This is a genomic window from Treponema sp. UBA3813, from assembly GCA_002368605.1.
Classification (GTDB): Bacteria; Spirochaetota; Spirochaetia; order Treponematales; family Treponemataceae; genus Treponema_D.
In genome coordinates this window covers 1-50,907 of record DFEB01000029.1, presented here as the reverse complement: position 1 = coordinate 50,907, position 50,907 = coordinate 1, and the positions used below count along the sequence as shown (strand labels likewise).

The following is a 50,907-nucleotide window of genomic DNA, read 5'->3' as shown; positions in this document are numbered from 1 at the left end:
CAGTGCGGGCGTCCACATAACAATTTTTCTCCGTATCCATTTAATTCCACCCGCACTGCAAAATCGCCGTTTAATGTGCGAAGTGGAATCATCGGTATTTCTTCATAATATCACAAAATTCCTCAATTTTCAAAGAATTTAAACGGAAACCATTTAATGCCCCTTTCACCTCAAGCCCCCTTCCCCTTTCCCTACATTTTTTCCTATTCTGCGCCTCATTTTCAGTCTCCCATAATCCCATCCAAAGGGCTTATCACTTCCCTGGCGCCTTTGCTCAACACATGTGTGTAAATCATCGTTGTCCTTACATCACTGTGGCCTAAAAGCTCCTGGACTGTGCGTATGTCGTAGCCGTTTTCCAAAAGGTGGGTCGCAAATGAATGGCGGAAGGTGTGGCAGCTGGCATTTTTTGTGATTCCTGCATCCTGAACTGCTTTTTTTACGGCTTTCTGCAGAATGCTTTCATCGATATGATGGCGGCCTTCTTCTCCGGTCTTTTCGTTTTTCCAGCGGTTCTTTTGGGGAAAGAGCCACTGCCAGCGGAATTCTTTTGCTGACTCAGGTGAGCGTTTTGAAATGCTTGGCGGAAGGAGCACTTTTCCCCAGCCTTCGGCAAGGTCTTTTTCGTGGAGAAGTTTTACATCGACGATGTGCTCTTTTATTTTTTGGATTAGGCTTTTTGGAAGCATAACTCGTCTGTCTTTTCCGCCTTTCCCGCATCGGATGATAATTTCGTTTCTGTCAAAATCAATGTCGAGAATTCGAAGTCCAAGGAGTTCATTAAGTCTCATTCCTGTTCCGTATAAAATTTCGGCGGCGAGGCGTTTACTTCCTTCAAGGCGGGAAATCACTGCGCGGACTTCTTCTTTGCTCAGGACGCAGGGAATGTGTCGTTTGTTTTTTGCGTGAATTATATTTTTGAAATTTTCCGGGTCCTGGTTCCGCACAAAACGGAAGAAAAAGAGCAGGGCGGCCAGTGCCTGATTTTGTGTCGGGGCGCTTAAATTTTGTTTTACTGCAAGACCTGTCAGAAAACTGTTTATTTGTTCTTCTTCATTTAAGGATTGGTTTTTCTGGCTTCGTAAAAAATTTTTTGCCCAGTAAAGATAGTTTTCAATTGTCCGCTGGCTGTAATGTTTTGTGACCAGGATTTCCTTGAGTTTTTGAAGTTCCTGTGAATCAGACTCCCGATTTGAAAGTCTGAGCTCATTTTTTCTTTCGGGAGCTTTTTTTTCAAGAGGATTTTTTTGAGGAAAAACCTGTTCTTTTGCTATTGTTCCTTCTATATTAAAGTCACCAGTTCGATAAATGTTTTCAAGAAAAGTATCAAGTGACTTCTGATTATTTGGAATCAACCAGATTTTACACAGAGGATTATATGCCCTGTCTGGAACAGAGCGAACTGCATTGAGCATATCCTGGGTAAAACCGCCGTCAAATCGAATGCTGATTGTGTTTGCTTCGCGAGAGCATATATTAATTGTCATATCTAAAATATAACGATTTTCTATGGAAAGCGGCAATTTTTCGAACCGAAAATCATTCCGTGGATTTTCGGTTCGTTGCTTTTATGCAACTTCCTCTTGCGCATTCAGTTGCTCGCTCACAGTTTGTATCTCCTTGAGCTTTGCCAGTGTCTTTCCTGAATCGATTGCCTCAAGAGCCATGTTGTAGCCGTCTTTTAAGGTTCGAGTCTTTCCGCAAAGATAAAGCACTGCCCCGGCGTTCAGACCCACGGCATAGCGGATTGTCTTACGGCCAGCTCCGTTCAGGACTTCCATGGCCAGCTTGGCGTTATCGCTTCCGTTTCCGCCGTAAAGTTCGTTTTCGTCAGCGTCGGTGATTCCGAAGTTTTTCGGGTCAATCACATACTGATTTTCATTTCCCTTTTCGTCAATCTGATAGACATTCGTGAGGGCACATGGGGAAATCTCATCGTAGCCGTCCTCAGAATTGACCACCATGACCCTCTTCGCTCCCAGAGATTTTGCGGCATGGGCGTAATCTTTGAGAAGTTCCTTTGAATAAACTCCCAGAACTTCGTACTCAGCGTTGGCAGGATTCAAAAGGGGACCGAGCACGTTGAAAATCGTCTTGATTCCAAGGGCCTTTCGGATGGGAGCCGCAAAACGCATTGCCGAGTGATAGACCGGAGCCATTAAAAAACCGAAACCTGTTTTTTTGATAAGCTCGGCCGTCTTTTCAGGCTTTGCCATGATGTTGATTCCCAGAGCCTCGAAGAAATCCGCGGCTCCAGATTTTGAGGAGACAGCCCTGTTTCCGTGCTTTGCCATTACCTGACCGCAGCTTGAAGCCACGAGAGCCGACATCGAAGAAATATTGAAGCTGCCCTTTCCGTCGCCGCCAGTTCCCACGATTTCGGCCAGTCCGTGGTTTTCCAGCGGGAATTTTGTCTTCTTTTTGAGCATGACCTCAGCCGCCCCTCCCATTTCTTCTGCGGTGGGAAGTCCCCGGCTTGCCATAGCCGTGAGCACAGACGAGGCGATTTTTTCGTCCATTGTGCCGTCAGTCAGTTCTCCGATGAAACTTGCCGTCTGCTCCCTGGAAAGAGGCTCTTTTTTGTCAATGAGCTGATTCAAAATCAAAACATGGGAAATGTTCTCGCGGCTGTAGTTGAGGAAGGCCTTGAAAAGAGCGTCACCTTTTTCTGAGGCGATTGATTCTGGATGAAACTGAACGCCCTCAATCACAAGCTTTTTGTGGCGGATTCCCATGACATCTCCGTCTTTTGCCCTGGCAGAGACTTCAAATTCTTCAGGCAAAGAGCTTTCGTCAACCACGAGGGAATGATAGCGGGTGAAAGAGCCTTTAAGTCCGATTGTGCGGAAAATTCCCCGGCCGTCAGTCTTGATTTCCTCGACGATTCCGTGGCGGATGTATTTTGCACCCACGATTTTTGCCCCGAAAGCAGCCCCTATCGCCTGGTGGCCCAAACAGATACCAAGAATGGGTACTTTTCCGGCAAAATGGCGGATTGCTTCTATAGAAATGCCTGCTTCGGCTGGAGTTCCTGGCCCCGGCCCCACCACGATGTGACTGGGCTTTGCCGCCTCAATGTCAGCTATGCTGGCTTCCTCCGAGCGGAAAACGCAAACCTTGCTGCCAGAAACCCGCTCCAAACTCTGAACGATATTGAATGTAAAACTGTCTTTGTTATCGATAAATGCAATCATTTCTTTCCTCCTTCAAATACGCTTCTCAAGGCGCCAAGCTTCTCATTTGTCTCTTCCCACTCGCGGTCGGCGTTACTGTCGTAGACGATTCCGCCGCCAGCCTGAAGGCTCCAGACTTTTCCCTGCTTTAAGGCACAGCGGATTGCGATACAGAAATCCAAATCGCCGTTTGACTGAATGTAGCCCACGGCACCCGCGTAGAAACGGCGCTTTACTTTTTCGATTCGGCTTAAAATCTGAATTGCGCTGATTTTTGGTGCCCCGGAGACCGTTCCGGCCGGAAAGGCAGCCCGTAAAACCTGAATCGCCTTGTAAGCAGGATTTACCTTTCCCTGAACATCAGAGACGATGTGCATTACATGGCTGAAAAGTTCCACATCCATAAATCGGGCAACTTCCACGCTTCCGTTTGTGCAGACCCGCCCTAAATCGTTCCGTGCCAGATCCACCAGCATAAGGTGCTCTGCCCTCTCCTTGCCGTCATTCAAAAGCTCGGTTTTCAAAGCCTCGTCCTCGGCGGAATTTTTTCCGCGGCGGCGGGTTCCTGCAATCGGCCTGATTGAAGCCACACCATCGCGCACTCGCACCAGACTTTCAGGGCTTGAGCCAATCAGCTGTCTCTCGCCAAAATCTATGTAAAAAAGATAAGGGCTGGGGTTCACGGCGCGCAGCCTTCGGTAAATCTCCAAAGCAGAATTGTCGCACTCAAGCTGCAACCTTCGGCTTGGAACTGCCTGCAAAAGATTTCCCGCGATGATTTCCTTTTTAATTGCCTCGACTTTTTCCTTATATTCCCGCTCGCTCTGCTCAAGATTCGTAATCGTGCGTACAGGGCAAGGCTCTTCAGGAGCCGAAAGATAAGAGAAATCCATATCGCCCAGGCGTTTTTTTAAGTCAGAGACAGCCTTATCCAAATCAATCTGATGTTCGTTATAATTCAGGGCAAAAACATGGAGCTTTTCGGTAAAGTGATCAAAAACCACATAGATGTGACCGGCCACAAATTCACTTTCAGGGATATGAAGCTCGTCAGTCTGGGGGGCAAGCATGATTGTGTCACAGCGGGCAGAAAATTCGTAGCTTAAATAGCCCAGGCCGCTGGTCGGAACAGGAATTGCATTCGGGCTTTCAGAGCCGTCCTCGTTATGAACGACGCTCATATCATTCTGTCGGGCAACATACAAAAGGGCGTCAAGGATATCAGGCTCATGCAAGACCCGGCTTCCCGGAGCAATGGTCTCACCCGTGGTATTTTTTTCCTTGTAAGGCAGGCGGCGGCCGTCAATCAGGAATGCGACCCCCTCTTCGTCCTGCACGATGTGAAATGCCGGTTCCAGCAAAAGAATTGAATAGCGTTCCTTTCCCCTGGCAAAGCTGGCGCTCTCCAAAATTGCCGTAGCCCCGATTTTCCGCGCCAAAGAAAGCGGCGTGTAGCGGTCGCAGGGCAGTGAAAAATAAAGTGAATCTGTTCTGCTCATAAAATCCTCCAAAGGGGGAAGTCTCCCCCTCGCTCCAAAGCGTTGCTTTTACGCTACCCCCTCTGCGGGAGTCCCCGCAACGCCCCTGTGTTACTATCTAAAGAAACAGTAACATGAAGTTGTGTTACTGTCAATAGAAACAAAACAAAAAAATCATAGATTTTTCTGAGGCTAGCTTGCAGTTGATTGCGCCCTGAAAATTCCGCTATAATTTAGCCATGTCAAAACCTTTGATTTGTTTGTGCCTTACCGCGCCTACGGTGGCAGAAGACCTTGCCCTTATCGAAAAATACCGTCATTACATTGATTTAGTTGAATTGCGAGTTGATTTGCTTGCCGACGATGAGCGACTCGCTATCCGTGACTTTCCTTCTAAGGCTGGCTTGCCCTGTATCCTTACGATTCGACGAACTGTTGACGGCGGGCAATTTTCTGAGGGAGAGGCGGCTCGATCCATGCTTTTTGCCCGCGCCCTTGCCTTTGCCAGCGAGGATTCCAGCAAGAATTTCGCTTATGTCGATTTTGAGGAAGACTTTCACATTTCTTCTCTGCAGGACGCAGCTTTGGCTTACGGAACCAAAATCATTCGTTCCTTCCATGACATGAAAAATCCTCTTCCCAGCGTGGCAGAAAAGCTCCGCCAGATGCGAGTTTCCCGCTACGAGATTCCAAAAATCGCTTTCATGCCACATTCTCTTTCTGATGTCACAAAACTCTACACCGAAATGCAGCAGTTTAAAAACTCTGACCAGATTGTCTGCGCAATGGGAACTCTTGGATTACCCACAAGAATCCTCGCGGGAAAATTCCAGTCATATTTGAGTTACACTTCCCCGGAAGATTTGGAACTTGCTCTTTCTGACATAGGTCACACTGACCCGAAAACTCTTGAAGAAATCTATCACTTCCACGAACTTGACGAAAAAACAATGGTTTTCGGAATCACGGGCTATCCTCTCAAATACACTTCAAGTCCTGCCCTTCACAACACGAATTTCAAAAAAGAAAAAATGAACGCCGTTTACATCCCCTTCAAGGCCGAAAAAGCCAGCGAAGCCTTTGAATTTGCAAGCACTCTCGACATCAAGGGATTTTCGGTCACGATTCCCCACAAAGAAGATATAATCAAGCACTTGCAGAAAACCGACAAAAAAGTCGCTGAAATCGGAGCCTGCAACACGGTCATAAGCGAAGACGGAATCTGGGCCGGTTACAACACGGATTGCACTGGATTTTCAAAAGCCCTCTGCGAATTTACCGGCCTCAAAAATCTCAAAAAGAAAAAGGTCGCCATTATCGGTGCGGGCGGTGCAGCAAAAGCAATCGCCTACGCCATTAAGGAATTGGGCGGTAAAGCCTGCGTCTTCAACAGAACGCTCACAAAAGCGAAGATGCTGGCGGAACGATTTGGCTTCAAATACGCCTCATTGGGAATGGAGTCAATCGAAATCCTGCGGGAATATTCAGAAATCATCGTCCAGACCACTTCAAAAGGCATGGGCATGACCGGCGAATCAAACGAAGAGACCGACCCGCTTTGGTTCTATGACTTTTCGGGTGAAGAACTTCTCTACGACATAATTTACAAGCCCGAAATCACGCCAATCATGGCCAGAGCCGCAAAATCCGGCTGCAAAACCCAGAACGGCTTCACCATGCTTGAATATCAGGGCGAAGAACAATTCAGATTATTCAAAACAGCAAAATAAGAGGAAAATATGGCAATCACAAAAGACGAACAGAAAGTTCTGGCGGCAAAAACCGCAATCGACACGCTCATTGAGCAGAAAAAAATCTTCTCTTGTATGAAAATCGGCCTGGGAACCGGCAGCACGGCTCTTCCTGCCGTAAAAAGACTTTCAGAACGAATCGAAGACGGAACTTTGAAGGACATAAAGGCTGTCGTTACCAGCTTTCAGACAGAAAATTACTGCAAGGATTTAGGCATACCTGTTTACACACTCAACGACCGGGCAATTGACGGCGAACTTGACCTTGCCATTGACGGTGCTGACGAAATCGACCCGGAAAACAATTTGATTAAAGGCGGCGGAGCGGCTCTTTTGCTGGAAAAAATCGTCGCTTACAATTCAAAATCTTACGCAATCGTGGCTGACGAATCAAAATCAGTCGCAAACATGGGAACAAAATTTCCTCTTCCTGTTGAAATCATCGGTGGTGCCCGCCGTTCAGTGGAAAAAGAACTGAACAAAATGGGGGCAAAATGCGTCCTCCGTGAAGGCGTGCGAAAATGCGGGCCTGTCATCACTGACAACGGAAATCAGATTCTTGACTGCACATGGGAAAGTCCTGTAAATCCCGCCGAAATGGAAGAAAAAATCGCAAAAATCGTGGGCGTGGTTGAAGTGGGATTTTTTACAAAACTCCGTCCAACGGCATTCATCGCACACTCAGACGGAAGCGTGGAAATCAGGAATTAGGAATCAGAAATTCCCTGATTCTTGGCAACTTTTCCTGAGCCGCAAGGCGGCCTAAGTCATAGACCCGCTGGAGTTCGTCGGGATTATTCTCTGTCCGGCTGATCCCCAAAGATTCCGACGGGCAGATAACCATGGCTTTTCCCGCCGCTTCCTGAGCGAAGACATATTCTTTCTGGCTGTTATACATTTCGTGGCGGTGGAGCATGGCATCAAAAAGCCTTGGGTATTTTCGGAGAGAGAATTTCATAAATTTAAGGGCAGAAGAAGGCTCTTTTACAAAACACTTAGGCTGGGTGAGAATCACAAGGTTCTTTTCGTAGCCCATTTCCTCAAAAGCCTTTAGGGGAATTGAATCGGTCATGCCGCCGTCCAAAAGCTCGTAGCCGTCAATTTTTACCACGCGGGAAACGAGCGGCATACTGGCACTTGCCCGCATCCAGGTCAAATCAGATTCGTCACAAGTTTTAAGCTCTTTGTAAATCGGTTTTCCAGTCTTGCAATCGGAAACCACCGCGTAAAAGGCAAGGGGATTTGAGCGGTAAGTTTCATAATCAAACAAATCAAGTTTATTGGGAAGGACATTGTAGCAAAAATCCGCGCCGTAAAGATTGCCCGTCAAAAGAAGGGAGCGGAAAGAGCAATATCGCCAGTCGTGAGAAAAGCGCTTGTTGTAGCGGATAGCCCGCCCAATCTGCTTCGACTTAAAATTACAGCCAAAAGTCGCCCCCGCAGAAACGCCAATCGCTCCGTCAAAAGAAATTCCGTTTTCAAGAAGAACATCGCAGACACCAGCGGTAAACATTCCCCGCATGGCTCCGCCTTCCATTACAAGTCCTTTTTTCATTCCAATACTATTCCTATTTTAAGAGTTTATTCAGCGTCGCATCCCTCTGCCGCCAGTTCTTATCGACTTTAACCTGCAAGTCCAAATCAATTTTGTAGTCAAAAATCTTTCGAAGAGCTTTTATGCTTTCCACGCGTATTGTCTTAATCATCTGGGCACCTTTTCCGATGACGATTCCTTTCTGACTCTCCTTTTCGACGCAAAGGAAGGCGCGGCACCACATTTTTGTAGGAGAACGCATCTCCAAATCGGCAATCTGCACGTAAACCGCATGGGGAACTTCCTGGTCAAGACGGTTGATTGCCTGCTCGCGGATTACCTCTGCAATGCGGAAATCCACTTCCTGATCTGTGTACGCGTCGTCTGTGTACAAGTGGGGAGCCACCTTCGCCATATCGTAGAGAGCTTTCAGGACTTCATTGATTCCAACATCATTTTTTGCCGACATTTCAAGAATGCGGTTTTCTGGAACCAGGGGCAAATGAGCCTTTATGAATTTTCGTGCATGAACTAGTAAGGGATTTTTTTCATCCACTTTGTTCAGTGCGATTACAAGCTTATCCTGATGAGATTCCAGAATTTCTGCAATCATCCGCTCTTCTTCGGCGCAATTTCTTGTTGAATCGATTATGTAAAGCACGAGGTCGCTGGAATCAATCTGGTCTGCGACGATATTCCTCATGCGAAGGTTCATTTTCTTTTCTGAATCGTGATAGCCAGGAGTATCAACAAAAACGAGCTGACCGAGAGACGTATTTACGATGCCACGGATTGCATTCCGCGTGGTCTGAGGCATTGCGCTTACTATTGAGACAGGCTCTCCCGCCGCCGTATTCAAAAAAGTGGATTTTCCGGCTGAAGGACGACCAATAATCGTGACAAGGGCAGTTTTTTCGCCTACAGGCGGCTGCTGGGGGGCATTTCCGCCCGCTTCGTCATTCAATTTAGGTTCCTTCTTTTCTTCAATATTCTGATTCATATATTCAGTCTAATGGAAATCTGTTCTTTTTTAAAGGGTTGCATTCTTACTTACTGACAAAGGAAAAATCTGGTATTATAAAAATTTATCAATTTTGGCTATTCTCATATATTCAATAAAATTCTATACTCGCAACATCAAAAAAATCAGAGGTGCGTATGAAAAAAAACATTACCATCGTGTCGGTGGCTCTTGCCATCATTTCGTTTTCATTTTTTGGCTGCCAGAAAAAACAGGTTCAGAATTTGAAAGTTTATTCCATCATCCATGACGAAGAAACAGAGGCGCTCACTAAGCTTTTCACCGAAAAAACTGGAATTCCAGTAGATTACCTTCGAGCAACAACAGGCGAACTGGTAAATCGCGTCATTGCAGAAAAAGAAAACCCCTTGTCAGATATTCTTCTGGGAGGGGCTTCAAGCTATCACATTCAGGCGGCAAAAGAAGGGGCTCTTGAAAGCTATATCTCGCCGCTGGCAAAAAATCTTCCGGCTTATGCTGTCTCTTCTGACAACACCTGGACAGGATTCTGCGTCCTTACCCTGGGAATCGGCGTAAACGAAAAACGCTTTGCCGAAAAATTCCCCGGCACGCCTCTTCCTGCAACATGGGAAGATTTGCTCAACCCTGCTTTCAAAGGCGAAATCGTCATGACAAATCCGGCGGCCTCAAGCACAGGTTATCTTTTCGTCCAGAATCAGCTGCAGCGTCTGGGCGATGAAAAAGGCTGGGAATATCTTCTTTCCCTCACGAAAAATGTCGGCCAATTCCCTGATTCAGGCAGTGCTCCTGCAAAACTTTTGGGAAGCGGCGAATATGCAATAGGTGTCTCATATCTTCACGCCCTCTCAAAATACAACGCCCAGGGCTTCAATGTCCGCCCTATTGCTCCTCCCCAGTCCGTGGGTGACATAGACTGCGTTTCAATCATGAAAAACGCAAAAAATCTTCCTGCGGCAAAAAAATTCGTGGATTTCATTCTTTCGCCAGAGGCACAGAGTCTCATGAGTTCAATCACTTACACAACTCCTGTAAATCCAGAGGCAAAAGGCCCTGACGGCGGAATCGCGATTTCTGAAATCGATTTAATCGACTACGATGTGCAGAAAGCATCCGCTCAAAAATCGGAAGTTCTGGACAAATGGGTAAAATCAGTAAAATAAAAATCCTCTATTTCGCCGTGATCTTTATGGTCACGGCCTGCGTGGTCTTTCCTCTTCTCTCAGTCTTGCTCACTCCAAAGCTCAGGGATTTTTTCTCGGTGCTTTCTTCTAGCGTCTGGCACAGGGCTATGCTCAATACGCTTTTGGAGTGCGTCTCTTCCACCCTGCTTTCCGTTCTCGTGGGCTACATTTTCGCCTATGCCGTGGTGAAAGCCGACATTCCTTTCAAAAAAATCTTCGGCTTCATTCCGATTCTTCACTTGATGACTCCGCCTTTTGTCGGCGGTCTTTCCTTTATCCTTCTTTTCGGCCGTCAGGGATTTTTCACCAAGACTCTTCTGGGACTGGATGTAAGTCTCTACGGATTCTGGGGGCTTTTAATCGCTCAGGTTCTCTGCTTTTTCCCGATTTCTTTCTTGATGTGCGCCCAGGTTCTCAGACGAATCAATCCTTCTCTGGAGCAGGCGGCAAGGGCTATGGGCGCCTCAAAAGCCCGCATTGCCCTCACCGTTACAATTCCCCTTTGCGCCAACGGCATTCTTTCCGCCGCCCTTTTTATCGCCGTGTCGGTTTTAAGTGATTTCGGAAACCCCATGATTGTGGCAGGCAGATTCCGCGTTCTTGCCGTTGAAGTCTACACTCAGCTTACAGGCTGGGTCAGCGCGGGAACAAGTGCCGTCCTTGGAATCATTCTTGTCATTCCATCGGTGATTTTATTTATTCTTCAAAACCGTTTCATGAAAAAACAGGAGGCAAAATTCGCCACCATAGGGCAAAAAGGAAGCCCCCTGCCAGAAAAAAAATCTTCGCCCGCCACAAAGATTTTCCTCACTCTTTTCTGCTCAGTCATTTCACTTTTGGTTCTGGCCCAGTTCATCGCTATTCTCGCAGGCGCTTTCCAAAAAATCTGGGGAATCAACACGGCTTTTACCCTCGACCATATTAAAATGATTGGAAAATACGGCGTCGAATTGCGGAATTCAATTTTCTTCGCCTTTGTCGCAGCCCTTTTCAGCACGACTCTGGCCCTTTTAATCACATTTTTTGTCTCGCGGACAAGCCTGCCCTGGAAAAAATACCTGGACATCTGCGCCCAGATTCCGGCGGCAGTTCCAGGCTCTCTTTTCGGTCTCGCATTTTCACTGGCTTCAAACCGGCTGAACATTCACTTTTCAGCCCTCATGATTGTCATCGCCATGACCGTAGGCTTCATGCCATTTTCTTACAGGATTATCAGCACGGTCTTTTCTCAGATAAAAAACAGTCTGGACGACGGGGCGCGCTCGCTGGGAGCAGACAAAATACAAGTTCTCACGACGATTTTGGCTCCTTTAAGCAGCGGCGGCATTTTCTCTTCTTTTATTTACGATTTTGTCCGCGGAGTGGGAACAATCAGCGCGGTTATCTTCCTCGTTTCTTTCAACACGCCCCTCGCTTCAATCAAAATCCTCAATCTGGCTGAGCAGGGTGAATGGGGAAAATCAGCCGCTTTGGCCACAATCCTTACGGCACTCACATTCTCTGTCCTCTTGATTGGAAAGGCAGCCGGCAAAATGTTAGAATCAAAAAAGGGTGAAAAAAATGACTAAACTTGAACTGAAAAACATTTCTTTCTCATTCGGAAACAGTCTCGCAATCGACAATCTTTCCCTCACCGTGGAAGAAGGCAGCTTCACCACGCTTTTAGGGCCCAGCGGTTGCGGAAAAACCACTCTCCTGCGCCTCATTTCGGGATTTTTGGAGCCTTATTCAGGCGAAATCCTCATTGACGGCGTGAATCAGGCTGGAATCGAAGTGAACGAGCGAAAAGTCGGCATGGTTTTTCAGGATTACGCCCTTTTTCCCCATCTTTCAGTCTCTCAGAATATCGCTTACGGCCTTAAAATCCAGAAATTCTCAAAATCTGAAATTGAAAGCAAGATTTCTGAAATCGCCAAGGCTCTCGGCATCGAAGATTTGCTGGCCCGCTTTCCCAATGAGCTTTCCGGCGGACAGCAGCAGAGGGTCGCCCTTGCCCGGGCCCTTGTTTTAAAGCCAAAAATTCTTCTCATGGACGAGCCTCTTTCCTCTCTAGACACTAAACTCCGCACAAAAGTCCGTGAGGAACTTAAAGAAATCCAGCAGAAGCTTAAAATCACTACAGTTTATGTCACTCACGATCAGGAAGAAGCTCTCTCCCTTTCTACAAAAATTGCTGTCATTGATAACGGCAGACTACTTCAGGAAGGAAGCCCTAAAGAAATTTATTTTGAGCCGGAAAATTCTTTTGTAGCCGACTTCGTGGGAAAGGCTAATTTTGTAAAAAAGGGAGCGAAAAAGCTTATGATTCGCCCGGAATGGTTTGAAATCGCGCCCCAGTCTCCCGCCTACGAAAAAAATCTCCTGCCAGCCGACAAAATCCTGCTTTCAGGCACGGTCTTGTCCGAGGAATTTTTGGGAAGCAAAAGCCGTTTCGTGATTCAGAGCGACAGCAGCAGCGAAAAAGAAATCATCACCGCGGATTTTGACACGATTTCCTGCGAAAATGTGAGAATCGGCGACAGAATCATTCTTGCCGCGAAGAAATTCTGGGAAATGGCAGACGAATAAAATTCATTCCTCTTCAACCAAAGCGCAAACTTTGCAAAATTTCCCAAAAATATTCAAAAGTATTACATCATTTTCAAAAATCTGATAGTATAATCAATTACTATGGATATTACAGAAATCATCACGAATCTTGTTTTTCAGCTCGCTGTCATCATCTTTGCCGCACGGATTTTCGGAAAACTGGCATCTCGCGTGGGAATCCCCTCTGTATTGGGAGAGCTTATTTCCGGCATCATAATCGGGCCTTTTGCCTTGGGCGGTCTTTCTCTTCCAGGCTTTCCCCACGGTCTTTTCGGCGTAACAGAGTCTTTGGCAGGAGCAGTCTCCCCGGAATTGTACGCTTTCTCACAGATTGCCTCTATTATTCTGCTTTTTTCTTCCGGCCTGGAAACAGACCTTTCTCTTTTCATCAAATATTCGGTTTCAGGCGGAATCATCGGCTTGGGCGGAGTCGTCGTCTCCTTCTTCTTTGGTGCGGGCTGTGCCATGCTCATTCTTCCGGTTTTGGAAATCGAATGCTCAGGTCTTTTTGACATAAAATGTCTTTTTTTGGGAATCATGTCTACTGCGACTTCCGTGGGAATCACCGCCCGCATTCTCTCTGACAAAAAGAAAATGGATTCCCCGGAGGGAGTCACAATCCTTGCGGCGGCGGTCTTCGATGATGTTTTGGGAATCGTCCTTCTCGCCGTTGTCATGGGAATCGTATCGGCTCTGGGAAGCGGGGCAGCTCTTTCTGGCGGAAAAATCGGACTGATTGCTCTCAAAGCCTTCGGAATCTGGCTTGTGGCAACGGTCGTTTTCATCCTTCTTTCAAAAAAAATCGCCCGCTTTGTCCGTTTATTCGGCGGGGCTACGGATTTTTCAATCGCGGCCCTGGGCGTTGCCTTCCTTCTTGCGGGATTTTTTGAAAAAGAAAGCATAGCCATGATTATCGGAGCCTACACCACAGGTCTCGCTCTTTCTGGCACGGACATTGCCCCGGTTATTCAGGAAAAAATCCACTCCCTCTACAAATTCTTCGTTCCGATTTTCTTTGCGGTAACAGGCATGAGCGTGGACATCACCAAACTTTTCAGCCGAAATGTCCTGATTTGCGGCGGAATTTACACTCTTCTTGCTGTCTTTTCAAAGCTCTTGGGCTGCGGTCTTCCGGCTTTGGGCTTAGGTTTCAACATCAAAGGCGGATTTAGAATCGGATCGGGCATGATTCCCCGTGGAGAAGTCGCCCTCATCATCGCAGGAATCGGTCTTACGGCAAAAGATGCATCCGGGCTTCCTATCGTTAATCAGGATTTGTTCGGCGTTGTGATTTTGATGACCCTTGTGACCACCCTCGTCGCTCCGCCAATCCTCAATGTCTCCCTTTCAATCAAAGGCCGGGGAACCAAAAAAGAGGTCGCTTCATCAGAAAGTCAGATTTTTGAATGGGATTTTAAAAATCAGGAACTTACCCATCTGGTCATGGATATTCTGCACCGGGACTTGCGGGCGGAAGGTTTTTATGTTCAGATGATGAATATCACCGACGGAATCTGCACTGCCCGCCGGGGCGACACGGCAATTTCTCTCCGTGAAGAAGACACCAAACTTATTATCGAAACTGATGAAAAGGACATGGGCTTCGTCAAGGGAGAGCTTTACGAAATCATGCTGCGGCTGAATAAATCCATGCAGTCACTTTCTGCCCTTAAAAATACGGCTTCCCTTCAGTACGGCTTTGCAAGTCCCGAAAACCGCGTTACAAATTCCATTACGCGCTACCTCAATCCAGCCTGCATTTCCGTCAATCTCAAAGGAAACACAAAAGAAGAAATTTTTGAAGAACTGCTCACCCTGCTCTGCCAGTCGGGAAATGTGAAAAACCGCGAGATGGTCAAACTTTCCCTCATGGAAAGAGAAAAATCAATGAGCACTGGCCTTGAAAAAGGAATCGCCATCCCCCACGCCAAAACAGACGGCGTAAAAGAAACCTGCGTTGCCATCGGAATCAAAGCGGACGGCGTGGATTTCAACTCCATGGACGGAAAGCCTGCGCAAATTTTCGTCATGCTGGTTTCTCCGATTAACGGCGCAAATCCACTTATGCGGGCAATGGCGGCCTTTAGCGGCGCCCTTATGCACGAAGAAATACGGACTGCCCTTCTGCAAGCAAAAACTCCAGAGGGCGTGATTGATGTCCTTAAAGACTCGAAAAAGCTTTAGCTTTCTGATATAATTTCCTCATGGGTACAGGGGAATTACAATCACCGCTTTTGGAGCGATTTTTACGCTATGTTCAGATTTGGACGACTTCGGATTCCGCTTCTGCTGATTCTGGAGTCCAGCCGTCCACTGACCGCCAGTTTGATTTGGCGCATCTTTTGGAATCAGAATTAAAATCACTGGGCTTAGAAAATGTTCAGGTCACAGAAAAATGCTATGTCTACGCTCTACTTCCCGCCACGGCTGGCTGTAAAGAAGAGCCTTTCTGTCTGCTCGCCCACATCGACACCGTTGAGGAAGTCAGCGGCCAGCATGTAAATCCTCAGATTCACAAGAATTACGACGGCTCAAAAATCACTTTGGCTTTTGGTCATATCCTAAATCCCGAAAATGATTCCGCCCTTGCCCTTGCCGCAAAAAATCACGAGACAATAATCACCAGCGACGGAAACACCCTTTTGGGAGCAGACGACAAGGCCGGGGTAGCCGAAATCATGACGGCACTGGAATATCTCGTGCAAAAAAAGATTCCTCACGGTCAGATTGAAGTCTGCTTTTCTCCAGACGAAGAGACCGGTCACGGCATGGACAATGTTCCACTTAATCTCATCAAGTCGAAATACGCCTACACCGTTGACGGCGGCCATATCGGCGAGCTTGAAACCGAATGCTTTAATGCCTTTAAAAGCGAAATTGAATTCACGGGAGTCTCAACCCACACTGGCACTGCTAGGGGAAAGCTGGTAAACGCAATCACCATGGCTTCAAATTTCGTCACAAATCTTCCACGGCAGCAAGCTCCCGAAACCACTATGGGCTACGAGGGATTTTACGCCCCCATGAACATTGAAGGCTCAATCGAAAGGGCGAAAGTCACTCTCTTTTTGCGGGATTTTGAAGAAGCAGGAATGGAAAATCGAAAATCTCTGGTAGAAAGCCTTGCCCTTTCCACGGCGGAATCTTTCGGCGGAAAGGCAAAGGTCACCCACACTCAGCAATACCTTAACATGAAAAAGGGCTTTGAAAAGCGGCCTGATGTAATCGAAAAACTGGTCGCCTCATACAAGGCGGCTGGCGTGGAGCCTGTCTTTACGCCAATTCGCGGCGGCACGGACGGCTCCCGCCTTACGGAAATGGGAATCCCCACACCCAACATCTTCACCGGCGGCCACAATTACCATTCACGGACAGAATGGGCAAGTCTGGAGCAAATGACTAAAGCAGCAGAAGTTTTGATATACTTATGTCGAAATAAATAAAAAGGAAAGATTATGCACAAATACAGAATTGAAGGCGGCATTCCCATTCGCGGAACAATCGCTGCCAGCGGAAACAAAAACGCGGCTCTCCCATGCATTGCGGCAACTCTTTTGAGCGAAGAGCCTGTCATCTTGCGGAATATTCCCGAAATCGAAGACACTGGCGTCATGCTCCTGATTTTACAGGCATTGGGCGCGTCAGTCGAAAAAATCGGCGGGCACGAGTGGAAAATCGACGCTTCCTTAATCCGCTCTTCTGACATTCCAGCCACACTGAGCAAAAAAATCCGGGCGTCAATTTTGTTCGCAGGCCCCCTCGTTGCCCGCACGGGAAAGGCCGTTCTGCCGCCACCGGGAGGCGATGTTATCGGTCGTCGCCGCGTTGACACTCACTTCCTTGCCCTGCAAGAACTTGGAGCACGCATCTCTGTCGAAGGACCTTTCACTTTTATGGCAAACAAACTCGTTGGAGCCGACATCTTCCTTGACGAAACTTCCGTCACTGCCACAGAAAATGCAATCATGGCGGCGGTTTTGGCAGAAGGACACACGATTATCAACAATGCGGCCAGCGAGCCTCATGTTCAGGATTTATGCAACATGCTCGTTTCTATGGGAGCAAAAATCAACGGAATCGGAAGTAATATTCTGAATATTGACGGAGTTAAAAAACTTCACGGCACTGATTTCGCCATCGGTCCTGACTTCATGGAAATCGGCTCCTACATAGGACTTGCCGCCGCTACAAGAGGCTCAATCACTATTACGGGCGTAAATCCCAAAGACATGCGCCCACTTAGGGTAGCCTTCGGCAAACTCGGTATTCGCTGGACAATCGAAGGCGATGAACTCACAGTCTCACTTGGTCAGGAAATGAAGGTCAATACAGACTTGGGTGGCATGATTCCAAAAATTGATGACTCGCCATGGCCGGGCTTCCCGCCAGATTTGACTTCAATCATGACGGTCGTTGCAACACAAGTTGAGGGAACAGTCCTGATTTTTGAGAAAATGTTTGAAAGCCGAATGTTCTTCGTTGATAAGTTGATTTCAATGGGAGCCAGAATCACTCTCTGCGACCCACACAGGGCTGTCGTAAGCGGGCCATGCACCCTCCACGGTGACAAACTGGTTTCCCCGGATGTTCGGGCAGGCATGGCAATGGTCATCGCCGCTCTCATCGCCCACGGCGAAAGCGAAATCAGCAATGTCTATCAGGTTGAGAGGGGCTACGAGAATTTAGTCGGAAAGCTCAAATCTCTAGGCGCCCGAATCGAAATCGTAGAAATCGAAGACTAGAATAAAAATTGCATAAGCAGTTTTTATTCAGCCCTTCTTGAAACAAAAATAAAACAGACAATAAACAAAATCAGCACGAGCAGGATAAGACTGACATAAACAGCACCTGCTCCAAGCATGATTACAAGCGCATAATTCAGCATTTTGTAAATGTACAAAGTGAATTCAAGAACAAAATACGAAATCGTTGTGAGAACCGGCATGAGGAAAATCCACTTAAATTTGAACAATTGGGCCTCTTTCAGCCGATAATTCCATGCCATACAAGCCATAAAAATACAGCAAATCAGAATAATCAAAGGGTATGTGGCTCTGTACAAGAAGTCAGAAGTGAATATTTCATAAGAATAACCGTATTCTCTTGATTTAGACATAAAACGCATAAGTGCAATAAGATTCATATTTTCAGAGCCAACCGTTGCGTCACACAAAAGATTAAAATCCGACAAGGGCATTCCAAAGACGAAATAATTATTCAAATAAGGAACATGCTCTTGAACATAATCAACATCATATTCATACACAGGAGAAATTCGCCCGCTCCTGTCTGTACGAGATATGCTCTCAAGCATAAGATAAGGAACGGTTTTATATGAATCCTTAATTCCAAAACGGGCTTTCTCTGCATCATCAAAAATCGAAGTCTTTTCTGCAAGCATTTTCGCATAAGGAACATAAACAGAACGCATAAAATGGCCGTCCGCAGAATAAGTAAACAAAGAAAGTCCCCGCAAGTACTGAATCAATCTTCCAGAATTTTTTACAGGTGTGATTCCACGGATATACACAACATCGCGAGTTCCATCATCATGGGAAATTGCAAAATAAACATCGTTATAAGATTCAAAACGACGAAGATCCTCAACTTCCTCAATAAAGAAGCATTGGTCTTCAACACGCTGCGAAACAATAGGAAGGAATTTTGCAACATCTGGATCACGAGCCGCCACATCAGAAACCGAGGCAATTTCCAGGAATTGGTAATAGGCTTCTATATTATCACCGCGAATAAAGGTTTTGTATGCCTCAAGTTTTTTTCGGAAGAGAACCTGCTCATCGCTCTCTTTGATTACGGTAGGATCAAAAAGATGATTCCATGCCTCACTTGCAATCCGATTCGCCTCTTCAAAGTTTATGTCTTTTTTTGTTCCGACTTCGACGGCAAGATATGCATAATAATGAGCATCAAACCACTTCTCTTTTTCCATCGCTTCTTTTGCCTTTGTTAGAAGCGTAGTAATTGTCTCGCCTTTTGTTTCTTTGGCCGGAGTAAATACCATTTTTGGCAAATCTACAGGTCGGTCAAGAATCAGTTTGAGAGAATTCAATTCAGCTTCAGAATGTTCTTTTATATCAAGAGCTTCCTTATCTTTTGGATTCAACAAAAGCGCATTGTAAGAATATTCAAATGCAAGATTCATGTTTCCTTTTTCGTAATATTCACGGCTCAAATTCATGAATTCAGAAAAAAGAACCGGCTTGATTTTTGCGCGAGACTGATGTATTTCAAAATAAGGAACAAAGACTTCTGTAATGAGCGAAACAACGAGAACGATAATTATAGAAGAAATCATCGTCTTTCGGAAATGCTCCATAATAAGGGGAGAATACTTGATTTTTGCCCTTTCAGAATTTTTCCCATAGGAAATAGCACAACCAATCAAAAAAGCGCTGAATACCAGAGATGGCAAGATTTTACAGAAAAACAAGAATCCACGAATAAACACATACGAAGTTTCCTCGCCAGGAAGCAAAACTGGAATCTGCTTCATAAGATGCGAAACAAGAAGGCAGACCCCCAGTGCAAAAACAGCGTAAATTAAAACAATAAGTCCAGTGCGTCTCATTCATCACTCTCCAAAATTGAACTTCCTTTGAGGCGGTAAATCCCCATAAAAGTGCCGGTCACAATAAAAACAAATGCAATGATAATATTCGCAAAAATAATCATAGCATCTGTCAGTCCGAGGAATTGCGAAAGCCTTGCGTTCATATTTTTGATTGAAGATGGCAGAATGTTCATATAGTAGAGATAATTTACAAACACAACCAGAGCGGCTGCCGTCAAAACCACTGAAACATTCGCCATTTTCCATGAACTAAGGAATTGAAATCCATAAATTGACAAAAGGGCAAGCCCCAGTGTAGCAAAGCCAAGCCATGTCAAAAATCCAACAGAAGCACAATAAGTACCTGCTGTTAAAAGTGCGTTATAGACAGAAAGTGGATAAACCACTAAAGGAGATGGCTCAAGGGAATTTTTTATAAGGATATCAGAATAGGGAAAAGCAGATTCATTTTTTACAGGAACATTAAACAAAGGCAGAACTGCGCCTTCCTGACCGAAACTTCCTGTCGTATCAAGGAAAAGGCCGTCGGCAGTGCCGTCACTCTCAATTCGGGAATAATAGAAAACACCACTCTCTTCTTTTCGGAAAAATCCGGCTGAAGTCGTATTTACACGGGAAATAATTGTGTCAGACTCATATTTTTCGATAAGGCGCATGTCAGCGGGAATAAGAAGAAGCCATGCAAAAAGTCCAAAAACAACATACAAAACGAAAGAAATCAGCTGACACTTAGGATGGCGGATAAGATAAAGAATAAGCAGGATCTGAATCACAACACAAACAAGAGGAACCGAAAGAAGAACTCCATGAAGGAAGAAATCCAGCGAGAAAAATGAACCAGGCAAACCTGTAACGAACATTGTAAGATTACAACTGAACATAAAGAGCGTTGCAAACACTAAAGTTCCAATAAGAAAAGATACCGCATAAATTACGGCAAAATAAAGCACGCGTTTCATCGTAATAATAAGAATAACACGAATAAATAAAAAAAACCACTTCTTTAGTGAAGTGGCTGAAAATATTCTAAAGATTTAGCCCAAGAAAACCTGACCGTGCTGATCAATGGCAAGAATCGACTTACACTCAGAGCAGCGGAATCGGCCTGCACGAGTCGCTTTAAGACGCTTTGAACAAACCGGGCAACTGAAGATTTTTGGGAAGATGCTTTCTGCAACAGGAGCCCCCTGCTTGAAGAAGCTGATTGTATCTGCCAAAGAATCTTTGATATTGAAGAATTGAGAGAATCCCAAAAGCTGAAAAACCTCGTAAACCTTAGGCTGGATTTCAAGAAGAACAATATCGCCGCCTTTTGGCTTGATAAGCTTGAGAAATGCAGTGAATGAACCGATGCCTGTTGAAGAAACATAGTTGAGGGCTGAACAATTGAAAATCAAATTGACAAACCCCGCTTCAACAACCTTTGAAATTCTCTTTTGGAAAAAACTTGAATTATATGTATCGATATAGCCATTTAAATAAATAACAAGACCGTTATCAACATCATTAATTTTTTCAAGTGTGATTTTAAGACTATCATCTTTTTCGTCGTTAAAACCAGGAACTAGACTATTGTTGTTGTTGCTCATGCTATATACCTCAATTTTTAAACTCTTTTCAAGATTATATAATAATACACCATAATTCACTATTTAGTCTAGCTTTTTATTCTGCAAAGACTTCGTTGGCGACCAGCCGGCATCAAGACGGAAAGTCGCACCATTTATATCGGCATTTTTAAGAAGAAATAAAGCAGATTCCGCAACAGATGAAGGCGAAATCATCCGGCCGAGGGGCATTTTTGCCTTCAGTTCGGTCTTTTGCGATTCAGAAAGATACTCCGTCTCGACAAAACCGGGGCAAATTGCATTGCATGTGATTCCATATATTCCATATTCCGAGGCAACTGAGGAAACAAGCACATTCAGTCCGGATTTTGCCCCTGCGTAAGCCGCATTCGTGGAAAACTCCTTGCGATAAGAAGTTCCCGTGCCGCCAAAAAGCAAAATTCGCCCGAAGTGATTTTTCATCATATTGGGAAGGGCTGCCGAAAGAAGAAGACCGGGAAGGGCATAATCGTAGAGGGCGACTTTTTCCCAGTCAGAAAGATTTGTCTCATGGAGGGATTTTTGCACGAATGGCCCGAAAGAGACACAGAGAATGTCGCATTTTCTAGCGGATTCAAGGACTTCCGAAGACTCCAGTTCAGAAAAGGAAGAAGAAAGAAGATTCTGCGCGATGATTTTTGGCTTTTCCCCGCTGATTTTAAGAATTTCTTCCGCCAGAGAATCCGCCTTTTTCCCCGCCTTTGAGCCGTGAATAAAAAGACTTGCGCCGCTTTTTGCCAGTGCAAGAGAAAGAGTCCGCCCGATTCCGCCAGTGCCCCCCACAATCAGAGCCTTTTTTCCGCTAAAAAAATTTTCTGTCACTTCGTTCATAAAAATGATTTTAATGGTAAAAGGATTCCGAAACAAGTTGAGAATGACAAATCAAGTTGGAAATGATAAAACGCCCTTGACCCAAGATTCTTTTTCGCTAAACTTATTTCATGAATCTTTCAAATGTCGTGATTATTTTGTGCCGCCCGGAAGAAAGCCGCAATGTGGGAGCAGTCTGCCGTGCCATGGCCAATAACGGTCTTAAAAATCTCCGTATCGTCGGAAAAAAGCAGGACTTTGACGAAGAGCGGGTAAGAATTCTTGCCATTCACGCCGCACCCATCTGGGAAAAGGCAGAATTTTTTGACTCAATCACTGACGCGTCCAAAGATTGCGTTCTATGCGCGGGAACGACCCGCCGCCGGGGTAAAAAGCGGGGAAAATTGCTGCTCCCGGAAGAGCTTTCTGAAACAGTCTCGCCAATAACGAATGACGGAAAAATCGCCGTAGTCTTCGGGAACGAACGCACCGGCCTTGAAGAAGAAGAGCTGGACGAATGTACCATGGGCGTTACGATTCCTTCCAGCGCGGAATTCGGATCCCTCAATCTTTCTCATGCGGTTCAGATTATTTCATATCACTTGTTCCGAAAAAGCCTTGAAGAAGGCAAAAAGATTTCCAGAGGCTCGGTTCCCGTTTCTCTGGAGCGATTGGACAAAACTGTCAGAGAAATCGCCGACTCCCTGCAAAAAATCGGTTTCTTTAAAGTCACAGGCAGGCCCGACATGGAAAAATTCTGGACAGACCTTCTTTCCAGGGCGGCAATAAGCGAAAGCGAAGCGGCCTACATCGAAAAAGTATTTGACAAGGCGGCCGGACTTGCGGGCAAAGCAAAAACTGAAAACTGAAAATTTTTCTTTTACAGGCGGATATCTTTTGGCTCGATTGTGTCACCGTCACAGTACAAGAGGGCGGCGTTTTTCAGCACTTTTTCCAGCTGGCGGACATTTCCCTTCCATGAGAAAGTCTGCAAGGCCGCAAGCGCGCTGTCTGAAATCTTCTTGTTGATTTTTTTTCTGCGCAAATAAGCCTCTGCCAGCTTAGGAATGTCTTCCAGCCGCTCCCGCAAAGGCGGAATCCGAATCGTCACATCATTTATTCGATAAAACAAGTCTTCACGGAAAGTTCCCTGACGGATTTTCGCCTCTAAATTCGCGTTGGTTGCAAAAATCATACGGTTATCAACGGGTATTTTTTTATTTGATCCAATTCTACTGATGAGACCTTCGCTTAAAACATGAAGCAATTTCGTCTGAATATTCGGACTTATCTCCCCGATTTCATCCAGAAAAAGAGTTCCACCATCGGCTTCTTCAAACACCCCCTTCCCCGCTACAGCTCCTGTAAAAGCACCCGAACTTACGCCAAATAATTTTGACTCAATAACAGATTCGTTCGAATTTGAAATAACTTCATGCAGGAAAGGCTTGGTTCTTCGCCCAGAAACTTCATGAATTGCACGGGCTACAGTCGTTTTTCCTGTTCCTGTCTCACCAAGAATCAAAACAGAGACATCAAAAGAGGCAATCCTGACGATATCATTTCGAAGTTTTTGCATGGCGGCTGATTTTCCAACAATAGAAGCAAATGTAGGGCTTTGCAGACAGATTTTTTTATATTTTTCGGCGGGTGTTTTTTGGTTTAAAGATTCTGATTTATTCAGGATATTTCCCAGTTCTTGAATCGAAGAATATTTACAATAATTATCTTGATTCGTTTTTGCAAGGGAGCCGCAGCCCTCTGAATAAAGCAGGGGCTGGGCAAGGACAAAACAGGACGAGAACCTTTCAAAAATCTGCTTAAGCATTGATGCATCTGAGGCATAACGAATAGACTTGCAGATATTTTCACGGACGAAAACTAGATCTTCGAGGCTCTCTGTAAAAAGAACTGAATTATCGACCATTTTCACCCCGAAGATATTTGCTAATTTATATTATTTGATGTCTGTTCTTCTTTTTTATTTTTATCAAGGCTCTCTACATGATAAATCCCGCTTTCATTATTTTTTTTGCCTCGTCTGAACAATTTGTAAAACAATAAAAGGATTTTATAACGCATGTAGGGAAAAATCAGGAAAATCCTTAGAGGACTGTGACCGATTTCATTCCAAATTTCTTTTCCAGCGTCAAAAGTTTTTTCACTTACACGACGAATACGCCCAGCGAAAATTCCAAGGCAGTCTTTATAGTACAAGAATATGCTTGAAGAGAATTTATCCCGACGATGATAAGCCCAAAGATTTTTTTCTTTGATTCCATCACTGACAATTACCAGCGAAGGCGATGCCTTAAAAATTGCCTGTACGACATTTTCTTCGGCATTTTTGGGAAAATAACCGACATAACGGCCGACAATTCGCAAATTTCGGAATGTGTCGTGAACATTGTGCTCTGCTTTTTGAAGCGTTTTTTTTCTGGCGCCCAACATATAGAGCGTTTTATAATGATGATCCAGCGTGTTGAGAATCTGAATGACAGCATTGAAAGGATTATAGCGAACCGGAACATCAAGTCTGAGGAATCGCGCACCTTTTAGAATGCTTTTTGAAATAGGAAGAATCAAATCAGCGTTTCTAAGACAGTCACCGAAATCCTTTTTTTTATTGCGGGCTTTGAGCAAATCCCAAACCGAAAGGAAAACAATCTGCTTTGCACCAGGTTTTTCGAGGATTTTCATGATTTCTTCTTCGAGATTTTCTGGACGGCACACATCAACCGGCACGCCGAGCAATTCGATTCGCGTCATTGAAACGACTCCATTTTATTCCTATTCATAGAATAACACAGTGATAAAAAATTAGCAATTCATTATTAGCAATGCATAATTATCAGTCAGAAAGGCAACTTTGCAGGGCGGAAATGCCGTAAAGAGCCGCGGTTTCACAGCGAAGAATATTTGTCTTTAAGTGAACCGGGAGAAAACCTGATTTTTGAAGGATTTCGATTTCTGATGGGGAAAGGCCGCCTTCGCTTCCGCAAAAAAGGGCGATTTTTTTGAGACTTGAAGAATTTCCTGATTTTTCTTGGGCGCGGACTTGTTCACAGGCCTGACGAATGCTCACCGTAGATTCGTTCCGCTCATAAAGGACGATGGCGATTTTTTCGGATTCGGAAAGATTTTCGCTCTCGTCCTTCCAAAGTTCACAGACTCCGGCAAGGCTTTTGCAATCAGAGATTTTTGTGTCTACCGGGCTTCCGCTCTGCTGCCGGGCTTCTTTTATGATCCGCTCGAATCGCTCCGAACGGAAATTGATTTTTTCGCTGCCCTGCTGGGAAAATTCTGTCTGAACGGGAACAATTCTCGCCACTCCGCACTCAGTCGCCTGACGCACAATCAAGTCAAATTTTGAAGATTTAGGAAGAGCCATAAAAAGAGTGAATTCTCTTGATTCGATTGAATCAGTTTCTGACGGCTGATTCTCGCCAATCTGCGTGTCAGCAAGATCACAAAGCTGCAAGATGATTTTTTTGCCTTTTTCGTCAATCTGGCAAACTGTCATAGACTGCAAATTGCCATTTGGCAAGCGAACATAAATCATGTCGCCGCTTTTGAGACGGAGAACATTGTGCAAATAGCGAAAATCCTTGCCGATTATTGAGAGAAGTCCGTCAGAATCAAGATTTTTTTGTGAAATGTACTGACGCACTATTTTTTCTCGGACTTTTCTTCTTCCAAAACCGCCATTTCCTGCAATTCTTTGAGAGTTTTTGTGCTCTTAATCAGATTTGTGAAATTCTCTTTTTGCAGAATTGAAATGGCCTCGTTGAGCTGAATGTCGTAGTCCAAATCGTAGAGCATAGTGCCTTTTGTTTTGTTGGCTTCGTTTCGCACCAGTTTGCGCAAACTTGACTCATCGATTTCAGAATATTTTTTCTTGAGAGTCTTTGCGAAGTCTGAAATCTGTTTTTCGGTCAAATCAGTGCGGCCGTCTACGAAATCAGAAATTTCCGTTGATTTGTACAATTCGAGATACTGCTTTTCGCCCTCTTCGCTTAAAACCGGGAACAAAATCTCGCGGTCTGGGGGAATGCCGATTTTATCGATGTTGACATCGCTGGGAGTGTAGTAGCGGGCCATGGTGATTTTAAGGCCGTCCGTTGCTGAAAGGGGCAAAACCTGCTGAACGGAGCCTTTGCCGTAAGTGCGCTGACCTACAAGATATGCCAAATGATTGTCTTTGAGGGCGCCACTCACGATTTCTGAGGCAGAAGCGCTTCCCTTGTTAATCAAAACGACAATGGGCATATTTCGCATAACCGTTTTTTTGGCGGTTGCCGTGAAGACTGAGTTCTCGAAAGAGAGACGGCTTTTAGTGGTGACAATGGGGCCGTTATCAATGAATTTATCAGCGATGTCAGCCGCACTTGTGATGAGTCCGCCCGGATTGTTGCGCAAGTCGAAAATCATACCGACAGCGTTGTTCTTTTTGAATGAATCAAGGGCTTCCTGAAAGCGTTCAACTGCCTGGGGAGTGAATTCGATAAGACGGACATAACCTATTTTTGTGCCCTCAATCATGCCGTATTTGACAGTCGGAACTTCGATAATGGCGCGTACAAGAGTGACCGGGAATTCCATGTTCTTTCCGCGGCGGATAACAAGATCAACGCTTTCCCCAACCTTGCCACGGAGCATATCCAAAACCTGCTCCATAGTAATTGTTGAAGTGTCAGTGCCATTGATTGAGATTATTAAATCTCCTGCAAGAATTCCAGCCTTGAATCCAGGAGTGTCCTCAACTGGAGAAGCGACTTCGACATAGGCGGGTTTTTCTTTGCTTGTCTCAACAGGTTTTGAAATCTGAAGGCCAACGCCACCGAATGAGCCGGAAGTTGTATCGCTGATACTTCGGAAACTTGTTTTGTCAAGGTAAACAGTGTAAGGGTCTTTGAGCGACTCCAGCATGCCTTTGAGTGCGCCCTCATACAAAACCTGCGGGTCAATTTCGTCTACATAATTCTTTTGAACAAAATCAAAAACACCGTTCATCAGTTCCATGTACTGACGAGATTTATTTGTTTTTTCGTTAGCCGATGGAGAAGCGGATTGTGCGAAACACTGTGAAGCAAAAAAAGCGACAACAAAAATAAGAAGAATAGAGTTAATCCGTTTTATCATTAAATCAATTTTTTTCATATTATTTCTATTTTAAGATTCTATAAGATAAAAATCAATCAGAAATCTTTATAAAGCTTTAAACTTATGCTATAATCAATTTTATGCAAATTATTCCAGTAGCAAGTGGTAAAGGTGGCGTTGGAAAAAGCCTTCTTTCCGCAAATTTAGCAATCGCCCTGGGGCAGGCAGGTAAAAAAGTTGTGCTCGCAGATTTGGACTTAGGTGCTTCAAATCTTCATCTCGTTATCGGGCATAATTCCCCAAAAAAAGGAATCGGAACTTTTCTCACAGGAGAGTCAAAATTCGAAGACATAATCACGCCCACTGACTACAAAAATGTCAGTTTCATCGCTGGCGACTCAGAGATTCCGGGCTTGAGCGCACTCAAAGTCGCGCAAAAAAATGCCCTCATCAAAAAATTCCATTCAGTTGACGCTGATTATCTCATCGTGGATTTGGGCGCAGGCACTCACCTCACTATTTTGGACTTGTTTCTAATTTCGCCACAGGGAATCATAGTCACAGCCCCCACGGTCACGGCAACTCTCAACGGATACCTTTTCTTAAAGAACGCAGTTTTCAGATTGATGGCGGCAACTTTCAAAAAGAATTCAAAGGCGGCGGAATTCATCAACAAACTCCGCAATGATTCAGCCTCACTCCAGCGATTATACATTCCTAAGTTAATCGAAAAAATCACTGAAATAGACCCTGAGAACGGCGAGAAATTCAAAAGACGGCTCTCCCAATTCCGGCCTCGGCTCATTATGAACATGATTGACGAACCAAAGGATGCTGACAAGGCTCAGAAAATCCGCCGTTCTTGCCAGCAATATCTTGGTCTCGAAGTCGAATCCCTTGGCGTAATGTACCGGGACTCAATGCAGGACAAGGCTCTTTCTTCAAGTCTGCCGGTTACCGTCTACAAGCCGAATTCTGTTCTGGCTCAGGCAATTTTCCGCATCGCTGAAAAAATCATGCAGACGGAATCTCTTTCGTTTGATGAAAGTTTCGAGCAGGCAAGCGAAGAAGCCAGCGACGATTATTCAGCAAAACTTTCTTATGTCGAAGATTTAATCGGAACAGGCGCATTGAATGTAAGCGAACTTGCAGAAATGATTAAAACTCAGAATTACGAAATCACCCAGCTCAAAAACGAAAATATCATGCTCAAGAACCGCTTGGTCAAGGCAGCTCAACAAGGATTTAAAGTATGATTTTGCCTTTATACATCAATTATCCAAGTTGGATTCATCCTGAGATTTTCCCCGGACTGCCGGTTTTGAGCTTGCTCCGCTGGTACGGGCTCATGTACATTTTCGCCTTTGGAACGGCATTTTTCATTCTCAAAAAATTGCTCCAAGAAGGCGCATTGGACTCAACAAACGCTGACGGAAGTCTCCGAAAGGCCACCGAAGACGACATTTTCAGTTTTATCGCCACAGGAATCGTCTTTTTGCTGATTGGCGCGCGAGTTTTCTCAACTCTTGTTTACAATCAATATGACCCTAAAAATCCCCTGTCCATCAACTATTGGACTCATCCATGGCTCATTTTCTGGCCGTTCCAGAATGGTCATTTTACAGGCTTGGCAGGCATGAGTTACCACGGAGGTTTCATCGGTGGCTTATTGGGAATGATTTTCTGGTGCTGGCGGCACAAGGTTCCCTTCTTCAAATGGGCAGACGCAATGGTCACGGCTATTCCTTTGGGTTATACTTTTGGGCGCATCGGAAATTTTATGAACGGCGAGCTTTTCGGGCGCATAACCACGGCTCCATGGGGCATGGTCTTTCCACACGCCGAAAAATTCTCTGTATCGATTCCATGGGTTCAAGGAATTGTTGATAAAATAGGAATGAAAGTCAGCACAAACCTTGTGAATCTTCCCCGTCATCCAAGTCAGCTTTATGAGGCTCTTTTTGAAGGTCTCATTTTATTCTCGATTATCTGGATTTTGCACAAAAAAAAGCCTTTCGATGGATTTTCTGGCGCTCTCTACACCGGCGGATACGGTTTCTTCCGTTTCTTCCTTGAATATTTCCGCGCTCCTGATGCAGATATCGGTTATGTACTTTGTCTTCATCCTTTCACAAGCAGCAAAGAAATTCTTAAAAAAGTTTCTGTTGATTTATTCACTTCCCCTCTTTACATTTCTAAAGGGCAAATTCTCTGTTTCCTGATGATTCTAGGTGGAATAGGAGTGGCGGTCACAGGCTATTTACTTAACAAAAGAAAATCTGCATAAAAAAAGGGGATGACCAATAAGTTCAAAAAGTGTCATTTTCGGGCTTGACCCGAAAATCCATTTAATTGCAATACAAGAGATTGCCGTGTCGAGCACGGCAATGACTCGTACTTATTGTACATTCCCTTTTTCGCGCTATTTTTTTATGCGTTAATCAGTTCAGCAAGTTTATCTGCCGTGAAACCGAAATGCTCGGCAACTTTTTTAGCAGGACCTGATTCTCCAAAGCGATCGATTGTGAACAAATCTTTTTTGCTTGAGACATAGCCTTCCCAACCAGTTTTCACGCCAGCTTCAGCAACGATAACACGCTTTGCTCCGCCCAAAATCTGATTCTGGAATTCTTCGCTCTGAGATTCAAAGAGATTTTTATCAAGAACAGAAACGACTCGCACGCTCTTTTCGCTTACTTTTGCAGCCGCTTCGAGAGCCATGTTGACTTCTGAACCTGTGGCGACGATTGTGACATCAGGAGTTGCATCCCCATTTTTGACGACGTATGCGCCTTTTTTGATTGTCTCGCGCCAGTCAGCGTTTTCTTTTGCGTAAACAGGAACATTCTGCCGTGTGAGGGCGAAAAGAACTGGATGATCTTTTGCTTCCATTGCGATATGCCAAGCCTCAACTGTTTCTTCGGCATCACCCGGTCGCAGAACCTGCAAATTGGGGATTGAACGCAAAGAAGAAAGCTGTTCAATTGGCTGGTGTGTGGGGCCGTCTTCGCCAAGATAGATTGAATCGTGGGTGAGGTCGTAAATGACAGGAACGCCCATGAGAGCTGCCAGGCGGATTGACGGCCGCATGTAGTCAGAGAAGACAAGGTATGTGGCGCAGAATGGACGAAGTCCGCCGTGCAAAGCCATACCAGCGGCCTCGCTTGCCATGCCGAATTCACGGATACCGAACTCGATTGAGCGGCCAGCCCGGTTTTCCGGTGTGTAAGTGCCGCCATCGCATTTCATTCCTGATTTGTTTGAGCCTTTAAGGTCAGCAGAGCCGCCCACGAGGTAAGAATAGCGTGCTCCCATTGCAGAAATCATGTCGCCAGAGGCAGTGCGTGTCGCGACAGACTTTCCGACTTCGTAAACCGGGTCATCGGCATTTCCGTCTGGGCTGCCTTCGTAAGAAGCCTTCCATTCTTTTGCAAGTTCCGGGTTTTCTTTTGCCCAAACTTCAAATTCGGCATTCCAGTCTGCCTGACGCTTTGCAAATTCTGCTTTTTTATCTGCGAAATATTTTACGGCATCCTCGTCAATCTGGAAGAATTTTTCCGGATCAAGGCCGAGATTTTTCTTTGTCTGGGCAACGGCTTCTTCTCCCAATGGTTCACCGTGAACTGCGGGAGTTCCCTCTTTTGGAGAGCACTTTCCGATTACAGATTTGAGCATGATGAGAGTCGGCTTATTTGTTTCTTTTTTAGCCTTTTCTACGAGAGAGAGGATTTTTTTAATATCGTACATGCTTCCTTTGAGAACCTGCCAGCCGTAAGCTTCGTAGCGTTTAGCTATGTCCTCTGTGAAAGTGATATTTGTTGAACCGTCAATTGAGATGCGGTTTTCATCATAGAAAACGATGAGTTTGCCTAATTTATTGTGACCAGCGAATGAACATGCTTCTGAAGAAACGCCCTCTTCAAGACAGCCTTCTCCAACAAGAGCGTAAGTGTAGTGGTCAACGATTTTGTGTGATGGAGTGTTGTATTTTGCCTCAAGCATTGACTCAGCAAGAGCCATGCCGACAGCCAAAGCCACGCCCTGACCGAGAGGGCCAGATGTATTTTCTACGCCGTCAGTGATGCCGTATTCTGGGTGACCACAGCAAACTGAGCCGACCTGACGGAAATTTTTAATGTCATCAAGGGTGATTTTGTAACCAGCCAAGTGAAGCACTGAGTACAAAAGCATAGAGCCGTGTCCGGCTGAAAGAACGAAACGATCACGGTCTGCCCACTTTGAATCAGCCGGATTGTGTTTTAAAATTTCTCCGTACAAAAGAGCAGCGAGTTCTGCACATCCAAGCGGAAGTCCAGGGTGGCCTGAATTAGCTTTCTGGATGGCATCGATTGACAAACTGCGGATAGTTTTTGCAACGGCAGCAATTCCTTTAGAGTTCATAAAAAACCTAACCTTGTAATGAATTTATATTTAAGCCATTGTAGGACATAATCCTTTAAATGACATTAAATCGGTTTTTCTTTACCTTATCTAAGGCCGAAAGAAGCAGCGGTTTTATATCCTCAAAGTTGAGCTCCATTCCTTCGAGTGAAAGCTCCATGGCGCAAGCTTCTTCTTCTTCACATCCAGAATCATCAGAAAGGATTTCGAGAATCCGTGAAATGTGCGTGTACAACTGTGAAAGCGTGACCAATTCCTGCTGAGGAAGCTGATCCAATTCTTTGTTGTCACAATCAAGTTCACAAACAAGAGAGCCAACTTCGGAAAAAAGTGTCAGTGCCCTGTGCCGAATAGCTCCGTTCGCAAAATCCGCAAACCAATTATAATTTTTGCGAAGTATAGCATTTCTGTTATGAATTTGCAATGTAAGCATTTCTTTCTCTTTTTTAGAGATAGCAAGGTGCTTGGGAATTATTTTATCGATAAGTTCACTCACATCGTCTTTTTTTTCATACATCTGGTCTTTAAGGTAACAGTCGATGACGAAGTCGGGAAGGGCAAAGAATGGAATAGCCCTCTCCTCAGCCTCATACAAATCCTCGTTCCATTTGCCCACTGCAGGCACATCCTTTCCTTTGAACCAAAGGCGCGTCTCGACACCGAAAAGCTCAAGTCCGACTTTTTTTGAATTATCGATAAATTCGTGAATCGAGCCGCAATCGGGAACACAAAGCTCTTTTCGATGCTCATAGAAGACATTGGCAAGCTGTTCTTCGATGCTGGAACATGGTCCCATACGGTCAAAGCTTTCAAGGAGAGCGTTTTCAAGAACTTCGTACCATTTTTGCCTTTCCATATCCTCAGCGGAAATTTGAAATGGATTAAGTTTGTGAGAAAGAATCGGGATAATTTCGATGATTCCCTTATCCCAATCGTATACACGGCACAAAATTCTGTCACCGTATTTAAAATCAACTTTATCAAAAACAGGCTCAAGGGATACGCCTGTCAAACTCATTTTAAGGGGAAGTTCAAAATTATTCTCGGCGATATGCAAATCTGCGCAAGCAGGATCAGAACTAATGTACTGGGCAGAAAATTCGTCACCGTATAAGCAGAACATATCACGGGCAGTGTTGCAGTCAGTGTTGAATTTTTTTTTGGGAAGCTCCTGTCCTAAAAATTCAAAGGTAAATGAATACGAAAGGACATCTAAATCAACGAAAGGCATACATCTGTCACCGGGAACAAAAACCTTCTGTTCGACCTCTCTTTGAGTCGGAACAAAGCTGAAAATCTGATTCGTAAAAGCCCCGGCTCTCGTAATATACATTCGTTTCTGGAGAGCAAAAGCCCGCCCGTCATTGTCAAGGAAATCCATGAGTTCTTCAAGGGAAATTTTATGCCCAAGTCCGCAAAGCATGGCAAGCAATTCCTTTGCAGAAAACGGCATGGGGTAAGTCCGGAGGAAGTTAGTCAAAAAATTTTCGATAGAAACACTCACACTATAAAGATAACGAAATTTTTGTAAAATGCAAAGATTAGTATATGAAAATCATGAATTAAGAATTGTGAATTATCAATTAAAAAAAGAGACAATGTGGCCGTAATTTTTATTCCAAATAGAGATTACTGGGTAAATTTGACACAGATTTAAAAGAAAATTTGACACAGTGGGTAAATTTTCTCTGAGTTAGGGGCTGTAGTGGCGTAAGTTGCCGAAGGCAATGGAGCGCTTTTAGCGCGGAACCACGAAAGACCCGACGGCAAAGCCGGAACTCCCTTAAATTTTCCCGACTTTTACCTTTTCATTTTCAATTTTTAAAAGTTGGCACGGATTCTGCTTTATCTCTAGTGTCAGAAACAAAAGACTGACAAAAAAAATTAAATTACAAATAATACCTAGCTCAGCTAGGAAGGAGATTTTTATGAACGCACTTTCACTTTTTAACGACTGGCTCAACAATGATTTTTATGGTTCAGAGGGACTTTGTGGCACAAGCGCCGCTGTTCCTGATGTTGATGTCACTGAGAACAAAGACTCTTATGTTCTTGACATGGATTTGCCGGGCCGAACAGAGAAGGATGTAAACCTTGAGATTAACGAAGGCGTACTGACAATTTCTTCTGCAAAGACCGAGACAAAAGCTATCGAAGATAAGAACAACAAAAAAGAGAAGGACGAGGCTGAAAAACCACAGTTCCTGCTTCGTGAACGCCGCCGCACTGAGTTCCGCCGCAGCTTCACACTGCCAAAAGACATTGACGCAGATGGTGTAACCGCCGGATTCAAGAACGGTGTCCTTACCATTAAGATTCCGCGAAAAGCTGAGGTAGCGCCGCGAAAGATTCAGATTTCTGCAGCTTAATGCGACATCCTTGTCGTGACAAGAATTTCCTTCGGAAATTCTTGCGGTCAACGGTCTTTGCGCCGCGTCCTTGCGGCAGTTTTATTGGAACTCTATCGAGAAGCCTGCACCGTGGGGAACCATGTTGCGGGCTTTTATTTTTGCTCCCAGTGCCGTGCAGAGGGTTTGGGCGATTGCAAGGCCCAGTCCTGAGCCGGCAATTTTTCGGGAATGGGCTTCGTCGGCACGGTAGAATCGCTCGAAAAGATGGGGCAAGGATTCCTGGCTAAAGCCCGGCCCGTCATCGCTTTGTTCGATGACAACACGGTTTCCTTCTTTTTGGGCAGACATGCGGATTGTGCAGGAGCCGCCGGCGTATTTTACGCTGTTTGTGATAAGAACCGTGAGAATTTGGTGGAGCATTTCCGAGTCCGTGTTAAGAATAATGCCATTGTCTTCCGTGAAAATCTGTAATTTTGGCGCAAATGCCGCCGCTTCTTCCCGAATCCAGGAAAACAGAGCGCTGACAGCGACTTCTGAAATCTGGGGTTTGATTCTGCCGCTTTCAATGCGGGAAATTTGGAGCAAATTCGCGATGATTGCCTGCATGGTTTTGGCTTCGGTTTTGATGGCGTTAAGGGATTTTTCAAGCTGTTCGGGATTGTCCTTTCCCCAGCGGAGAAGAAGGCCAGTCTGACCGGAAATTACCGTAAGTGGCGTGTTCAGTTCGTGGGAAACATCGCTGGAGAATTGCCGCTCCCGCTCAAAGTCCTTTTTTATGCGTGCGAACAGTTCATTGAATGTTTTTGAAAGCTCATCAAGTTCATCACCGTAAGAGCTTATTGGAAGTTCCGAAAGATTTTCAATCGTTATTGACTGCGCTTTTTGTGTAATTTCTCTGACTGGCTTAATCGTATTTCTTATAATGAAGAAAGAAACAAAAAAAGAAAGAATGAGGATTGGAATCACCATAAAAAGCACGGCAAGCGGCAGGGTGGCAAAAATTGACGCCGTTTCATTCATCTCCATATCCTTTGCAAGGGCCACAACTACGAGGGAATTTTTTATCGAATGTGTTTTCGCAAAATAAATGATGTTTAAATCGCCGTCAAAAAAATAATCTTTTTCAAAAAAATGTTTAACTTTCCCCTTTGAATCAGGCAAAAACGGCAAAAAGGGATCATTTGTCGCAATGAGATTTTGATTTTTTGCATCGTAAACAATGTATGTAAGATAATATGGAATTTCTGAAATCGCCCCCAACTTTCCTGCAAGATTACGGCTTGCATTTTTCCCTTTATAAAAATCTTCGAGCGCAAAGAATACAGCCGATTCAGCCTTTTTGAGTTCAAGCCCCTGAGCCTTGTCAACGAGTGAACGGGTGAAAAATAAGAAACCCAGAGACAGAAGCATGATGGCGGCAGTCAGAGTGAACATAAAACGCAGGGCAAGCCGCGCTGAAAAAGACTTGAAGAAACGATTCGCCATTTGTTAGACCATCATATAGCCGACGCCACGCACTGTTTTTATGAATTCCTCTTTCGTATGCTCAGCAATTTTTGCTCGGAGATAGCCGACATAGACATCGACCGTGTTTTCATCGATATAATGACCCTCGCCCCAGATTTCGTCAATTATAGCCGAACGGGAAAGAGCCTTGTTCTGATGATCGATAAAACACTTCAGCATAAGGAATTCTGTTTTTGACAGCTGGATTTCCGCATTTTCGACAGAACAACTCATGCGGTCAGTGTTGAGAGAAAGATTTCGGACAGAAATCGCCCCTGCCGCCCCTTTTATCGCATTGATTCTTCGGAAAAGCGCATTTATACGGGCAAGTAATTCTTCGATTTCAAAAGGCTTGGCTATATAATCATCAGCTCCTGCATTCAATCCTGTAATTTTATCGACAGTTTCACCACGAGCCGTCTCAAGGATAACGGGCACATTTGAAACCGCACGAATCCGACGGAGAACTTCAAGTCCGTTTAATTCAGGAAGCATAATATCAAGGAGAACTAAATCTGGCTTCTCTGACTCAAACATTTCCAGTGCCTGCCGACCAGTTTGGGCAAGCAATGTTTTAAATCCCTCATGCTCTAGTTCGGGAAGAATAAAATCCGCGATACCTTTGTCATCCTCAACAATCAGAACTTTAATTCCCTGTAATTTTTCATTTTCCATTATTTACCCCCGGAATTATGAAAAAGATTTTTGACTTCAACTGTTTCCAGTTTTGTACCGTCAAAAGCCTCAACATTTTGAATTGTCAAAGAAAAAAATTTCTCTTTCACAGGAAGAGTGAGCCTTATCGTATCACCTTTTTTGTTGAAAGAAAGTTTTACGCTCTCTGAAATAGGACTACCATCAAGTAAAAAGGAAGAAGCAGAAAATGAGAGAGGATTGACGCTCTGGTTAAAGGCAATTTCGACAATTACCTGAGAATCCGAAATCCGCTCTGTTTTTATATTTTCCAAAAGAAAATCACCGTTTTCAGAAAGCATTCTGTTGCCACGATAGTAAATGATTTCCGGCTCGGAAGGTTTCTCGTTATCGATTTCCTCGATGTTTTTAGATTCACTATTTTTATTTTCGCTGAGACTACGGCCTGAAACTGATGTCCCCCTACCCTTTTTCAAGGTTGAATTTGAAGGCGCTTTTTTTGCAGGAGGATTGCGTTTTGGCTCTGGAGAAGGACGCCGCCCCCCGCTCGGACTGCCATGACCGCCGCCAGCTCCACCACTAGGGGCTGCAAAAACACAAAGTGAAAAAACTGAAAATATAAGAATCAGAACAGTTTTTTTCCAATTTCCCATAAAAGAGATTATATGACAGAGGAGGCAAAAAATAAACATAACTTTTCATAAGCCTTTTCTTAATTTTTTCTTAGCATTTTTTAAGGATTCTATATTGCCGCAATGTTAAATTTAAGAAAAAAGGGGCACTATATGAAATCAAAATTTTTCGTCACTATTTTTGCTATTGTTTTTTTTACGAGTTGCGCCAATTCTGTTGATGAAACAAAAAACAGTGCGGCAGCTGTCATTATCTCAAGTTCATCGCTTATAACAGATGACGGAAGCAGCACGAACTATACTGATGAAACAGAAGCCGAGGCAGGCGGATATGTTTCGGAAGACTTGTACGAGAATTTTACGGCAGATGGAACAGTTTTTGTTAATTTTTTAGGAACAAGCGTAAATGCATACATTGGCAGTGATTCAGATTCAGTCGTAACGGCAAAAACCGAAGAAACAAGTATCGGAAAAATCTCTGGCACAAAAGTAACAATACTTCTTTCTGAGAACACCGAAGAAGATGAGGACAATGACATTGATGCGGCATCAAATGGAGTAATCTTACAGTACAAGGGAACAGGTAAGGTTAAATATGTGCTTTCAGGCGACTATACGGGTACAGTTTTTATCAAGAATAAAAAAGCTGACGCAGCCGTCGTATTAAACAATGCAAATATTACTAGTGAATCAGGCGCAGGTCCCGCACTTAGATTCAGTTCAGAAGTCCGTACATTCATAGTAATTCCAGAGGGAACGACAAATTCAATCACAGATACGAGACTATTAAACCAAAGCGCGACAATATACGACACGAAAAAAGGCTCTCTTTATGCGAAAGGTGCGCTTATCTTTACAGGGGAAGGTTCAACCGTCAGCGGCGGAAATCTATCCGTCGAAAACAAAGGCTACAAACACGCCATTTATTCAAAAGATTATGTCAGAATCGAAAATGTCACGCTTGATGTAAGCGTTTCTGGAACGACTGGCCGAGATTGTATCAGGGCATTGAATGCGGTAATCATTGATAACGGCAGGATTTCACTTACAGGCAATGGAACAATCACTGACGATGAAAGCGTTGGAATCAAAGTTGAGGGCGAGGATGCCGATGAAGACGATTTAACCCTTGAATATACTTCCGGGGCAGGATTTGTCATCATTAACGGCGGCACAATCGAAATCAAGACTGTGGCAAAGGGAATCACAGCCCACTGGAAGTCAAGTGAAAGCCTTATCGGAGATGAAAGCTACACTGAGACGGCAAATTCTTCAATTCTTTACTCGACATTCTTAAGCGGAACAAGCTATACATGCCCAAATCCTTATGTAGAAATCAACGGCGGTACTATTTCAATCACAACAAGCGGAACGCCATACGAAAACACAAGCACTGGAGAAAAATGCTCGCCTGAAGGAATCGAGGCAAAATCTGACCTCATAATAAACGCGGGAACGATTACGCTCAACTGTACAGATGATGCTCTCAATGCCGGCGGTGCAATCTACATTAATGGCGGGGCTCTTTACGCATATAGTTCAGAAAATGACGCAATAGACGCAAATGGAAGCAATGGAATTACGATAACAGGCGGCAAGATTGTTGCAATAGGCATTAACACTCCTGAATGTGCCTTCGACTGTGACAGTAATCCTTTGAAAATCACAGGCGGACTTCTCGTTGGTCTGGGAACAAACAATTACACTGAACCGAAAAATTGCTCTCAAAGCGTAGGAGTGATTTCTAATTCTTATTATGGAAGCGCAAACACGACTATGGCAATCACTGACTCAAGCGGAAATCCAGTTTTTGTATATACATTGCCTTCAAGCGTCGGCACAATCATGATTCTCTCATCACCAGAAATAAAGACTGGAACAACTTATACAGTAAAAAGCGGCGTGACAGCAAGCGGAGGTACTAAATTCCACAATTTGTACACTGACTTACCAAGTATTTCTGGCGGAACAAGCACGCTGAGCACATTTAAAACCACAAGTTCAAGTTTTGTGTACACAGCCTCAAGTGCAGGCAGCAACACAGGGGCAAAAGAAGGCGACAGACCCAGCGGCCGATAAAACGCTACTCTTCCTGGAGATTTTCCTTCATGGTGTAATCTTTGTCTTCATCAATCATTTTGAGCATTATGTCTGCGATGTCTGGATCAAAGTGAGTGCCTTTGCTTTTTTCAATGATGTCGCGGACAACCGCTTGCGGGCGGATTTCTGAATAAGAGCGTTTGCTCGTGAGCGCATCGTAAACATCTGCAACGGCGATAATGCGGGCTTCTTCTGGAATCTGGTAGCCTTTGAGATGGTCTGGGTATCCGCTTCCGTCAAAATGCTCGTGATGCCATCTGGCTCCAACAGCAAGGCTCGGCAAAGCCGTAATGTTTTTGAGGATTTGAAATCCTGCCATAGGATGCTCTTTTATTTCCTCAAATTCGTCAGCTGTGAGGCGGGAATTTTTACGAATTATGCTTCCTGCGACACCAATTTTACCGATATCATGAAGCAGCCCCATGTAGTAAATCTCTTCCTGCTCTTTTTCGGATTTTCCCATGCGGCGGGCAATTTCGGCAGAATATTTTGCGACACGGGCCGAATGACCACGCGTATAATGATCTTTCGCGTCTACAGTGCTTGAAAGCGCCTGCATAATTTCCCGCGTCAGTTTTTTGATTTGCCGAGTCTGTTTGTCAACTTCCAACTGAAGATTTTTTTGCAAAAGCGTAAGCTCAATTGTGTTCTTTACCCGCTGAAGAAGGACACCTGGAACAAGCGGATTTTTTGAAATAAAGTCGATAGCACCGTCATGCAAGCTTTTAATTTCTGTTTCATTATGCTCGTCACCAGTCAAAAAAATCACCGGTATGTGATGAGTCAGAAGGTTTGCCTTCAGGCGGTGCAATGTCTCAAGTCCGTCGATTCCAGTCATGTGAAAATCAAGTAGAATAAGATTTGGCGTGTGAGTTTTTACGAATTCAAGACATTCTTCACCGGAAGAAACCGTATGAACACTGTAGGAATTTTCGAGGATCCGCCGGGTCATTGAAAGAATCATTCGTGAATCATCAACAACCAGAACTTCCGATTTTCCCGAAAAAGAAATTTCTGCCTGATTTTCCATTTTTCTCTCCTATAGGCCTGCAGCCGAAAGCAATTTTTTTGTATAAGAATGCTCAGGGTTCTTCAGTAAATCGTCAGTTGATTTTTCCTCAACGATTTTTCCTTTATACATTACGCCTATGCGGTCTGCCATATATGCCACAACATTGAGATTATGAGAAATAAAGAAATATGTCAATTTGAGAGACTTTTGCATTCCCTTCAAAAGATTAAGAATCTGCGCCTGAATCAGCACATCAAGGGAACTCACACACTCATCGCATACGACAAATTCCGGACTCAAAATCATCGCGCTGGCAATGGCAACTCTCTGCCGCTGACCGCCACTCAATTCCGAGGGATATTTTTCAAGGGAGTCAAATGGCAGGCCGACGAGCGTTCTAATTTCGTTCACCAGCCTTTTTCTCTCTTCTTTTGCCTTTGCTGTTTTGTGAATTTTAAGCCCTTCTTCGATAATTGAGCCGATTTTGTGCTTGGGATTAAGGGAAGCGTAGGGGTCTTGGAAGACAATCTGCATTTTTTTTCGGAAATCGAGAAGATTTTTGCCCCTGAGCGAAGAAAGTTCCTCACCATTAAAAAAGATTTCCCCGGAAGTCGGCTTTTCAAGCGCGCAAATCATGTTGGCCAGAGTAGATTTTCCTGAGCCGGACTCGCCTACAAGTCCGTAAGTTTCTCCTTTTTTAATTGAAAGGGAAAGAGAATCAACCGCCTTAAGAGAAGAAGTCTTTCCGTAAGAGAAAATTTTCGTCAGATTTCTGCATTCAAGTATTTTTTCGCTCATAAAATCACCGTCCCTCCGAATTCAGCTGGGAATCTCTGATAAATGCGTCGAAAACAGGCAGTTTTTTATCCCTTTTTTGCAGGCTGGGAATGGCTTCAATCAGGGCACGGGTGTATTCATGTTTGGGATTCTTGAAAATTTCCTCAGTGGACGCGCTTTCTACGATTTTTCCCTTGTACATGATGTAAACGCGGGAACACAATTTCCGCACTACAGAAAAATCATGGGTTATCAAAAGCATGGAGATTTTTTTCTCGGCGCGGAGATTTTTAAGGATTGAGATAATTTCTTCTTGGGTAAGAACATCAAGGGCTGTGGTAGGCTCATCGGCAATCAAAAGCCGGGGATTGTTCATAAGGGCGCTTGCAATCATAACGCGCTGCTTCATGCCGCCAGAAAGCTCGTGGGGAAAACTCTGGAAAATCCGCTCAGTATCCTTTAATCCCGTGAGGCGGGCAAGTTCTTCTGAGCGAAGGCGGGCTTCTTCTTTTGAAAGACCGTGAACAAGTCCGCTTTCTTCGATTTGCCTTCCGATTTTTATCAAAGGATTTAGGGAAGTCATCGGCTCCTGAAAAATCATGGAAATCTCTTTGCCAGAAATTTTTCGGAAATCATCGTCGCTCAGTTTTGAAATCTTCCGCCCGCCAAAAAAGATTTCCCCGCCAGTGATTTTGATTTGCTCAGGCAGAAGATGCATGGCAGACAGAGAAGTCATGGTCTTTCCAGAGCCAGACTCGCCTACAAGAGCGACAAATTCTCCCTCGTCAACTGAAAGAGAGACATCATTAAGAATGGGAATCTTTTTTTTCCGCGAAGAAAATTCTGCTGACAGATGATTGATTTGAAAGAGCATGATTACTTTCCCCCCGATTCTGAAATGCCGTCAGCCAGCAGATTAAAACCCGTGACCAGAGCAGAAAGAAAAATCGCGGGAATGAGAACGCCTTTGGGGTCGCTGAAAATAAAACGCTGGGCATCGTTCAGCATCCGACCGAAACTTGGAGCTGGCGGTTGTATTCCCAAGCCAAGATAGCTCAAGCCCGATTCGCTTAAAATAGCGAGGGCAAAGGAAAGAGAGCAAGTCACCAGCAATTCCGGGAGAATATTCGGCAAAATGTGAGCCAGCATGATTCTGAGATTACCAGCTCCCCTAGCCCGTGCCGCCTTTACGAAGAGGGAATTTTTGTATTTGAGGAAACTTGCCCGCGTAATTCTGGTAAAGCGCGGAAGACTCATAAGGCAGAGGGCAAAAACCGTGATTTTCATGTCGCTTCCGAAAACGGCAATCATCATAAGGGCGAGTAAAATTCCCGGAAAAGACATTTGCACGGAAACCAGCTTTTGAATAATCAAATCAAGCCAGCCGCCAAAATAGCCAGAAAGCGAGCCGAGCAAAAGTCCTGAAAGCCCTCCAAAAATCATTACGACCAAACCGATTCCAAAAGAAATGCGGATTCCGGTTAAGATTCGGGAAAAAGTGTCCCGTCCGAGATGGTCTGTTCCAAAAATGTGCTGTGTCGAACAGGGGGCAAAACGCGCCGCCGAATCAGTGGCGTTGGGATCATAAGGAAGGAAGAAAAAGCCTGAAATCATGAGAAAAAAGAAAAAAGCGACAAGACAGAATCCGAGCAAAAATGACTTGTTGGAAAAATATTTTTTCATGCCCCAGCTCCTTGAGGATTTTCCTCCCTGTGAATCCTAAGGCTGATGCGCGGGTCAATCAGAGAATAAAGAAAATCCACCGCAAGATTACAGAAAAGCGTAATCAGGGCAAGATAGAGGACAAGCCCCTGAATTAAGGGAAAATCCCGTGTTTGAATCGATGAAGCAATAAGACGCCCGATTCCCGGAAGAGAAAAGACATTCTCAATGATAATACTTCCACCCAAAATCTCAACCATAATGAGTCCCAGCGTAGTAACTGAGGGAAGAAGGGCATTACGGAGAATATGCCGTCGGATGACCAAAGCCTCGCTCAATCCCTTGCTCCGTGCAGTACGAACATAATCCTGCTTTGCCTCACCGAGAATGCTGGTCGTCGTGTAGCGGGCAAGAATGGCGCCAGAACCGAGGGCAAGTGAAAGTGCTGGAAGTGCAAGAGAATGAAGCCATGAAAAAAAATCTTCCGAAATAGGCACATAGCCCATAGTCGGAAAAAGACCAAGATTCACTGAAAAAACAAGAATCAGGAGCAAGGCCGTACAAAAAGAAGGAACTGAAAACCAGATTTGCTGAATCGACATAAGAGGCTTACACAGAGCAGACTTTCGGATGTAGGCATAAAAGAATCCGAAAAAATACCCGATAAAGACCGTAAAAATAAGCGTAACGAGGGCAAGGCTCAGGGTGACAGAAAAACTTCCGCCAATCAGTTTGGAAACGCTCTGATTGTATTGATAGGAAACTCCCAAATCACCACGAATTGCGCCGCCAATCCAGGAAAGATAGCGTTGGCCTATGCTCTTGTTCAAGCCCATTTTTGATTCCAGAGCCTGCACTTGGGCAGAGTCAGCTTCGGGGCCCAAAATGGCAAGGGCAGGATTTCCCGGAAGCAACTGAAAAACGAAAAAAGTGAGAAGTGAAATCAAGAAAAGCGTCGTTATAAAATCAAGAGCCTTCTTTATATAAAACTTCATTTACTCAAAATACATTTTCGCAAAATTGTAGAAAAGCACGGGATAGGTCTCATAGCCCCGTACATCTTTTCGGAGCAGAACCGTGTTATTCGGATCGGCAATAAAAACGGCAGGTGCTGATTTCGTAAGCAACTCCTGACAGTATTTGTAATATTTCACACGCTTGGCATTATCCGTTTCAAGTTCAGCTTTGTCAAAAGTTTCATCGAAAACAGGATTGTTGTAGCGGGTAAAATTGCGCTTGTAAGAAGAATAGTATCGGCGGAGCACTTCGGAAGGCTCCAGTTTTCCGGCAAAAGCTATTACCGTCGCCTGATAATCAAATTTTGTGTAAACCTGATCAAGCCATGTCGTCCATTCAACTGTTTTAATTTTACAGCGGATGCCGATTTGTTCCAGCTGTTTTGCAATGATTTGAGCCGTATCGACATGAATGCGGTAGTTCCCTGGCACAGTGATTTCAAGGTCAAAGCCATTACCATATCCTGCTGAAGCAAGAAGAGATTTAGCCTGATTTATATCATTTTTGTAGACTTCAGAAAGACGATCGTTATAGTAGGCACCCAAAATCGGGGAAAAATTACTGTAAAGTTTGGTTCCAAAGCCGCCCATTGCACCGTCAATAATTTCATCCTTGTTTACAGCCATTGTGATTGCCTGCCGAACAAGGGGATTGTCCAGAGGTTTGACAGAATTATTCAAGCCCAAAACCTGAACCATATTCTGCGGGGCAGAGAAAAGTTGGAATTTTTTTTCGAGCGTTCTCGCATTTTCCGCAGAGAGCATCTGTCCGATATCAAGTTGTTTTGACTGTAATGCGGAGAGAATGGCGTTTTCGTCTGACATGACATAGATTTCAATCCGGGGAATTTTCGGCTCATTCTCTTTGTTCCAGTAATTCTCGTTCTTTTCAAGCACAACTTTTTGGTGAAGCTGATATTCCACGAATTTGTATGCGCCAGTACCGATTGGCTGCTCTGCGTGATTCGTGTAGCCCACTGGAAGAATCGGGCAAATATTCAAAGCCAAAAAACCACCGTTCTGGTACTTCAATGTAATAGTGAATGTTTTTTCGTCTGGAGCGGAAAGGCTTTCGATTGAGCGCATCATCATGTCAGAGCGAACTGAATTTCCGTTCAAACCGGCAAGGTTCTCGTAAGTGTAAAGGCAGTCCGCGCTTGAAAAATCAGCACCGTTGTGGAATTTTACGCCCTGCCGCAAATGGAATGTATAAGTAAGTTTGTCGTCAGAAATTTCATACGACTCAGCAAGGGCAGGATGAAGGGCGCCCTTTTCGTCAAAGGAAAGAAGACCGTCAAAAATATTGTAATAAATCGCAGCCGTGTCCGCCGCAGCCGATTCCCATGGGAAGAAAGAATCTGGTTCAGAAGCAACATTGACTCGGAGAACATTTTTTGAATTCTTCCCGAAACAAGACATAAAAAAGAAGGCTGAAAAAAGCGCAAGCGCAAAAAGTATTCTCTTCATAGTCTGTCTATAATAACATGTGGCGAAAAAATTAACAACACAGTACAATATAGGCAATGAAAATCGTAATCGTTGGCGCAGGATTCACTGGCACTCAGCTTGCGAAACGCCTTATCAATGGAAAAAATGATGTCGTTCTCATCGACAATGACGAAGATGTTGTCCGTCACGCTTCAAACCGCCTTGACTGCAATGTGATTCAGGCGGACGGAAACAACCTTGACACTCTGGAAGAGGCCGGAATCGAAACGGCAGATGCCCTTGTCTGCGTAACTTCCAACGATGAAGTCAACATGATTACCTGCTCTCTGGTGGATTCAGTCTACCCCAATATCTTAAAAATTGCCCGTGTGCGAAATTACGCCTACTATGTGAACACCAGCACGGCAACGCAAAAACACGCCAGCAAACTCTCCAGCGAAAACCGCCATCTTTACGGAATCGATTACATGATTCACCCTGATGTTGAGGCGGCTGAGGCAATCGTGGCGGCTGTCGAGCACGGAGCGATTACAGATTCCCTTCAATTTGAAAATTCCACTTTTGAGCTTATCCGGGTCACCGTTGAGCCGGGCAGCCGTCTTGACGGAATCGCCCTGCAAAATATGAGAAAACTCACCGAAAAAAAATTCGTCGTGGGTTATGTCGAAAGCGAGGGAGAAACTTCCCTGCCCAGCGGTGGCACAATCCTGCACGGGGGAGATTGTCTTGGTATCCTCATGCACAGGGTTGACTTGCCCGAAATGCTTGCTCTCTGTGGATCAAAAGTTAAGGATGTCAAAAAAATCGCTCTGGTTGGAGCAAACCGTATCGGCACAATCGTAGCAGAAAGGCTGATTCGCAAAAAGGTAAGTAAATTCGCAAAATTCTTCGGATTAAAATCAAAAGCCTCACAGGATTTCGTAATAGTTGACTCAAACGAAGCCAATGCAAAGGCGGCCAGCGAAAAATTCCCCGGCACACGCGTTTTCTGCGCTGATGTCACGGAAGAAGGCTTTGTGGAAGAAGAAGGAATCGACAAATTCGACCTGGTAATCTGCGCCACTCAAAATTACGAGCTGAATATGGTCATGGCGGCCTACATTGAGTCCCTTGGCGTGGAAAACAGCATCGTCTTGGTGGCGAATTCTGCCTTCGGGGAAGTGGCCCGCAAAATCGGAATAGAAGTTCCAGTTCCAATCCGGGATTCAGTTGTTGACAGCATAATGAGCCACCTCAGGGGCGATAGCGTAACCGGAATCCACTCAGTAAACGGAGGCTCCCTTGAAATCGCCGAAATCACGATTCCAGAAAACAGCGAAGTCAAAGGCAAGGCCCTGAAAGACATAGCCGAAAACGGAAAATTCCTTCTTTTACAGGTGCAAAAAAAAGGCGAGGAAAGCTATTCGATTCCAGTGGGAAGCACAGTTTTGGACGAAGGCGACAAAATCATTTTGATTATCAACGCCAGCGAAAACGAGACCGTCATGAAGAAATTCGGCACGGAACTGTAGGAAAGGGAAAATGGCACAAATCTTTGTTTTTGCTCGGCTGATTTTTATCGTTCTCTCCATTGTGGGACTTTCCCTTATCGTTCCCATTCTCACGGCCCTTTCTTGCGGCGAATTTTCCGTCATTCCGAGTTTTGCGCTTCCTCTGGCATTTTCGCTTGCCGTAGGCTTGATTTTTTTCTTCGCGGGAAAAAAGACCACGATAAAATTCTCGATTCGGAGCGTTTTCGCCTTTGTCGCCCTCGCATGGATTTCAATCAGCGTCTTCGGCACGATTCCTCTTTTGGCAAGCGGCAGTCTTCCCACTTTTCACGACGCGCTTTTTGAGAGCGTTTCCGCCTTTTCCACCACCGGAGCCACGGTTCTTTCTGATGTGGAAGCCCTTCCCCGCTCAATCAATTTGTGGAGATGCCAAATGCACTGGCTGGGCGGCATGGGAATCATCGCCCTTACCGTTGCCCTTCTTCCCCTCCTGGGTGTGGGAAGTTTTCAGCTCATAAAAGCCGAGAGCACAGGCCCCGAAAAAGGAAAAATCACGCCAAAAATGGCCAGCACGGCAAAGACCCTCTGGTTTTTGTACACAGGATTCACTCTGGCTCAGTTCATCGCCCTTAAAATCTGCGGTCTTGATGTAATCGACTCCCTTTCCTACGCATTTTCCACGCTGGGAACGGGCGGTTTTGCCACAAAAAACGCCAGCATCGGAGCATACAATTCTCTGGCGGTGGAAATCGTCTGCACGGTCTTCATGTTCCTCGCGGGAATTAACTTCAGCCTCTATTTTTATGTGATTACCGGCAAATTCGATGAAGTCAGAAAAAATTCCGAATTAAAGGCATATCTCTCGCTTTTTGCCCTCTGCGTGATTGTAATCGCCATCGTCCTGATTCCCCATTACGGCTCCTTTGCCCGCGCCCTCCGCTATTCAAGTTTTCAGGTGGCAAGCGTTATGACCACCACGGGATACGCCACGGCTGATTTCACGACATGGCCTCCCGCCGCCCAGTATTTTATCTTCCTGCTCTTTTTTACAGGCGGCTGCTCCGGCTCAACTTCCGGCGGCTTTAAAATCATCCGCTGGGTCGTCCTTAAAAAGCAGGCCTGGAACGAAATGCTCCGAATGTTGCACCCCCACGGCGTTTTTACAGTGAGCCTGAATCAAAAAGCCGGACGCAAAGATTTGGTTTTCAATGTTGCGGCATTCACTTTCGTCTATTTTATGCTGGTTTTCGCCACCACGATGATCAGCACTTTCTGCGGTCTGGACATTTTCACCAGTTTTACGGCAAGCCTCTCTATGGTGGGAAATGTAGGCCCCGCTTTCGGAAGTCTGGGCCCCAGCGAAAATTACGGTATAATCTGCCCCTTCCTCAAATACTGGTATTCTTTCGCCATGATTGCAGGCCGCTTAGAGCTTTATAATCTGATAATTTTCCTTTTCCCGGATTACTGGAAGAAATAACTAAAACCAGCCGTATAAAATCGTTATGCTGCACTGGAAGCATTCATATTAATGCTTTTGACAATAGCAAAAATTCTGTTCTGAGCCGCACTGCCAAATAAAGTGAAAAACTTAGGTCGGTCAAAGGGGGCTCGTCCTTTCATAAGGGCTTCCATGTTGATTTCGCCCTGTTCCACAATAATATCAATAAGGCGTTGAACGAATTCAATCTGCAAGGCATTCATGTTTGCGTCATTGATGAAGTCTGCAAAATAATCATTTATTGCGTCTTTATCCATTTTTGTCGCCCGGCGGATGAATACACCAAGTGTTTTTCCTTCTGCAAGCTGGTCAAACATTTTTTCGTCGCCCAGTTCTTCTTTGAAAATGTGATTGAGGCTTTCAAAGTCGTCTTTTGTAAGAGGCTGGTTTGTGCGTAGCTTATTGATTGCGCCGTCTTTCATGTGCTCGCAAAGGTAGGCGTCAACCTTCTTCTTGTACTCTTCAAAATTGTCTGCGGGACTTGGATTTTGACTTCCTTCAGGTATGTCAACGAGCTTTATGTTATCATCATAATCAACAAAAATCGGGTCGGCATGAGTATTATCTACAGAGAACTGTGCCAGTTCCCGAATCTCTTTGCGGATTTCCTCGTAATCAAGAACATGTAATTCATCGTAATATGAACTGAGGGAAAGACGCTGTAATCTAGGCAAATGGTCGCGCACTGCCTTGATTGAAGTTTTCTGCAAAAGTTTTTCGGCAACAGTCTTGATTTTTGAACGGTAAAGATTTATCGGCTGGGCGGATAATTGGGCTTCCATTATTCCGTAGCAGAAATTGTCAAAACCTTTAGCATAACTGTCTGCTTCTTCGTTAAAAACCAGAGGCGCAATGTGCTTTGAAAGATTGAGTACATCTTCATCAGACAGGCATTCAAAACTTTTTTCATTCTGGAATTTCGTCACATGCTTTAGCACAAGGTGGACAGGAGTGAGTTTTGTGTTTAATGCAGAAATCTGTGCGTGAACTTCTTTTACAAGTTGCTCCCGGTAAGTAAGAAAGAGATTTTGAGATTCCGAATCAAGTTCGGAATGACATAAATTTTTTGAGTCCTGCAGAAGTTTGATAACCGCACATTTATGAGCAAAAATACGCTCGCTTACAGATTTTCCAGAAGCACCTTCAATGCCGTTCTTTTCCTCGCGGAAGAATTCAAAGTTTCTCAGGTAATCAAAAATGTAGAAATATTTCTTTCCTACATAAGAACCGGTTTCATCTGTGCAGACAAGATTTGGAGCAAGGCGGGTGCCGCGGCCAATCATCTGCCAGAACTTAATCTTACTTCGAATCTTTTTATAGAAAACAAGATTTACAACTTCAGGAATATCAACGCCGGTATCAAGCATATCAACACTTACAGCAATTTGTAACTGAGAATCGGATTTCTTGAATTCTTTGATTGTCGATTTTACTTTTGAATCGTCACAGACAATTCGCTGACACATCTTGCCCTTATACTGCGGCCAGAATTTATCAAAAGTATCTACAATGTGCTGGGCATGATTTTTGTTATAGGCAAAAATGATTGTCTTACCAAGCCTGTCACCGCCTCCGGTTTTAATACCTTTTGTCATTAAGTCTTCAAGAACCTGGCGAGTTGTATCTTCATTGAATACATATTCGTTAATTGCCTTTGGGGGAATCTCCTCAAAAGGTTCTTCGCTTTCTTCTTCCTGGCGGCGGACCTTTTCTAAATCTTCTTCGCTAAGATTATCTTTGTTGATTCCTTCGTCAAGGAATGTTGAAGTCTTTTCAATTGCGTGGTATGGCACAAGGAAGCCAGCATTAACGGCAGTTTCGTATTCGTAAACATCTGTGGGGACGTCATCCTGCAATTCAAAGAATTCAAAAGTTGATTTGTCTACATCACGGCGGGGAGTTGCGGTAAGACCGACAAGATACGCATCAAAGTATTCGAATATTGCTCGGTATTTCTTAAAGATGGAACGGTGGGCTTCGTCAACAATAATCAAATCAAAATGGGCGGGCGTAAATGTTCTGTTTCCGTCTTTGTTTTTCTCGGTGTCGATGGCATTTAAAATCGTGGGGTAGGTGCTGAAGACGATGCGTGCGCCTTTGTTCTCGGCCTTGTCCTTTGGGTCAAGAAGATTGCAGACAGTTACATCAGGGCAGTTCTCCCGGAAGGCATCATAGGCCTGTTCCACAAGCTGGATTCGGTCTGCAAGGAAGAGCACATTTGAAACATAATGTCCGCGGCTTAAAACATCTACAATGCTGATTGCAGTTCTGGTCTTTCCGGTTCCTGTTGCCATGACAAGGAGAAATTTTCGGATGCGCTTTTCCATCTCGGAGCAAATGGAACGGATAGCCTTCATCTGGTAAGGCCGGCCTGAAATTGACCTGTTGATTTGCACATGATTCAAATCTACAAGAAGACTGCGCCTGTCCATGAGCTTCTGCAAGTCGACCATTGCAAAAATCATGCTCACTGAGCGGGGAGCATATTGAGTGTCGTCCCAGAAAAAAGTTTCAAAACCGTTGGTGTAGAAGATGAATGGGCGGCGTCCGAATTTCCGTTCAAGGCAGTCGGCATACAGGACTGCCTGTTGTTTTCCCACATTCGCATCCTTCGTTGTCTTTTTCGCCTCCACAACGGCAAGGGGCGAACCGTCTTTTCCAAAGAGAGCGTAATCAATAAAGCCTATCTTTCCCTTAATGCCTTCCATATCATCGACTTTGTATTCTTCCACAACCTGAACGCCGTCAATCCGCCAGCCCAGAGTTTTTAGGTCTTCGTCAATGAACATCTTTCGTGTCTGGAACTCGCTAAGGTCTTCAACTTTAAGCTCCGGTTTTGCAGAAGGATTTTCTTTATTGCTCTGGATGGAAGAAAGAGCCTGAGCAAGCTGCTTTTTCAATTCTTCGATTGTATTGTCTTTTGCCTCGATTTCTTTTTTGAACGCTTCAAGAGATGCTGAATCTTTTTCAGCATGACGCTCCTGCGGCTTTTTTACGGCAACCACTACCTTGTTCTTTGGAATTGCCTCTTCGCTGAAAGTGCGCTGCTGGTAGGCAGAGCCGTAAGTATAATCAAGCCAGTTCAGAAAATTAAAAAGTGCCTTTAAGGAAAGAAGCACATATTTCTTTTCCACCGCCAGCGTGTCATGAACGCCGCTGTTTCCCACTTTGATGACAAGCTGCATGTCGTGGCGGATATTTGAAGGAACGGCATTTACAAAACTTGATTCGTGAACAAGAACTTGAATAGAATCGTCATAAGGCTTATGTAGGTCCGAATCAACTGAATACATCCATTTTACAGCCTGCTCCAAAGACTTACGGGCGGCAAATGCGGCAAAAACGGTATTTTTATTGTATTGAAGCTCCGCCTGAACTGCCATCTGGCTAAAGGCAGAATAGTTCGTATCATAAGTTAAGAAATCAAAGTTCGCCATAAACTGCTTTCCTTTTGTTAAGATAACACCCATTTATTATACAACCTTTTCAGGCTATTTGCTATTTCAAATTTTGATTTGTCGATTTGTTGGACGAA

The 50,907-nt window shown here is 44.7% G+C and carries 40 protein-coding genes; 15 read left to right on the top strand and 25 right to left on the bottom strand.

Annotation, left to right across the window (positions count from 1 at the left end):
- Positions 1 to 221 precede the first annotated feature (221 nt).
- The 3 genes from B2089_RS04605 to B2089_RS04595 all read right to left on the bottom strand — a co-directional run bounded on the left by B2089_RS04605 (position 222) and on the right by B2089_RS04595 (position 4,672).
- Entirely contained in the window at positions 222 to 1,487 is a 1,266-nt protein-coding gene (locus tag B2089_RS04605; RefSeq protein WP_296322592.1) for an integron integrase, read from the bottom strand.
- An 81-nt stretch (positions 1,488 to 1,568) separates the two neighbouring features.
- Positions 1,569 to 3,194, bottom strand: a complete 1,626-nt coding sequence (locus tag B2089_RS04600) for a bifunctional anthranilate synthase component II/anthranilate phosphoribosyltransferase (protein WP_296686139.1) — start codon at positions 3,192 to 3,194, stop codon at positions 1,569 to 1,571.
- A complete protein-coding gene (locus B2089_RS04595; RefSeq protein WP_296321801.1) occupies positions 3,191 to 4,672 on the bottom strand; it encodes a chorismate-binding protein in 1,482 nt (493 codons plus the stop codon). The genes B2089_RS04600 and B2089_RS04595 overlap by 4 nt, the downstream gene beginning before the upstream one ends.
- Before the next feature lie 218 nt (positions 4,673 to 4,890).
- On the opposite strand from B2089_RS04595, the gene B2089_RS04590 reads away from it, so the two are divergent.
- Entirely contained in the window at positions 4,891 to 6,381 is a 1,491-nt protein-coding gene (locus tag B2089_RS04590) for a type I 3-dehydroquinate dehydratase (protein ID WP_296321798.1), read from the top strand.
- Positions 6,382 to 6,390: 9 nt separating this feature from the next.
- Positions 6,391 to 7,113 (top strand): ribose-5-phosphate isomerase RpiA, encoded by a 723-nt coding sequence (gene rpiA / locus B2089_RS04585; protein ID WP_296321796.1) that lies wholly within the window; start codon positions 6,391 to 6,393, stop codon positions 7,111 to 7,113.
- Here the strand turns inward: rpiA and B2089_RS04580 are convergent.
- Together B2089_RS04580 and era are read right to left on the bottom strand one after the other, a co-directional pair.
- A complete protein-coding gene (locus tag B2089_RS04580) occupies positions 7,103 to 7,957 on the bottom strand; it encodes a patatin-like phospholipase family protein (RefSeq protein WP_296321794.1) in 855 nt (284 codons plus the stop codon). The genes rpiA and B2089_RS04580 overlap by 11 nt on opposite strands.
- Before the next feature lie 13 nt (positions 7,958 to 7,970).
- Positions 7,971 to 8,936, bottom strand: a complete 966-nt coding sequence (era, locus tag B2089_RS04575; protein ID WP_296321793.1) for a GTPase Era — start codon at positions 8,934 to 8,936, stop codon at positions 7,971 to 7,973.
- 158 nt (positions 8,937 to 9,094) lie between these two features.
- Here era and B2089_RS04570 point away from each other — a divergent pair, with 158 nt between their 5' ends.
- From B2089_RS04570 to murA, 6 genes are all read left to right on the top strand, one after another.
- A complete protein-coding gene (locus B2089_RS04570) occupies positions 9,095 to 10,099 on the top strand; it encodes an ABC transporter substrate-binding protein (protein WP_296321790.1) in 1,005 nt (334 codons plus the stop codon).
- Entirely contained in the window at positions 10,078 to 11,688 is a 1,611-nt protein-coding gene (locus B2089_RS04565) for an ABC transporter permease (protein WP_296321788.1), read from the top strand. The genes B2089_RS04570 and B2089_RS04565 overlap by 22 nt, the downstream gene beginning before the upstream one ends.
- The gene (locus B2089_RS04560) at positions 11,681 to 12,688 is read left to right on the top strand and encodes an ABC transporter ATP-binding protein (protein WP_296321786.1); all 1,008 of its coding nucleotides are present in this window, start codon (positions 11,681 to 11,683) and stop codon (positions 12,686 to 12,688) included. The genes B2089_RS04565 and B2089_RS04560 overlap by 8 nt, the downstream gene beginning before the upstream one ends.
- 102 nt (positions 12,689 to 12,790) lie before the next feature.
- On the top strand, positions 12,791 to 14,893 hold the full coding sequence (locus tag B2089_RS04555; RefSeq protein ID WP_296321783.1) for a cation:proton antiporter: 2,103 nt from the start codon (positions 12,791 to 12,793) through the stop codon (positions 14,891 to 14,893).
- Between the two features lie 20 nt (positions 14,894 to 14,913).
- A complete protein-coding gene (gene pepT / locus B2089_RS04550) occupies positions 14,914 to 16,152 on the top strand; it encodes a peptidase T (protein ID WP_296321781.1) in 1,239 nt (412 codons plus the stop codon).
- 12 nt (positions 16,153 to 16,164) lie between these two features.
- On the top strand, positions 16,165 to 17,451 hold the full coding sequence (gene murA / locus B2089_RS04545; RefSeq protein WP_296321777.1) for a UDP-N-acetylglucosamine 1-carboxyvinyltransferase: 1,287 nt from the start codon (positions 16,165 to 16,167) through the stop codon (positions 17,449 to 17,451).
- Between the two features lie 23 nt (positions 17,452 to 17,474).
- Here murA and B2089_RS04540 read toward each other — a convergent pair whose 3' ends face one another.
- From B2089_RS04540 to B2089_RS04525, 4 genes are all read right to left on the bottom strand, one after another.
- Positions 17,475 to 19,298, bottom strand: a complete 1,824-nt coding sequence (locus B2089_RS04540) for a hypothetical protein (RefSeq protein ID WP_296321774.1) — start codon at positions 19,296 to 19,298, stop codon at positions 17,475 to 17,477.
- Positions 19,295 to 20,260, bottom strand: coding sequence for a hypothetical protein (locus B2089_RS04535; protein ID WP_296321771.1), 966 nt, complete (start codon positions 20,258 to 20,260; stop codon positions 19,295 to 19,297). Before B2089_RS04535 ends, B2089_RS04540 begins: the two co-directional genes overlap by 4 nt.
- A 75-nt stretch (positions 20,261 to 20,335) precedes the next feature.
- Positions 20,336 to 20,890, bottom strand: a complete 555-nt coding sequence (locus tag B2089_RS04530; protein WP_296321768.1) for an STAS domain-containing protein — start codon at positions 20,888 to 20,890, stop codon at positions 20,336 to 20,338.
- A gap of 63 nt (positions 20,891 to 20,953) precedes the next feature.
- Positions 20,954 to 21,739: an SDR family NAD(P)-dependent oxidoreductase gene (locus tag B2089_RS04525; protein WP_296321765.1), complete on the bottom strand. Its 786-nt coding sequence runs from the start codon at positions 21,737 to 21,739 to the stop codon at positions 20,954 to 20,956.
- Between the two features lie 110 nt (positions 21,740 to 21,849).
- On the opposite strand from B2089_RS04525, the gene B2089_RS04520 reads away from it, so the two are divergent.
- Positions 21,850 to 22,587, top strand: a complete 738-nt coding sequence (locus B2089_RS04520) for an RNA methyltransferase (RefSeq protein ID WP_296321761.1) — start codon at positions 21,850 to 21,852, stop codon at positions 22,585 to 22,587.
- 11 nt (positions 22,588 to 22,598) lie between these two features.
- Here the strand turns inward: B2089_RS04520 and B2089_RS04515 are convergent, their stop codons facing one another.
- From B2089_RS04515 to B2089_RS04500, 4 genes are all read right to left on the bottom strand, one after another.
- Positions 22,599 to 23,645: a sigma 54-interacting transcriptional regulator gene (locus B2089_RS04515; RefSeq protein ID WP_296321754.1), complete on the bottom strand. Its 1,047-nt coding sequence runs from the start codon at positions 23,643 to 23,645 to the stop codon at positions 22,599 to 22,601.
- 20 nt (positions 23,646 to 23,665) lie between these two features.
- Positions 23,666 to 24,487 (bottom strand): WecB/TagA/CpsF family glycosyltransferase, encoded by an 822-nt coding sequence (locus B2089_RS04510; RefSeq protein ID WP_296321751.1) that lies wholly within the window; start codon positions 24,485 to 24,487, stop codon positions 23,666 to 23,668.
- Positions 24,488 to 24,569: 82 nt separating this feature from the next.
- Positions 24,570 to 25,388: an RsmE family RNA methyltransferase gene (locus B2089_RS04505; RefSeq protein WP_296321748.1), complete on the bottom strand. Its 819-nt coding sequence runs from the start codon at positions 25,386 to 25,388 to the stop codon at positions 24,570 to 24,572.
- Positions 25,388 to 26,878 carry a S41 family peptidase gene (locus tag B2089_RS04500; protein WP_296686125.1) on the bottom strand — a complete coding sequence of 497 codons (1,491 nt, stop codon included), beginning with the start codon at positions 26,876 to 26,878 and terminating at the stop codon, positions 25,388 to 25,390. Before B2089_RS04500 ends, B2089_RS04505 begins: the two co-directional genes overlap by 1 nt.
- A gap of 83 nt (positions 26,879 to 26,961) precedes the next feature.
- On the opposite strand from B2089_RS04500, the gene B2089_RS04495 reads away from it, so the two are divergent.
- A complete protein-coding gene (locus B2089_RS04495; protein WP_296321741.1) occupies positions 26,962 to 28,077 on the top strand; it encodes a P-loop NTPase in 1,116 nt (371 codons plus the stop codon).
- A gap of 2 nt (positions 28,078 to 28,079) precedes the next feature.
- Entirely contained in the window at positions 28,080 to 29,108 is a 1,029-nt protein-coding gene (gene lgt / locus B2089_RS04490; RefSeq protein WP_414717859.1) for a prolipoprotein diacylglyceryl transferase, read from the top strand.
- A gap of 143 nt (positions 29,109 to 29,251) precedes the next feature.
- Here lgt and tkt read toward each other — a convergent pair whose 3' ends face one another.
- Positions 29,252 to 31,222 carry a transketolase gene (tkt, locus tag B2089_RS04485; protein ID WP_296321734.1) on the bottom strand — a complete coding sequence of 657 codons (1,971 nt, stop codon included), beginning with the start codon at positions 31,220 to 31,222 and terminating at the stop codon, positions 29,252 to 29,254.
- 55 nt (positions 31,223 to 31,277) lie between these two features.
- Positions 31,278 to 32,726, bottom strand: a complete 1,449-nt coding sequence (locus B2089_RS04480) for a hypothetical protein (RefSeq protein WP_296321731.1) — start codon at positions 32,724 to 32,726, stop codon at positions 31,278 to 31,280.
- Between the two features lie 424 nt (positions 32,727 to 33,150).
- Here B2089_RS04480 and B2089_RS04475 point away from each other — a divergent pair, with 424 nt between their 5' ends.
- Positions 33,151 to 33,591 (top strand): Hsp20/alpha crystallin family protein, encoded by a 441-nt coding sequence (locus B2089_RS04475; protein WP_296321728.1) that lies wholly within the window; start codon positions 33,151 to 33,153, stop codon positions 33,589 to 33,591.
- 81 nt (positions 33,592 to 33,672) lie between these two features.
- Here B2089_RS04475 and B2089_RS04470 read toward each other — a convergent pair whose 3' ends face one another.
- From B2089_RS04470 to B2089_RS04460, 3 genes are read right to left on the bottom strand one after another with little or no spacing between them, the layout of a single operon-like run.
- Positions 33,673 to 35,058 (bottom strand): sensor histidine kinase, encoded by a 1,386-nt coding sequence (locus B2089_RS04470; protein WP_296321726.1) that lies wholly within the window; start codon positions 35,056 to 35,058, stop codon positions 33,673 to 33,675.
- Positions 35,059 to 35,061: 3 nt separating this feature from the next.
- Positions 35,062 to 35,754 (bottom strand): response regulator transcription factor, encoded by a 693-nt coding sequence (locus tag B2089_RS04465; protein WP_296321722.1) that lies wholly within the window; start codon positions 35,752 to 35,754, stop codon positions 35,062 to 35,064.
- A complete protein-coding gene (locus tag B2089_RS04460; RefSeq protein WP_296321720.1) occupies positions 35,754 to 36,386 on the bottom strand; it encodes a hypothetical protein in 633 nt (210 codons plus the stop codon). The genes B2089_RS04465 and B2089_RS04460 overlap by 1 nt, the downstream gene beginning before the upstream one ends.
- Positions 36,387 to 36,518: 132 nt before the next feature.
- Between B2089_RS04460 and B2089_RS04455 the strand changes: the two genes are divergently transcribed.
- Complete coding sequence (locus B2089_RS04455; RefSeq protein ID WP_296321718.1) at positions 36,519 to 38,444, top strand: carbohydrate-binding domain-containing protein; 1,926 nt, start codon at positions 36,519 to 36,521, stop codon at positions 38,442 to 38,444.
- Positions 38,445 to 38,448: 4 nt separating this feature from the next.
- On the opposite strand, the gene B2089_RS04450 is transcribed toward B2089_RS04455, so the two are convergent.
- The 6 genes from B2089_RS04450 to B2089_RS04425 are packed head-to-tail and all read right to left on the bottom strand — an operon-like array spanning position 38,449 to position 44,399.
- Positions 38,449 to 39,495, bottom strand: coding sequence for an HD domain-containing phosphohydrolase (locus B2089_RS04450; protein ID WP_296321706.1), 1,047 nt, complete (start codon positions 39,493 to 39,495; stop codon positions 38,449 to 38,451).
- Between the two features lie 9 nt (positions 39,496 to 39,504).
- Positions 39,505 to 40,275, bottom strand: a complete 771-nt coding sequence (locus B2089_RS04445) for an ATP-binding cassette domain-containing protein (RefSeq protein ID WP_296321702.1) — start codon at positions 40,273 to 40,275, stop codon at positions 39,505 to 39,507.
- Between the two features lie 4 nt (positions 40,276 to 40,279).
- Positions 40,280 to 41,128 carry an ABC transporter ATP-binding protein gene (locus B2089_RS04440; protein WP_296321699.1) on the bottom strand — a complete coding sequence of 283 codons (849 nt, stop codon included), beginning with the start codon at positions 41,126 to 41,128 and terminating at the stop codon, positions 40,280 to 40,282.
- 2 nt (positions 41,129 to 41,130) lie between these two features.
- Positions 41,131 to 41,937 (bottom strand): ABC transporter permease, encoded by an 807-nt coding sequence (locus B2089_RS04435; RefSeq protein ID WP_296321695.1) that lies wholly within the window; start codon positions 41,935 to 41,937, stop codon positions 41,131 to 41,133.
- Positions 41,934 to 42,911: an ABC transporter permease gene (locus B2089_RS04430; protein ID WP_296321691.1), complete on the bottom strand. Its 978-nt coding sequence runs from the start codon at positions 42,909 to 42,911 to the stop codon at positions 41,934 to 41,936. Before B2089_RS04430 ends, B2089_RS04435 begins: the two co-directional genes overlap by 4 nt.
- Positions 42,912 to 44,399, bottom strand: coding sequence for an ABC transporter substrate-binding protein (locus B2089_RS04425; RefSeq protein ID WP_296321688.1), 1,488 nt, complete (start codon positions 44,397 to 44,399; stop codon positions 42,912 to 42,914).
- Between the two features lie 56 nt (positions 44,400 to 44,455).
- Between B2089_RS04425 and B2089_RS04420 the strand changes: the two genes are divergently transcribed.
- Complete coding sequence (locus B2089_RS04420; RefSeq protein ID WP_296321685.1) at positions 44,456 to 45,892, top strand: NAD-binding protein; 1,437 nt, start codon at positions 44,456 to 44,458, stop codon at positions 45,890 to 45,892.
- A 10-nt stretch (positions 45,893 to 45,902) separates the two neighbouring features.
- Positions 45,903 to 47,351, top strand: coding sequence for a TrkH family potassium uptake protein (locus B2089_RS04415; RefSeq protein ID WP_296321682.1), 1,449 nt, complete (start codon positions 45,903 to 45,905; stop codon positions 47,349 to 47,351).
- 23 nt (positions 47,352 to 47,374) lie between these two features.
- Here the strand turns inward: B2089_RS04415 and B2089_RS04410 are convergent, their stop codons facing one another.
- A complete protein-coding gene (locus B2089_RS04410; RefSeq protein WP_296321679.1) occupies positions 47,375 to 50,809 on the bottom strand; it encodes a DEAD/DEAH box helicase family protein in 3,435 nt (1,144 codons plus the stop codon).
- Positions 50,810 to 50,907: the final 98 nt, after the last annotated feature.

Coding starts and splice junctions, on each gene's coding strand:
- B2089_RS04590 (WP_296321798.1), top strand. CDS start 4,891: ATGTCAAAACCTTTGATTTGTTTGTGCCTTACCGCGCCTACGGTGGCA.
- B2089_RS04530 (WP_296321768.1), bottom strand. CDS start 20,890: ATGAGCAACAACAACAATAGTCTAGTTCCTGGTTTTAACGACGAAAAA.
- pepT (WP_296321781.1), top strand. CDS start 14,914: ATGGGTACAGGGGAATTACAATCACCGCTTTTGGAGCGATTTTTACGC.
- era (WP_296321793.1), bottom strand. CDS start 8,936: ATGAATCAGAATATTGAAGAAAAGAAGGAACCTAAATTGAATGACGAA.
- B2089_RS04560 (WP_296321786.1), top strand. CDS start 11,681: ATGACTAAACTTGAACTGAAAAACATTTCTTTCTCATTCGGAAACAGT.
- B2089_RS04565 (WP_296321788.1), top strand. CDS start 10,078: ATGGGTAAAATCAGTAAAATAAAAATCCTCTATTTCGCCGTGATCTTT.
- murA (WP_296321777.1), top strand. CDS start 16,165: ATGCACAAATACAGAATTGAAGGCGGCATTCCCATTCGCGGAACAATC.
- B2089_RS04410 (WP_296321679.1), bottom strand. CDS start 50,809: ATGGCGAACTTTGATTTCTTAACTTATGATACGAACTATTCTGCCTTT.
- B2089_RS04475 (WP_296321728.1), top strand. CDS start 33,151: ATGAACGCACTTTCACTTTTTAACGACTGGCTCAACAATGATTTTTAT.
- B2089_RS04510 (WP_296321751.1), bottom strand. CDS start 24,487: ATGACGCGAATCGAATTGCTCGGCGTGCCGGTTGATGTGTGCCGTCCA.
- B2089_RS04570 (WP_296321790.1), top strand. CDS start 9,095: ATGAAAAAAAACATTACCATCGTGTCGGTGGCTCTTGCCATCATTTCG.
- B2089_RS04440 (WP_296321699.1), bottom strand. CDS start 41,128: ATGCTCTTTCAAATCAATCATCTGTCAGCAGAATTTTCTTCGCGGAAA.
- B2089_RS04430 (WP_296321691.1), bottom strand. CDS start 42,911: ATGAAGTTTTATATAAAGAAGGCTCTTGATTTTATAACGACGCTTTTC.
- B2089_RS04425 (WP_296321688.1), bottom strand. CDS start 44,399: ATGAAGAGAATACTTTTTGCGCTTGCGCTTTTTTCAGCCTTCTTTTTT.
- B2089_RS04520 (WP_296321761.1), top strand. CDS start 21,850: ATGAATCTTTCAAATGTCGTGATTATTTTGTGCCGCCCGGAAGAAAGC.
- B2089_RS04455 (WP_296321718.1), top strand. CDS start 36,519: ATGAAATCAAAATTTTTCGTCACTATTTTTGCTATTGTTTTTTTTACG.
- rpiA (WP_296321796.1), top strand. CDS start 6,391: ATGGCAATCACAAAAGACGAACAGAAAGTTCTGGCGGCAAAAACCGCA.
- tkt (WP_296321734.1), bottom strand. CDS start 31,222: ATGAACTCTAAAGGAATTGCTGCCGTTGCAAAAACTATCCGCAGTTTG.
- B2089_RS04465 (WP_296321722.1), bottom strand. CDS start 35,754: ATGGAAAATGAAAAATTACAGGGAATTAAAGTTCTGATTGTTGAGGAT.
- B2089_RS04460 (WP_296321720.1), bottom strand. CDS start 36,386: ATGGGAAATTGGAAAAAAACTGTTCTGATTCTTATATTTTCAGTTTTT.
- B2089_RS04515 (WP_296321754.1), bottom strand. CDS start 23,645: ATGGTCGATAATTCAGTTCTTTTTACAGAGAGCCTCGAAGATCTAGTT.
- B2089_RS04445 (WP_296321702.1), bottom strand. CDS start 40,275: ATGAGCGAAAAAATACTTGAATGCAGAAATCTGACGAAAATTTTCTCT.
- B2089_RS04435 (WP_296321695.1), bottom strand. CDS start 41,937: ATGAAAAAATATTTTTCCAACAAGTCATTTTTGCTCGGATTCTGTCTT.
- B2089_RS04600 (WP_296686139.1), bottom strand. CDS start 3,194: ATGATTGCATTTATCGATAACAAAGACAGTTTTACATTCAATATCGTT.
- B2089_RS04450 (WP_296321706.1), bottom strand. CDS start 39,495: ATGGAAAATCAGGCAGAAATTTCTTTTTCGGGAAAATCGGAAGTTCTG.
- B2089_RS04605 (WP_296322592.1), bottom strand. CDS start 1,487: ATGACAATTAATATATGCTCTCGCGAAGCAAACACAATCAGCATTCGA.
- B2089_RS04580 (WP_296321794.1), bottom strand. CDS start 7,957: ATGAAAAAAGGACTTGTAATGGAAGGCGGAGCCATGCGGGGAATGTTT.
- B2089_RS04535 (WP_296321771.1), bottom strand. CDS start 20,260: ATGAAACGCGTGCTTTATTTTGCCGTAATTTATGCGGTATCTTTTCTT.
- B2089_RS04595 (WP_296321801.1), bottom strand. CDS start 4,672: ATGAGCAGAACAGATTCACTTTATTTTTCACTGCCCTGCGACCGCTAC.
- B2089_RS04555 (WP_296321783.1), top strand. CDS start 12,791: ATGGATATTACAGAAATCATCACGAATCTTGTTTTTCAGCTCGCTGTC.
- B2089_RS04500 (WP_296686125.1), bottom strand. CDS start 26,878: ATGAAAAAAATTGATTTAATGATAAAACGGATTAACTCTATTCTTCTT.
- B2089_RS04415 (WP_296321682.1), top strand. CDS start 45,903: ATGGCACAAATCTTTGTTTTTGCTCGGCTGATTTTTATCGTTCTCTCC.
- B2089_RS04540 (WP_296321774.1), bottom strand. CDS start 19,298: ATGAGACGCACTGGACTTATTGTTTTAATTTACGCTGTTTTTGCACTG.
- B2089_RS04495 (WP_296321741.1), top strand. CDS start 26,962: ATGCAAATTATTCCAGTAGCAAGTGGTAAAGGTGGCGTTGGAAAAAGC.
- B2089_RS04525 (WP_296321765.1), bottom strand. CDS start 21,739: ATGAACGAAGTGACAGAAAATTTTTTTAGCGGAAAAAAGGCTCTGATT.
- B2089_RS04470 (WP_296321726.1), bottom strand. CDS start 35,058: ATGGCGAATCGTTTCTTCAAGTCTTTTTCAGCGCGGCTTGCCCTGCGT.
- B2089_RS04420 (WP_296321685.1), top strand. CDS start 44,456: ATGAAAATCGTAATCGTTGGCGCAGGATTCACTGGCACTCAGCTTGCG.